We start from the raw sequence: 57,501 nt of genomic DNA on the forward strand, positions 1-57,501 counted from the left end.
GTGGAGCAACACCCCCAAGGGAATGACAGTCCGAAGCAGTTGCCCGAGGAACGGTGGTTCAAGCGCGTCCTCGTTGGAGTGGGCTTTTTCGTCACCGTGTTTGCGGTGGTGTTCGTGGTGGTGACTTTGGTCAAGTCCAATCGAAGTCCGCAGGACATAACCTCGAACTGGTTCGTGGCGTGGGGTACTTGGGCGGGTGGCCTGGGTACGGCGGCAGCCTTCCTGATTGCAGCGTTCAGCCTCATGGTCTCCAGCGCGCACGCACGGTCCGATCGCCAACACGATGCAATGGCTCGCGAGGACGATCACATGGCGCAGGCTCGACTCTTGAGCATCTACAAGGATGTGGGCAAGGACTCACTCTCGTCGTTGCCCACGTATCTGATCGAGAATCAGAGCAATGCGCGATTCTTCGATGTAACGGTCCGAGAAGTTTCTTCCGGTAACGGAACTGCCGACATTGAGAAGAGAACATCTGAGCTGGCGAAAAAAGATCTGCGGTTCGGGGAAAATATCCCAGACGGGATAACTCTCCACTCCCATCAGGACCACACCGCCCCTTACACTCGGCATACCATTGTGAGGGTCCACACGACCGATGCCGAAAGCATCGATTTCGCTGTCGAGTACACCGATGCCAAGGGGCGACGGTGGCGTCAGAGCCTCGATGGAAGAATCAAACGTATCTACACGCCCAGGGCTGTGTCTATTCCATCCTCCGGCAGAGGACCGTTCGATTCGGCCACGAGCGCCCTGCCGTACGCAGCGGCATGGGGGGTGGCTCCCTCCCTGGGAGACGCAGTTGAAGAGAAACTACCTTCTTACCAGCGTCCGCCATTGCTGACAGACAAGGACTTCCTGACGGTGGTCACCTCCCTCGCAACATCCCCGATAAACGGTTGGAAGCGTGTTGAGCGCATCAAGGAGGTCAAGACCGATGACTTCCCAAGCGGCGAGCGACACATCTCTGTGACTTACAGTCCGATATTTCCTATATGGCCTTTGTACTTTCGGGAAAAGATGACCGAATCCGGACTGAGTTTCATCAGTGCAACATTTGCCGATAAATTCCGATTTAACTCCCATGTTGAGGTGTTTCGTAGTCTCTCAGATTCTAATGCCGCGGATCTAAATAATGTCGTAGACGACGCGATCGGGTATGCCAACGATCAATTCGAAGCAAATGCCCTGGCGGCGGCGCACCGGGCACTTAATCCCGGAGACAGCCACAAGCAATTGTCTGAATCCGCTCCAGATTGCTAGACATAGTGAGTCCCGCATCTTTGGGACGAACCCTGCCCCGACCAGATCCATGCGCATTCGCGGGGTCAGTTGCGGGCGAGCTCGGCCTCTTCCCGGGCACGTCGCAGGGTCGCGTACATCGCGGAGCGCGACAGGCCGCTGATCTCGCAGAGCTGGGCGGCGGTGTACTCACCGGATTCGTAGTCGGCGAGCAGACGTTTGCGCTGCAGGGCGGACAGCTTCGGCTGCTTGCCCTTGAGTCGGCCGGCCTTTTTCGCTTCGGCCATGCCTTCGCGGGTGCGGGCTCGGATGAGGTCGGATTCGAACTCGGCCATCAGCGACAACATGCCGAAGAACAGCTTGCCGGTGGGATCAGTCGGGTCGTGGACGGAGCCGCCGATGCTCAGGCGGGTGCCTTTGGCCTCGAGTTCGTCGGCAATCGCCCGGAGGTCGACGGCGGAGCGGCCGAGGCGGTCGAGTTTGGCGACGACGAGGGTGTCGCCTTCGCGGCAGGCGGCGAGTGCTTCGCGCAGGCCGGGTCGGTGTCGGTTGCGGCCGGTGTAGCCCTTGTCGGTGTAGATCCGCTCGTCGGGGACTCCGAGGCGTTTGAGGGCTGTGCGTTGCGCTCGCAGATCTTGGCCCGCGGTGCTGCATCGGGCATAGCCGATCAGGATTCCGTCCATGAGACGACGATAGTGCTGTTTGGGTCAGCTATACGAGACCGACATGCAGGACGGTTAAACAGGACGGTCGGACGGCCGCCTTCCCCAGGACACGATCGAGTGCCGGGCCACTTCGCAGTGTGCTGTTTGAGGATCGTCAAACAGCACACCCTTTCTCGATGAAGCGCTTTGGACGTTTTCACCACATCCTGATCTAGCGTCATAATTCTATGACACAACTTCTCACGTGCTCACTTGACATCAACATTTACCATTGGATTTATATCGCAACGATGGGTGGATGACGATGAGTTGGCAGACAGTGGACGGCGAGCATGAGGGACATGCCTCGATCGAGGTCCCGGCCGGGCGTCGAGTGACCGAGATACGGGGCGACAATCTCGTCCTCGACGACGGAAACATGGTGAGTATTTCGGAAACCGTCGGGTGGCTGGCACGGTGCTCATGCGGCTGGAAGGCTCCGTTGATGATTCGCCGCCTGGCAGATCGTTCCGCGACGCCTGCGCCCGATCAGGTGTATGACCCAGAAGGTGGACCTGCTCCCAAGTGGGTAGAGGACAGTTGCCACACCGAGTGGCTTGAGCATGTCCGGCCACCCAGTCTTGAAGCAGTGAAGCGGACCTCGCGTGAAGCGCAGGCGGCCGGCCGTAGGCTGGATGAAGCTGTGGCGGTCGCTCGAGCGTGTGGGTCGTCCTGGGCTGACATTGGCGAGGCTGTCGGGATCAGCAGGCAGTCTGCTTACACCCGGTGGCGGCGGTTCGACAATGTGAATCAGTAGTTATGGACGCGACGGGCACCGCGATGTGGACGTCCCTTATCTACAGTCCTGACTGTGCCCGTCCAAGCGAACTCGGCGCAGCTCGCAGGCACACGAGTTGCAGCAGACGGTCTCGACCGCATCTGCTGCGGTTTCGGTGGTCCAACCCGCAGTTGGCGTTTCGACCTTATGACCACCGTCTGTCATCCCGATAGCGGACGGATCACCGCCCGCTTCGCCAGCGTCGCCGAACACTACGACGTGACCGCGTCGATCTGCCCATCTCGGGCCGGCAACCGCAAGGACGTCGTCGAGAAGTCGAACCACACTGCCGCTGGGATGGCGCACCCTGCCCGACGACGGGGTCCTTCTTACGGCAACGACACCAGCATCAAGCTCGGATCTTCACGTTGTCTCCTGCACTCCATTTCCGGAAGAGCCGGATTGTCCGCAACCAAAGTAATGTTTTGGGCAACAGCCGACGAACCATTGGGAACTGCTCCGACAGTGTGACCAAGAACTACCGACGAGGATCCTGAGCGATGCCCGAAGAGACCCTTGACCTAACTCCCTCCCCCGGATCCTTGACGTGATCGCCGACGTCGACATGAAAGTCGAGGAGTGCCTCGCTGAGCTGATCGACAACGCGCTCGACGAGATCAACGCGGCCAAGCACGAGGACCCGGGTTTCGAGGGCCGGGTGGAGATCGATTTCCCTTCCGGCTCGAAAGTCCACACAGACTCGGTGATCAGCGTCACTGACTCGGGCCGGGGAATGTCGGTGGAGCAGATGCGAAAAGCACTACGGGCCGGTTCGTCGGGTAACGCACGCTACGGTTCTCTTGGCCTATTTGGCATGGGTTTCAACGTGGCTACCGGGCGGCTGGGCCACCTAACGACAGTCAGGTCCGGCAGGGCTCAGGACGATTATTGGACGATCGCGGTCATCGACATCCAGGCGATGGGATCGCGGGATTCCTTCCAGGTGCCGATCACCACAGAGCCTAAGGGCGTTGGCGAGCATGGCACTTCGGTAAGCGTCTCTCGCCTTCGCAGCGACACGGTCAAGAGCTTGCGCTGGCCCGGAATCGCGAACCGCGTGAAGGCGCGCCTGGGCGAGACCTACTCGTACATGCTCCGCTCGGTCGCCGGCACCGACATCGCCGCCGCAGAGGTTATCGGCGGACTGGGTCTGAGTCTCACTCTCAACGGCAGCCCTGTGGAGCCCTACATTCCATGCGTGTGGTCGCCTGAGCGGTCGGTTGTTTACAAGGGCCAGAACGTGCCAGCGGTGACGGAGGTGCGCCACGACCTCAAACCGGCGTTCGCCTGCTTGGCGTGCGGGCACTGGCACTCCGAGGCCATCGCGGAGCTCGATGCGTGCGTCGAGTGCGGGTCCGATCAGGTGGAGATGCGGGATCGGACGATCCGCGGTTGGCTCGGCATCCAGCGGTATGACGATGCGGGCGGTGACTACGGGATTTCGCTGCTGCGTCAGGGGCGAACGATCGCCCACCTGGACAAGGACCTGTTCGAGTGGTCGAACCCCGACACCGGCGAGAAGGTCGTGGAGTACCCGGTTGAACTCGGGCGCGGACGGATTGTGGGCGAGCTGCACCTGGACCATCTCCCGGTGAACTACCGCAAAACCAACTTCGGCCGGGACAGCCTGGCCTGGAAAACCGTACGCGACAAGATCCGCGGCGACGGCCCGCTCCTAGATAATCTGGCGAAGCAACTGGAGTACAGCCCCAACACCTCGGAGCTGGGCATGCTGTTCCACGCCTATCGCCGGTACAACCCCGGGTACAGATACCTTGTGCCTGGAGACGGCGAAAAAGCGATGGCCGAGCAGGCCCGCAAGTGGGGCGCCAACTTCCGCAAGGGCCTATCGGCCTACCGGAGCGACGAGATGTGGTGGACTCACGTTGTCAATCATGAAGAGATCAAAGCCAGAAACTCGGGAGACGACGAAGAAGACGGCGAGCCGAACGTCGACGATCTGCTCCCGTCTGGTGGCGACCCGCCCGGGGATCCTGACGGCGGCGACGACAGCCCTGATGATGATGAGGCGCCAGAGCTGGAGACCCGCGACGACCGGCTCGCCCGCTATCGCGCGAACGGCCGGGTGATTCCGCAGTTGGACAGTGCGGAGATCGTGATCCCGGGCGGCAGCCGGACGTTCAAGGTGACTGTGTATCTGACGGACGGGGTGGATCTCCTGGAAGGTGCCGACAAGTTCTCAGCACCCAATCTTCAGGCAAATGTAATCGAGCTTTTCATTGACCAGAGGCATCCGCTGCTGGCTGACTATGGGTGGAACCCCGTCGACGTCGGCGCGACAGTCCTGCACGATGCGGCGGCGGCGTATCTGCGATACGCCGGCAAGGCCGGCGAGTTCGTGGAGGGCATTCTGGATCAGGTCGGCGACCGCCGGATTGACGCCGCGACGGTACGTCTCTCTGCCGAGGACCTTCTCGATCGGATCAGGGAGGTCAGCGGGCCGCTCGTCGAGCGTGACCCGGCTGGGTTCTGGACGAAACTGTCGCCCACCGCAAAGATCCAGACTCAGAAGTCCGCTGCCGCAGACGCGAGCGCGGACTGGAACGCCCTGGAAGCCTCTGGTGGCTACGCGCAGTTCCTCAGCCCGCGCGCGTTCGAGGATCTGATCGTCGAGGCACCCGAGCTGATGCTCGACGGTGGGGTCTTCACGTCGAGCTACAGCTCGTGGCAAGACGAGTCGATCCGCGAGGAGAGGCAGAGCCACCTGACCAGCCTGGTCCGGGATCTGGAGCGGACGCTGACAGCCACCGATCGCCTGAGCCCCCGGGAGTTGCTCAGGCTGTCCATCGGACTGGAGTCGCTTAGCGCAATGGTGACCCCCGACGGGACCCAGGCATGATCGGCGGGTCCTTCCTCTCGGTGGACCGGATGGTCGAGGGCGGCCCCGCAGGGTTCACCCGCGCGCTGGAGCGGCTGCTGCCGCTGCTCGGATTCACAGACGTCGTGAACATCGACGGCCCCAACGACCAGGGTGGGGACCTGTTAGCGCGCTTCGGCGGGAAGCTCATCGCCATCCAGGCCAAGTGGCGGCTCGATCCGGTCAAGGGCTCGGTCAGCGAGGACGCGGTGAACGAGGTCTCGAACGCGATCGACGCCTACGGCGCGGCCTCGGGCATCGTCGTTACCAACGGCCGATTCACGAAGACGGCCCGGACACGGATCACCGCGTTCGAGAGGGTCGGCCGCACTCTCAAGGCATGGGACGGGGCGGCGCTCGCCAAGCTGTACCGCAGCGCCAGGGACTTGCCTCCACAGTTGGACCTGCGTCCGTACCAGGTGGAGGCCGTCCAGGAGTCGCTGGACGGCCTGGACGACCCGGCCCGACGCAAGGCCCTTGTGTACCTGGCCACCGGTCTGGGCAAGACGGTCGTAGCCGGTTCGATCGTCGCCGACCGGCTCGACCGCGACCCCTCGGCGAAGATCTTGGTGATCGCACACGGCGCCCCTCTGGTCGACCAGTTAGAGAAATCGATGTGGCCATTCATCCCGAAGAACGTCCCGACCCAAAGGATCGGTCAGGGTGAACACCGCGACAATCTGTCGGGCGTCACCTTTGCGGTGCTCCCGACGGCGCACGCCTATGTGGAGCGGGGCTATCGACCCGATCTGGTCGTCATCGACGAGGTCCACCACGTCGGCGAGAGTGGGTACTACGCTCATATCCTCGAACTGCTCGACAACGTACCTAGGCTCGGGGTCACCGCCACGCCGTGGCGAGGGGACAAGTTCGATATCGAGACCACGTTCGGCTCACCAGTAGTCCAGATGTCGATTGCCGACGGGATTAGACGCGGCTATCTCGCACAGGTGGACTACCAGCTGCTCGCCGACAATATTGACTGGGAATTCGTGAAGGAGTCCTCCAAGCACTCGTACACGATCAAGGACCTGAACCGGCGCCTATTCATCCCCGAGCGCGACGAGGCCATCATCGAGCGCCTGATCAAAGTGTGGAATTCCACGCGCGCCCCCCGTGGGATCGTCTTCTGCCAGACAATCGACCACGCCGAGCGCTTCGCCGAACTTCTGCGAGGCCACTCGCCCTGGCGCGGGGTCGAGACGATCCACAACGACATGAGCAAGCGTGAGCGGCAGCAGCGGCTGGTCCGCTTTCGTTCGGGCCAGACCGAGCTGCTAGTAAGCGTCGACCTGCTGAATGAGGGTATCGATGTTCCCGACGTGAACATCATCGTCTTCGCCCGAGTGACGCACTCGCGCCGGATCTTCATCCAGCAGCTCGGACGCGGGCTGCGCCTGCGTGCCGGCAAGGAGCGGGTCGCCGTCCTGGACTGCGTCTCGGACCTGCGACGGATCGCTGAGGTATCGGCGTTTCGGGCACAGATGGAGGCCTCGGAAACGGAGGTCCTCAGCGTCAACCGGTCAAGCTTCGACTTCGAGGACCAGGGCGTGCGGTCGCTTATCGACCAATGGGTCGCCGACGTCGGAGACCTCGCGACGGCCGCAGATATGGTGAGGCTGGAGTTCCCGCCGTCGATGGACAGCCTCGACGTCGGCGCGAGGAGGTGGGCATGACCAGGCTGCCGGACGAGGTCAGAGACGAGGCTCTGGCGTATGTCTACGCGGAGTTCGACCGCAGAAAATGGGAACAGGTCGCCTCAAGCGAGCGAGGCGGGGTCTTCGACAAGCTGATCGCCGACGAGCAGTTCAGCGAGCTGCTCCGGCCCTACTACACGCCAGCACAGATGCGCGTGTGGCTCAAGGACAGCGCAGCCAAGGAGTACCCGCGCGCACTGGAGGGTATCGGCCCGACCGCGCGCTACACCAGGCGCGGATACCCGGGGCCGAGTGTCCTCGTCACCGCGACGCTGGGCGCGGACTGGACCGTCGTGCCGGACTCCATCGAGCAGAAGCCCATGCGGTGCCAGGCGGTGAGCGCGGCCGGTGATGAGGCGGTCGTCGTGTGGGGATCGTACCGGGTTCTGCGCGACTTATATTGGGCGGCGTCTGGCGCGCGGGTCGAAGGCGAAGGGCGGGTAGCTGTGGTGATCACCCGGCCGACGATGACGGCGCTGCATGATGCCGAGTGGGCACGCGTGCGGTCGTTCTGCGCGCTGATCGGCGTCGAGGCGTTCTCAGTGATGTACGCGCCACGGGCTTTGACCGAGCCCCGGAACTAGGCCGAGCGCGCCCGCCAGTCGGCCTGCTCTGCGCGGACGGCGGCTTCATCGAGATGCTCGCGCACCGACGCCGCCACTATCCAGGCGAGGTCGACCGGCACAGCGTTGCCCAGCTGACGCATCGCCTCGCCCCAGGGGCCGTGCAGGCGGTAATCATCGGGGAAGGTCTGCAAACGCGCAGCCTCGCGAACGGTGAAATAACGGACCGACTCGTCGACGTCCCGGAGCATGTTCTCCCCACCGGGTACGCCATGGACGCCGGCTTTGAGGGCCTTGGCAGGCGCGTCGATGTAAGAGCCGGTGTGACCCGGGTAGGACCGGGCGCCCGGCTGTGGAACATGGTTCAGAACTTTGGCGCCCGCGCCCGAAGTGGGATCGGGCAGGTCGCCAATGGCGTCGCGGACGGTGCGCCAGGGCTTGAGTGATGGGTCGGAGTTCTTACCCTCACGCACCCGGAAGGCACGGTGTTTCTTGGCGACCTTGTGACGGTCCCAGTAGGAGCCGTCCTCCTGGGCAGCGCGAAGGGCACCGGCGGAGTGTGTGGGGCGGGGGAAGCTCCAATCGGCATCGACGTCCTCGCGGAAACCGACGAAGAACACGCGCCATCGTTGTTGGGGCACGCCGTAATCGGCGGCGTTAACCAGCGTCGGCAACACGTTGTACTTGAGGTCGGTGTGCACAGAGGTGTGCTCGGCCTGCAGGCGGTCAAAGTGGTCACCCCACGACTCGCCGTTGGCAGCTACCAGCTCGGGGTGGGCCAGCCGCAGCTGGATATAGCTGTAGTAGTCCGAGAAGCCAGGTCGCAGGAGCCCGCGGACGTTCTCGATGATGAAGGCTCGAGGGCGTAGCCGCCGGATAACCTCGGTCGTGGCCGGAAACATGTCGCGCTTGTCGTCGGCGGCATTACCCTTACCGCCGGCGGAGAACGGCTGGCAGGGCGGACCTCCACTGACCAGATCGATCCCATCGGGCACGCCGGACCAATCGACGTCTCGGACATCACCCTCTCGCACATCAATGCCCTTGACCAGAGGATAGCCGGCGTCCCTGTTCTCGCGGAGGGTATCGCAGCACCATCGGTTCCACTCGGCGACGACCTCCGTGGAGAATCCGGCCCGGTGAGTTCCGAGAGTCAAGCCACCGCCACCGGCGAAGAGTTCCACGCTACGCATGCCCCAAAGGCTATCGGTGGAACCGGTATTTCTGGGTATCGGGACTAGCGTGGCGCAGACTGAGGTGGTGAGTGAGAGCTGGGCGTCGAGTTCCGCAGTGGGGGCGTCGATGCGGGGCAATCGGCGCCGCGACACCCGACCTGAGCTGGCGGTGCGGCGGCGACTACATGCCCTGGGCCTGCGGTATCGCGTCGACTTTGCGCCGCTGCCGGGCGCACTTCGGATGCGGGCGGACATCGTATTCACCCGGGCGAGGGTCGTAGTGTTCATTGACGGCTGCTACTGGCACGGATGTCCCAAGCACTACCGGCCCGCGCGGATCAACGCCGAGTTCTGGTCCACGAAAATCGCCGACAATCGCGAGCGGGACGCACGCTCGACGGAGATGTTGCGGGACGCAGGCTGGACAGTGCTTCGGTTCTGGGAGCACGAGCCGCCGGAGGACGTGGCTTCCGCCATCGCGGGAGCAGTCGCGGTAGCGCGATAAGGCCCCCGGCTGGCATCCTCTGCCCGGCCGTGGCAGGCACGAAGTCAGCAGATCAGGGAGTGGGCGATCTGGGCGATCGCCCGCCTCGAAACGGTCTCGGCCGCCGGGGTTCAGACTGCGGGGCCGAGCAGTGCGGAATCTTGCGGGGCAGCACAGACAAATCGCCGGTGATGCCGACGAGGGCCCAGCCGTCGCGGGCGGCGTCCCTCGAGCAGCAGCACCTGCTCAAGTTTCCGGCACAAGTTTCACCGTTTCCCGGGTCCACCGCACCGTACGGGCGCGTTCGGCCGGGGGTCGAGCCCCCCGTTGGTCGAGCCCCCGTTTTTGACCCCTGCCACGGGGAAGTGGCACCACATTCCAGTGCACAACCTGCGACCACGGCACCTCGTGAAGCTGCGTGACCGGAGCGGACCCGATTCCGCGGCCGACGACACCTCGGCTCGGCCCTGACCCCGGCCGGTGCTGCTGCCCGCATCACCAGCTATGCCCTGACCACAAGAATCGGCACCACCGGCAAGACGGTCACCATCGAAAGACCTGATACGGCGATTGCGTCCGAGGTGCCCTGAGCTGATTGCTTTCCATATCAGCGGGAATCTCAGGGCACCGGACGCCCGCTCGCAGGCGTCACACGATGATCCTCGTCTGCCGAACTTGGCCAAGTGAGCTACAGCTGCTCGATCCCCTGAAGCGTGAGGGTGTCAACGAGCTGCGCGCCTTCATCGGCCACGTAGTGGTAAACCAGCTCAGCACGGAATGTACCGCTCACCCGCACATTGTCCGAGTCCCAGTCCGGATCGATCACGCGCCACGGAACGTCATGCGGAATGGTGGGAAGCTCGGCCTTCAGAACGCATGCCTCCCACTTGACCTCGGCATCGACTTGCGCCTCACCGATGGTGGTTCCGCCCTCGAACTCTTCATGCTCATCGACGAACAGAGTGTCCAAGTCGGGGGTGACGGCCACGATATCGATCGGCCCCTGGGTGATCGCAGGGATCTCTACCTCGAATGCGCCTCCACTGCCTGCATTGACGTCGAGTTCGCGGTAGAGCAACTGCTCGTCCCCGGCGATGCTGCTGCTCACCAGCTCTTCGAGGCTCGAGAACATCCACTCAGCCTCCTCCGCGGCCTTCATGGCCTTGTGCTCGGCAGTAACGATCTTCTCAGCCTCGCGGTACGGCAGGTCCGGGTGTGCGGCACGGTATGCGCGAACGGCCTTCTTGCGAGCAGAATCCTTTGTCATATTGGTCCTCCAACCACTGTTCAACGCGCGCAGCAGCCCGCATCCACTGCACGCGGAAGTGCGTTGGATGGTTGATTTCGCAGATCCTGTGGACCTTGCCCTCAGACGTCGTGTGCGATGCGGGCGCACGTGACTCGGGTGAAGCCATGCGAGACGGCTCAAGATCAAAGTTAGCAGACTTTAGCAACTCTTGCAAACTCACGCGAGGTGTCCGCAAGGATTCCCCCGCGTCTGAGGGAGGAGCGCTCGATCTGTCGACCGAAAGGCGCCGGGCACCTTGAAATGGGTGCGCTACAGTCCGGTTCAGCGGATCGGGGGGCCGCTACTCCTAAGCCTCGGCTCGAGAGCTCGATGAGGGTTCTCGGCCCGGACCCGGTGACCTGGCAGGTCACCGGGTCCGAGGGAGTAGCGGCCTCTTCCCCTCGCCCCGGCATCTACGTGCGGGTGGGATAGATCCGGACGGCGTAGGCGTGGGCGTCGGCGGCGGTGTATCCGGCGAGCTTGACCGCCTCGTTGGCCTCGGTGGGGTCTTCACCGAGGTCGATGAGTTTGTCGACGGCGAAGGCTTCGGCCGCAGCACGGTTCGGGTGGGTGCATTCGGCGAAGAATCCGCCGGTGGGGATGTGCTGGAAGTCCACCTCGTGCGGGACGGCCGGGTCGGGGCGTGGGTGGGTCATGGCTGGTGGGGTCCTGTTCTGTCGCAGGTCAGTCGGTGTCGGTGGCCTGGAAGATCAGGTACTGCGCCGAGGTCGCCTGGTGGGCGCCGGTGAGGGTTTTGGTGCGGATCTCGGCGACGTAGGTGTCGTAGAGCAGCGCACAGCTCGCCCCTTCGGAGTACGCGGTGATGACCTCGAAGCAGCGGGCGTCGGGCACCCCGGGCGGGCCGGCGGCGCTGAGGACGGAGATGTCGTCGTTCTTGTCGCGGATCTGCGCGACAACCCGGTCGAAGAGGGTTTCGGCGCGGTCGGTCGCGTCGGTGCGATAGACGAACGTCGCATCGCGGGCCATGCGAGTGGCGGCGGTGTCGGCGAACATGTCCAGGGTGCTGAGCTGAGCGAGCAAGTGGGCGGCACCGCGGGGGCCGTAGACCGCGGGGACCTGCGCGCCCTCGGCGCCGTCGGGATAGCGCAGGCTGCGGCGCAGCATGTCGTCGAGGTCGACCGGCAGATTCCGCAGCTCACTCGGGGAGGTAGCGGGGAAGCGGTCGATCATCGGCCGCTGCAACTCCAACGCGTGCGCGAGCGCGCCGTCGGCCCAGCTCGCCCGGTCGGTGGGACTGTCGACGAAGGTGTAGATCAGGTAGTGCCCGTGCTGGGTCAGCGGCCACCGACCGGGAGTACTCCGTCTCGACGGTGTGGACCAGACTGTCGGGCATCGTCGCCAGCGGATGCGGCGCGGCCGTCGGCCCGGACACCGCGGGGTCGAGCAGGTGCTCGTGCAACCGCGTCGCGGCGTCGCCGGCTCCGGCGGCGTCGCGGAAGCGCAGCACGGCGTGCACTATTCGCGCCCGGCTGTCCTTGGTGAAGCGGGCGGTGGAGAAGCCGGCGATGATGCCGGTCTCGCCGCCGATCTGCTCGATGGTCGAGTCGGTTTCGGCGAGCAGATAAGCCAGCGGGATCGGTCCGAAGATCGGGCGGGTCAGGTCGAGGTATTCCTCGGTCAGTGCCGGGTCGACCTCGGCGGGCAGGACGAGGAATTCGGCCATGCGCTGGCTTTCGATGATGCTGCCGATGCCGTTGTCTTCGGCGGTGGCCGGGTAGTCGCTGGGGCGGGTGGAGAACTCCTCGCCGGGGTCGGGTTCGCCCGGGGCGGCGGGAATCAGCGCGGCGGTGCGCTCGACCGTGGTGGTGGTGTCCGCAGTCGCTTCGGCGGTGTCCCCGTTCGCGGTCGAGGTGCAGCCGGTCAGCGTGATGGCAGTAGCGAGCAGTGCGGCGCCGGTGCGGGCGCGGTTGCGGTGGCGGCTGGTCGATCTTCCCCCGGGTCGGTCGAGGGGCATGACGGTGCCGGACGGACCACTTCCCCCGGTTCGTGGACGGCAGTGACCGTACCGAGGCCGGTGCGCGGGCCGGTGCGGGGGTGCCCGGTATCGGAGGTTCTACCGCTTTCGACGCCTGGTTTCCTGCGGAAACGATGCGGCAGGCCGATGCTTCCCGAAGTCCGCTGTCGCGTCCCTCCATCGACCTGCCGCCCATCGACTATAACGCCCCGAGTCGAACGCATGTGCGAAAATTGGGTGTGTGGTGTCCTACGAACGCGCACCGAAACGGTGCCCGAACGGGCACCGACTGGGACCACACCGGGTGGTCGTGGGATGGACACCGTGCACGTGCGCGACGGCTCTGCGCCCCTCGGGAGCCAGCGGGCACCGCACCTACCTGTGCATCGTCTGCGAGGCAGAGATTGCCATTCCGCCCCATACGGGACCACGGTTCTCCGGGGTGCAGTGGCCGCCGAGACCGACGCAGGAGCAACCGCGGCCCGACCCGGAAGGTGAGCGAGCCGGCGGGATCACAGACGGGGCGACCCGCCGGGAGCCAGAAAATTAGCTTCGCTAAAATTATGGTTTGAACTGGGAAAACGACACGTCCCGTTCTGTCGTGTCGATCGGAGACAGCACCACCATGAAGCCCGGCGACCAGGTGAAGGTCAGTGCACGCGGCAAGTTCGTGTTCACCGTCAAGGACGTCGATGAGGACACCGGCATGGCGATGATCGAGGTCAACGCCGACGGCCCGCTCACGTATCCGTGGCCGGCGCGCGTAAGCGATCTCGTGCCTGTCGAGGACTGACTGCGAGAGCTCTTCCTCCTGCCGGTCGCTCTCGCTTCACCTGTTTGGTGCAGGTACGCGCTTCCGCTACGGTGACCGCTGCAATCACCGAGTTCCCCGACAGGTGAGTGATTCCCTGCCGGGTCGAAGGATGGTCCCCGGCGCCCCCCGCCGGGGACCATCGCCTTTCTGCTGATGGGTTGTACGTGCAGCGGACGACACGGTGGCTACTCTCGGCGCGTGGAGGACAGGACGCGAGCTGTCGGGGATGCCGCCGATGCGATGACCGACGATGAGCTCGAGACCGCGATTGCGGCGCTACACGCCCGCGAGCGGGAACTTCTCGTCGCCGGGGACAGCGAGGCGGCGTTCGATCTCATGGGCATGAAGTTCGTTCTGCTGTCCACACTGGAAGGTTGGCGGCGGTAACCGACTGGTGTACGAATTCGGTTTTTTCTTCATTTCTGTCTGCTGCGGTATTCGTATAGCGGTCTGTGGAGCAGATTCGTACAGGCCACTGCGCGGCTGACGTATCCCTCTCGGTGGCCATTCAGGGTTCAGCGCGGCGCAGCCGCTCCGATCATGAGCTCACGCGGGCAACCCGGGCGCGGTAGTCGTGACCGGCGGCGCGCAGTGCGGCGGAAAGTTCCGTTCGCCTGACTCCCTGTTCCATCAGCTCTGTGGCGTTGCTGTCGGTGATCGGGTGGGGCGTGCGGACGACAGCGGCATAGCGGATGCGCTCTTCGAGATCGTCAGGCTCGTGGGCCGGCTGGTTATCGAGGTATGAGCTGGTGATGACCTCGATGGGGGCTGTGATGCCGTGTTCCTGGGCGATCTGGCGGGCGGTGGCGGTGAATGCGGAGATGTAGGCGGCGCGGTCACTGTCTTCGAGTTCGTCGACGGCGAGCTGTTCGTCGGCCAGGGCACCCGATTCGGGGCTCTCGTCATCCACCTCGAGCATGCGCGCGTTGATCTCGTCGAATGCCTCTTGTGCGAGATCGGCCAACCCGAAGCGGTCCCATTGTTCGTCGATGTCGAGCGGGACGCGTACCGGTTCGGTACGTCGCGCAGGAAGGTCCTCTTCCGCTTCGGCACCGGTGATGAGCTGGTGGATCAGGTCGGCTTCCCACGAGGTGGGTCTGCCGCGGAGCAGTCCGTCGACCGATCCCATGTTGGCGGCGACAACGACCAGGATGTCGGCGAGGGTATCGGCGAAGTCGACCTGTGAGCCGTCGCTGCGGGTGCTTCGGGCGAGGGCGGTCAGAGCTTCTATGGCGGCCGCTTTGGTCTGCGGGTCGATTCCGGTGGTCGAGGGCTGCCGCTTCCCTGCACGGGCCGCCGGTGCGGTGGGGGTGCTGGTGGCGCTGTCGGTGACGGCTCGGAGGGCGTCGGGGAAGCTGGTGCCGGGGTGCGCGGTTTGGTACGCGCGGGCGGCCTTCTTGCGGGCAGAGTTTTTCGTCATGGCGTCTTCCGTTCACAGCATGAGTGATGGCTGCCCGCATCGGTCATCACTGGTCGGTGACGGTAGGCGCAGATGGTTGCAGATCCGGGGGACCTTGCCCTCGAATGCTGGCCGTCGTGATGCGGGCACCAATGGCAGCGTCGGGGTCAGCCGTGCAACGCGGCTCTACGCCAGTAATAACACGGCTGCCTGACACCTTCACCCTTCGTCGGTCCTATAGCTGCGGCCCGAGGTGCAGATCGGGTGTGGATGGTTGGTGTTCATGTATGGCCGGAGGTCGGCTGTTCGGTTGTGGTGGTGTGTGGTGGACCTGCGGTGGTCCGTGGAGGGCCTTCACTGTTGAGAGCGAACTCTGCTCCTCCCCTACCTCGTCGGCATGCGTGAGATTCCGGTGCGGCTCGCCGTCGGCGGGATTTGGTTTCGCTGCCTCTGGGGCATCGTCGGTCCTGGTCGACGTGGCGTGACGGGGTTCCTCGGCCACCTGGATTGCGGTGGTCAGCGGCTCGTAGGTCTCGTTGCGTTCCGGGGAATTCTCCAGCAGGGCGTAGCTGCGGTGGGCCAGCACATCCCAGTGCTTCTCGTACCGTTGCGCGGAGTCGACCGTGCCGAGGTCCGGGGCGGCGGCGGGAAGCTCGGTGGTGATGGCACGGGCGAGTTCGGCGGCGAAGGCTTCCCGGCCGGCAACTCGCATAGCGTCCTCGAGGGCCGGGTCCGGTTCGATGCCTTCGGGGGGATCATCGTGGTAGTTCGCTGCGTGGGTGGCGGCACGGAGCGCTTCGGGGTCGATGGTGCGCCAGTCGATCGTGCGGTCGGGGCGGTCGTGGACGAGCTGGTCGGTCATGAGTACGACGGCGACCGACTGGACGCCTTCGGTTTCCTCCTGGATGGCGGCAATGTGGCGTCCGAGCTGGTGGGGGTCGGTGAGAGTGTTCTCGTCCGGGGCGGCGATTACCGGGCTGGTGTAGGCGGAGGTGTCGCTGACGATCGGCATGAAGTCGGTGTGCAGCTCACGGTGGATGACACTTGCGTGTAGTTCGCTGCCGTCCCCGGTAATTTCGCGGTGGGCGAGGTGGTCGGCGGTCCGCAGTGCCAACTCCCAGGTGATGAGGCGGCGCAGCCGGGCGGGGTCGCGCTCGTCAAAGGCATTGACCGGGGCTCCGGTGTCGTAGCGCATGGTGTTCTTGCCTGCTGCCGGGTCGAACAGGTCCTTGTAGCGGTGGTTCGGTTCGGGGAGTGCTGCGGCGGCGCGTTCGGCCGCGAGGGTGGAGGTGCCCTCGAGGATCCGGCGTACGGCGGCATCGTGTTCGGGACCGTAGTCGGTGCGTTCGGCCAGGTTAAGACCGATGCGGACCAGGGCGTGAGCGTTGTCGAGTTCGGCTCCGCTCAAGGATCGCTCGCGGGGGATCTCCCGGAAGGTCTGGAAGGCTATGTAGGGGCCGCTGCGATCACGGTCGTAGTCGCGCAGCATCGTCATATGGGTGGTCAAAGACAGCACTGGTCGACCTGGGGCGGGCTGGGCAGGGACGTATCCGGTGTTCGGTACGACCGCCGGGGCGAGAACGTCGGCGAGCAGTCTGGGATCTCCGGTCTCGGCGGTGATGTAGCGGGCCGCCGATAGGGCAGCGAGGTCGACACGTGCGGTGTCGATCTGCCATCCGGCCCGGTCTGCGATGCGGCGGAACAGCTCGTACTGCGTCCGAGAGTTCCCGTCCGGGAAGGGATGAATCTCCGTCAAGCGTGACCAGTAATCGGCCAGACGGGTGACGAAGGTGTGGTGGTCGAGTCCGGTCAGGTTGTTCTCGGCGGCGAGATCGGCGAACAGTTCGTCGACGTCGGCGGTGGTGTCCTCGGGGCTCGAGTGGGCGATCGGCAGATTGCCCTGGGTGGTGGGCACCGTTTTGTACTGGCCGGCCCAGGCGTACAGGCCGTCGAAGGCTCGCCGGTGTATCTCGCGTAGGAACTCTCCGGTGAAGGTGCTCGGCGAGGAAACGTCCGCGAATTCGTACATCGCCTGCGTGAACAGGCGTTTTTCGATTCTGTCGAGTGTTGGGGTGTCGGTGATGTCGAGAAGGTTCACTCGCGTGTCGGTTCCGGGGATGTAGCCCTCGATCGGGAGCGACGAGGCGGTCATTTCTCGGGGCGCTCCCTGCGTCGGAACTCATTGAGGATGTCCTCGCGGGTGAGTCCGGCCTCGATCTGCTCGATGATGTCTCGGGGATCTTCGCCGCCGAGGTCGCCCGCCATCGCGCAAGCGGCGCGGATGTGCTGTGCGATGGTCTCGCGTGTCACCTCCTCGCCGAAGGGGGCGAGTCGTTCACGTAGGGACGGGTTTTCGGTCGTGTCGTCGTCCATGTCGGTCATGGTCTCCCTGTTGGTGGTTCGGCGTGGGGCGGGATCGGCCGCGGATCCCCTCCCCCACTGGTGTGTTCACGTTGTGGCTCCGACAGTAGGCGCACCCCGAGTCGGGCACGTACACGCTCGAGGCGTCGGGCGGCGGCGCGCTGGACACGGCCGATGGCGACCATGTGGTCGAACAGGTCGGCTTCGGGCAGGGTTCGGCGGCTTCGGTGATGGCGGCTCCGGCGGTGCGAAAGCTGCGGCGGTAGGCGGCGATGATGACGGCATGGGCGTAGTAGGGCGCGGCGGTGGGATCGACGCCGGCGGTGGTGGCGGTGGTCAGGGCGTAGGCGAGTCGGCGACCGTGGTGACCGGCGAGCCGACCGTGGCGCTCGAGGTGGGCCAGGACCATTGCGGGTCGTGGGGGTGGCCGGTGTTCATCAGTGCGGCGATGGCGTCGAACAATTCGGCGTGGAGTGGCTGGTGGAAGTCGTCGGTGGTGAGCAGGTCCACGATGTCGGCGGCTGCGGCGCGGGTGGCGAACAGCAGCGCGCACAGCAGCAGGGTTTCGGTGTCGGCGTCTGGGGGCGCGAACTCGTCGGCGCTGAGGTAGCGGTCGAGATCGGTCTGGTCGGTGACGGTCATGCGCTGATCCGTTCGTCGAGGGCGTCGGCGATGTCGAGCACGGGAGTCGGGTCGGGGTGGCCGATGGCCGAGTGGCCGATGGTGGCGCGAGCGATGACGCTTCGTCGATGGTGATGGTGACTGCGCTACCGGCGGCGCACCGTAGGCGAGCGCGAGCGTGCGCGAGCGTGCGCGCTGCTTCGGCGGCGTCGGAGGCGGCGGCCGCGTGGGTGAGGTGCAGCCAGAATCGGAGCGCGCAACGGTGGGCGCAGTCAGCGTGACGGTCCAGACGATCATGCGGCGCTCCTTCGGCTTGACGGGGTTTCCCCAGATACTCGTCCATTGTCGCTTAATTATCATGTTTTGTGAAGCCTTTTCGATGAGTTTACATGATTATGGGTTGTTTTTTGATTATTTTGTGATGCGTTGGCGAGGGCCGTGCCGGAGCCGTCGACCGGGGTTCGATGCCCCGGTCGACGGCCATGCGTGCCGGGGGCCGGCACCAGCGAGTGGTCTGGCCCGGTGGGCGGCCGATACGACCGCCCACCGGAAGGGGCGTTACTGCTCGTCGAGGGGTCGAGTCCGGCTGCGCGGCGCTCGATGTCGGCGAGGGTGTAGCCCTGGGCTTCGATGGCGCGCAGGTAGAACTGCGACAGGTCGGTGGGCTTGCGCCAGTGCTCGACGCCGACCTGGGACTCGAGGGCGATGAGGATGTGGGCGCGCAGCAGGACCAGGGCGCGGGGTCGGTGGCGCTGGCGAGCTTCGCGAGAGCGTCGGACGTGGGAGCATCTGTTCGGCCGGGTGCGGGCGTGATAGGCGGCGGGGATCTGGGGACATCATCAGCACTGTTGCCACGAATGAGGCGGTGCCCTTGGGGGCGGTCTTGCGGGTGGTCTGCTGGGCGATCCACTTGCGGCGGACCTCGGTGGCGGCTCGCCATTCGCGGTTGTTCTCGATCACTTCACGCCGCTGAGCTGCGCGGTCCTCGGCACTTTGTTCCTGTTCGAGCTCGGCGGGGCGGGGGTGTCCCCACCAGGTGCGCCAAGGGGTGTCTTCGATATTGACGACGTGCCAGTACAGCGTGGTCTCGTGGGTTTCGACGAGTTCTCGCGGGGAATCATCCATTCCTCGCGGGCATCGCCGTCGGGTAGCTCGTCCACGATGTAGTCCGCGTCGATCTCGTCGCCGCTCTCGCGGTCGAAAAGGTGGGCAGCTGTAGACGTACAGCCCGAGGTGTCCGAGGGCGGCGACTTCTTCGATGGCGGGCGTGTTGCCTTCTTCGTCGGTGACGCGCTCGACCAGCTGACTGGTCCCTCCCCCACTCTCTCGTGAAGAGCACCAAGCGGCACGGCGGCGATGGAGTGTTCTGCGAGGTACGCCTCGGTGCGGGCCAGTGCGGCGTTGCGTTCGGTGCGGCGCAACCGTTCGGCGGCGAGTGCGTGGTCGAGTCGTCCGCTGGCGATGGCCCACTCGATGCGGCGGACGGCGGCGGGATCGTCGCCGAACTCGGCGAGGGCGGCGGCTTGTTCGATGGTCAGCTCGCCTCGTTGCACAGCGTCGCGCTGCTCGGTGTCGCGCAAGGTCAGGGCCGCCTCGATCTCGGTGCGGGGCGCCTTGGTGCGACGGGCGATCTTGGTGGAGGTCAGTCCGTGGTCGGCCAGGGTCTCGAACAGGGCCAGGCGTTCGCCGTTGGTGATCGCGGCGCGGTGTTCGTTCTCGCTCCACTGGGTGACGAGCCGTTCGACGGCGGCGTCGGTGCCAGCGCCTTCGTCGCCGACGATGAGGGCGGGGATCTGGGTCAGTCCGGCCTCGAGGGCTGCGGCGGTGCGGCGGTGGCCGGTGAGCACGCGCAGGGGTCCGGCGGCGGTGCGGCACACAGTGATGGGGGTCAGAACTCCTTGCTCTGCGATCGACTCGCGGAAGGCATCGGTCAGGCGCAGGTCATGGCGGATGTTGGAGTCGGTGAGCAGGTCAGCGGGGTCGAGGGTGGCGAATTCGGCGGTGCTTCCGTTGTTCATAACTCAAGTTTACATCTGTTTTGATGCTTTTTCGATGTTTTATTGGTGCTTGTTCGATGATTGTTTGGTGACTATTGTCACACTTTCTACCCTCCGAGCTGGGGGTTTCCGTGAAACGCAGACGGCCCCGCCAGGGCGGGCCGTTGGTTCAGTCTTCTATGCGGTCATGGATGGGCAGGATCATGGATCGGTGGCCGAGATACCGTTCGGACAGCTCGCCCAGTCTCGAGTCGGAGGTTCCGGCGTAGTTGCCTCCGAACATCACCACTCGTCCCGACTCGGTGAGTTCGTACCGACGACGGTCGGCGTTCCATTCGACTCTGACCAGAGCGGCATAGCTGCCTTCGATGAAGGCGTGGCGTCGAATCCGTACGGCGACGGTGGGGCTGATCTGCTCATGGCCGCCGACGTGGCTTCGCACTCCGTGGGGGGTGCAGCCGGACGGCAGTGACGTGATGCGGCCCGTGCGGGCGCGGCGCTCGTCGAGGACGCCCATCAGAAGAGAGTGTCGGCGGCGGCGCTGATACCGCCGTTGGTGCAGTCGCCGAGGCGGTGGGCGCGGTAGACGTCGAGCAGGAGGCCAGCGGGGCGATGGTCGTTCTCTTCCTTGTTCATGCCTCTAGTTTACATCTGTTTTGATGATTTTTCGATGTTTTGTTGGTGTTTTTCGGTGCTTTTCTGGTGATGGTGGTCACGCGTTTTTAGGGTCTGACCTGCGGTTTGCGGGTGTAGCGGGGGTTCGGTGGCGGTGGTGGAGCGGGTACCTCGGTCGGTCGGTGCGGCCTGGTGAACCGGGCGCGGTGACCATCGGGCAAGGGCGGGTTTTCCCTTGCTCGATGGTCGGCGGGTCCGGTAGGGCCGTGGTGTGGCGACCGGGCGCGGTGCACGCGGAGCAGCGGGAACCTCGGGAGGGAGGGACAGGGGTCCGGGGGCGGAGCCCCCGGGGATCGGTAGAGCGATGCGGGTCGGGCCGGGAGTTTCTGTGCCTGTACACGAGGCCCGCATAGACCGAAGGCCCCGACCAGGAGGTCGGGGCCTTCAACGGTTGGACTGTGGTGCGGTCAGTCCTCGTCGGTGCTGTCGTTCTTGCTGCCGCGGGCTTTGCGCCGGCGCACCTTCTCCACCTCGGGGAAGGGCTCACCGCCGTTGTATTCCTCTTCGAGCTTGTGGGTGTACTCGGCGATGGCGGCCTCGATGAAGCTGTTGAGACTGCCGTGTGCGCCGGGGTAGACACCGCGCAGACCCTTTTGAGCGTTGGTCGCAGCGTCGATGACGGATTCGGCGAGGGTGAACGTGCGCCGGGTCAAGGTGGGTTGCTGCACGATCTTCTTCGGTGCTGCGGACCGTGCCGGGACGTTCTCGTCGGGAGCTTCGGCGTCGAACATGCTGCGGATGTCGCTCATGACTTCTTCCTTTGGGTAATGGTGGTGGCCAGGTCGTCATAGACCAAGGCGTGACGCCAACCGTCCTTCGTGTCGGCGAGGGATACTCCGTCGTTGACGGCCCTCTTGATCGGCTCGGCGGATCGGACGCTGCCGAGGACGGGGATGCCGGCCTCGGTGAATTGGGTGGTCCAGGCGCGAGCGAGGACCGTTCCGGACTGCACCTTGTTGAGGATGGTGCCGCGGACCCACAGAGTGCTGTTGTGCCGCTTCTTGATGCTCTGGGCGTACGAGGTCACGCCCTGCATGGCCGCGATGCTGAAGTCATGCGCTTCGTTGAGGACGATGAGCTGGTCAGCGGCCACGAGCGCGCACATCTCGAGGGCATTTCGCGTGGGGGAGCAGTCGATGAGGATGTAGTCGTAGCGGTCACGGATCGGCTCGAGTGATTCCCGCAGGACGTGGGGGCCTTCGATGGGATCGTTGGTGATGTTCTTCTCGGCGGCGATGAGGTGGGCCGCGTTCGCAGGGGCGGCGATGAGATCGACGCCGGGGCGTATTGCATCGAGGATCGCCTCGGCGGCGGGCTTTCGGGTCTCCGGGTCTATATCGACGATGTGATCGGCGGTCACCTTCGCTGCGGCACGGAGGTCGGGCTGCAACTTGGTGAGGTGTGGGTGAGGTTGCCGGAGGGATCAAGGTCGACCAGGAGCACTTTTCGCCGGCACGGGCGAGGGCTTCACCGACGTTGAGCACGGTGGTGGTCTTACCCACCCCGCCCTTCTCGTTGCCGATCAGAATGATTTTCGAACTCATGGCCTCCCTTTCCTGATGCAATAATACATCACTTCTGATTCATAAAGAGTGCTTTTCTGGTTCTTATCGGATGGCGGTTTCGTGACTGTTGCGGACTGGGTGGTGTTGCATCTGTTCAGGTGCGGTTTTCATGTCAGTGGTGGATGGAACGGCGACGGCCAGGGCTCGATGCCCTGGCCGTCGGCCACCGCTGCCACTGGGGTGGGGGTGGTGGGTTGAATCTGGTTGCGTTCGCGGGGTTTCCAGTCCTGTCGGCTGGTGCGTGACGCTAGCCAACATCCAACACTATCGGTGGGGGTCGTGCACAGGGGGCCGCTGGGATTCGCGTCGGGCTCGTGGTCGGCGGTGGGGTCTGTGCGGCGCAGCCGCTCCTTCGGGTTCGATTCTCGGCCGGCCTCGCGGTGGTGGCAGACCGTACGGGTGGGGCGGATATGGCGGCGGCCCGAGCCGGGGCCGTGAGGGGCGTCCGGCTCGGGCCGTGTGTCAGCGGATCTCGCGGCACTGTCGGCATTCCCACCCTTGGGGGCGGAGAAGGCAGGTTCGTCGTTCTTCGCAGAGCCAGCAGGTCTGGTTGGCTTTTTCGGCTTCGCCGCGTTCCTGCGCGCGGCTTTTTCGTGTTCGGCTGTGCGGCGTTCTCGCTCGGTGTCCAGTCGTTGTGCTGGGCCGCGGTGGGTAGTGCGCGCATCATGCGGTAGGCGGCGGCGGTGCCTGCGTCTCGTTCTGCGAGGTCGGCGGCGGGTAGCTCGGGGGTCGGTCGGCTTCGTGCAGCATGGGTCCGAAGATCGCGCGGCAGGTCTGGCAGGGGGTGAGTTGGTCAGTGACGGGCTGTTTGCATCCGGGGATGATGCACTCGGCGAACAGGGATTCGGCGGTCATGGCGTCCTCGCGGCGAGTGGGGACCGGCGGCCGCGAGGGGGTCGCGGCCGCCGGATGTGGGTTACTGACCTGGGCGGATGGGGTGTGGGCGTCCTCGGCGCGGGGCGTCGGGATCTTGTCGTAGGGCAGTCGGTCGGTCCAGCTGTAGGCGGTGGCGACGGTGACCGACTTTGCGTTGACTCGGATCACCTTGTGCCAGGTGCCGGAGCAGTTGACGAAGCATCCGGGGCGTAGGTCGGCGCGGCTGTAGAGCTTGGGGCCGTCGGTGGCGTCCTGTTCGGCGCGTACTGCGGTCCAGTATTCGATGTCGCGCTCGAGTTCGGCTTTGTGAGTTCGAGTTGGTGCATGTGGTTGCTGGTCTCGGCGGTGTGTCCGGCAGCGCGGTACTTGGTGAGGTGGCGTTCGATGCTGCGTAGTTCGGCGCTCTGTCGTTCGATGCGGCGGTGGATCACTGCGGGGGTGTAGCGGTAATCGGTGCTGCGGGCGGCGATGCGGGCGGATTCGGCGGCTGAGCGGGCGGCGGCGTCGGCTTCGATCGAGGCGCGGGCGGTGGTGTGGGCGCGGTCGAGGGCGCGGCGGTGGCGTCGTTCGCTGTGATGTCCCACTTTGATGGGTTCTCCGCCTTCGGGCAGTGCGGCACAGGCGTGGTCGTGGCGTGCGTGGGCGGCGGCGGCGGCGGTGGCCTTGCGTTCGGCCTTGGCTGCGAGGGCGGCGGCGCGGTCGGTCAGACGCTCGTTGCGGTCCTGGTGGGCGTCGGTGCCGTCGCGGAGGGTGGTGTCGATGTCGGTTTCGACGTCGTAGCCGGCGGCGCGCAGGGCGGCGGCGGTGTGTTCGATGCGGGCGAGGTGGGGGGCGCGGTCGCGGCTGTGCGGGATGTACCAGGCGCGGTGATGCTGCGTCCCCATTTCCAACCTGCGGTTTTGAGGATCGGCGCAGTGCCGTCGCCTTTGCTGGTGCCGTCGATGATCGTGCCCTCGGTGGGGGTGTGCGTGATGGTGAGCATGTGGCGTTTCCTGTTCGGGTCGGTAGTGCGCGCGGGGGGAGTCGCGGTGACTCCCCACCGGCGCGGAATGTGGATCAGTACTCGGCGATGAAGACCGGCCAGTGGGGGCCGGGGCGGGTGGTCCAGCGGAGGATCGGCCGCCAGTAGGTGGTGGTCCGGTAGGCGCGTTCCTCGTGGTGGGGGCACATGACCCACTCGCCGTCGGTGTGGGTGGCTTCGGTGGTGCAGCCGTTGTAGTCGCACCACTGGTCGGGAAGCTCGAGTGTCTGGACGGGGGGGAGTGGTCATCGCGTCTTTCCTTCCGGGGTGGTCGGTCAGCTGAGGCCGGATTCGATTGCGGCGCTGATTTCGTCCTCGGTCATGCCTGCGGCACGGGCGGCGGCCTTGGTGTCGCGGGACTCGGCCAGGACTACGGAGATGTCCTTGCCGGTCGAGATGTTCTCGAGCAGGGCATCGATGTCGCGGCCGAGGTTGTGGAGCTTCGCGGTGATCTCTTCCTTGTTCATGCCTCTAGTTTACATCGTTTTGATGATTTTTCGATGTTTGTTGGTGTTTTTCCGGTGCTTTTCTGGTGATGGTGGTCACGCGTTTTTAGGGTCTGACCTGCGGTTTTGCGGGTGTAGCGGGGGTTCGGTGGCGGTGGTGGAGCGGGTACCCGGTCGGTCGGTGCGGCCTGGTGAACCGGGCGCGGTGACTGCCGGGCAAGGGCGGGTTTTCCCTTGCTCGGTGGTCGGCGGGTCCGGTAGGGCCGTGGTGTGGCGACCGGGCGCGGTGCACGCGGAGCATCGGGAACCTTGGGAGGGAGGGACAGGGGTTCGGGGGCGGAGCCCCCGGGATCGGTAGAGCCGACACGCACGGCAGACGAGCCGGGGCACACTCCTAGCCAGGGCGAGGGGGCACCGTCCGCCGGCCGCGGGAGCATACGTTTGCCGGCCCCGAGACCAACGAGGCAAAGATCCGACTGCCACACCGACCACCGAGCACACTGCTGTCGACACCCGACACGACCTTAAGGGGGTCCGGGGGCGGATCGCCCTGGTCAACGCCGAAAACGCGACTCGGCGCACCGAACCGGGGGACGATTCCCGAGTTCGATGCGCCGAGGTGAGACTGGCAGGCATCAGACGTGGACATTTTTTGATGTCGCTCTGATTTTTGTTGATTACGATTTGCTGTTGAAAAGTTGATATTTTTGATGTCGTTGTGATGCTCAGATGGTGACGGAGGTGTCGGCTCGGAGAGCCAGCGGTAAACGGTGGCGACGGAGCGGTCGACTTCTTGGGCGAGACGGGCACCTCCACTCCGGCCTGGCGCCGGGCGAGTGCCCATTCGCGACGCTCCTCGTGAGAATGGAAGGCCGGGATGGGGTTGGTGTCGAGGTGGGTGCGGGCAGGTGGGGCAGTGGCACCTCGAGCTGTCGAGCGAGAGCGTCAGCGGTCGCAGTGCGAGTCGACCGCGCGACCGGAGTCTCACTTGCGGTCTCGGCGGCGGCACGGTTCTCGGTGATGGTCGTGACGTGAGTCGTGGGTGCGGTCGCGTTCTCGTGTGCGGTCTCACGGCGCGGCTGTGTCGCGGGCGCGGATTCGATGTGAGTCTCGGTGGGTGCGGCGGTGCGACGGCCGAGAACGGTCAGCGCGTGGGTGGAGGCGAGCAGTGAGATCGGCGGGAGTGTGGCGATCACGGCGGCAAGAACGGAGTTGAAGCCGGGGGTCGTGGTGAGAACGGCGTGGATCGCGTTTCCTGCGATCGAGACGGTGGCGGCTCGATGAGAATCTTCCAGAAGAATCGTCGCGCCCGGTGGTCGTGACGTCGGGAAACGACTCCCATCGTTGCTTGCAGGATCGTTCCGTCGACGATGACGGGGAACAGGAAGGCGATCTCTCTCGGTGGCCGGCCTGGATGCACAGGTCTCGCAGTGCGAGGAAGCTGAGAATGAACGCGGCCGCCCCGATTCCTACGGTGATGGTCACGCCTGCGAACCACATGGATCCGCTGACGGCTGTCACGTTCTCGGGCACTGAGGCGTTCTTGTTCTTGTGTCGCTTCGTCCACATCATAGTTCCCATAGTAACAATGAGAACCATGATATGGGAAGGGGTTCTCAGATGAGATTCGCAGGTCACGACGGGATCGAGGCGGATACGTGAGATGAGAGATGACTGCGCTCCGGCCGGTTCTCGGAGGAGTCGTTCGGGCGTGATGGTTCTTATCGCTCGGGTCGGCGTCTCACAATGTCGACTGATCCTGTTGCTCGTTGCAGAGGCCCATCGTTGGCGAAGCCGCCCCCTGGTGCATCCACCCGCGACAGCTCCGGTCCGAGTAGTTCAGGAAGGGTCAGTTCGCGGCGATCAGGCCGAAGACTCCGACGACGAATCCCATGAGGCCGCAGTAGAGGAAGAAAGCCGCTCCGAGCCTGTTCTTCTCTTGCCGTTCCCTCCTGGTCACGCTTTTTCTCCGCATGTACTCGCATGCTCCGAAGCAGATGAGCGCCGCGATGATCAGTAGCCACCACAGACCCGTGAGACCTCCGGCGAGATTGCGGACGGGTTCGGGTGGGCCGTCGAAGCCGAGGTAGGTGGTTCGGGCGTAGAGGTGGGGCTCATTCACGTCGGTGGCGGTCCTTGTCTCAGGCTCGGTCAGTCGGTGGTCAGCACTGTGTCACGCGACACCGACTGATCTTGGTGCGTCGTGGTGCGCCCCGCCATCGGCTCGACGGCGAGAACGGCGACCGCTACGACGAGAACGACGACGGCAACTGTCATTCGGCCGGCTACCGGATAGGCGTTGTTTGTGCTGGCGGGAGCGTTATCGTCACGGATTCTCGCGCACACTCGCATGGGTGCTCGAGGGTGCTCTGTACTGCTGCCTCATGGCAGGGATTCCATAGTAATAATGGGTTATATGAGGCGTGAGAATCCCACTGGGGAGTGAGAATGGATGGTTCTCATCGTGTCCTCAACGCATGAGGATGTGCGACTGAGAACCGGTCAGGTGCGATTCCAGCGGCCGACGCCGGTCTGGGCGGTGGACTTGACTTCCCCGGTGGCCGGGCGTCCCAGCTGTGGCCGTTGTTGTGTTCGGCTTCGAGTCGTTCGATTGTCTCGAGGACGGCGGTCTCGAGGAATTCGCTGAAGGTGCTCGGCGGGAGGACTGCGCGGGTGCCGAGGTAGGCAGCGCGGATGCGTTCGGCCTGGTCGGTGTGGAACCCGAGTTTGGGGCGCGGTGTGCGTGACGCCTCGGTCATTGCTGGTCCTGTTCTCCTGGGCGGCCGGGGGCGTTGCGTCCGACGCCGGTCTGGGAGAGGGATTTGAGTTCGCTGCGGCTGGGGTGCGCCAGGGCCGGCCGTCGTTGTGTTCGGCTTCGAGACGTTCGGTGGCCTCGACCAGCAGGTCGGTGATGAACTCGCTGAGGGTGGCCGGGGGCAGGATGGCGCGGGTGCCGACGTAGGCGGCGCGAATCCGGTCGGCGTCGGCTTCGGTGATGTCGAAGGCCATGCGCTTCTTCCCGGTCATGGTTCTCATCGTAACTTCGGTACGTGAGGCACAGCCTCTGCCACGAGTGGACATGTTCGAGGGTTCGAAAGGGAGAAGGCAGGGCGGATACCTGATATGGCTTGGCATGACCTACCCGAATAATATCTGTATATGGCTCGGCGTGTCCTACCCGAATACTCGATCTTGGTAGTGCACAGTACTCGGCATGGAAACGGCGGGGGAGTCCCTTCTCACTGACGAGCAGTGGGGAAACGAGGTGCTACTGCCGCATCGGCCGTTCGCGACGAACCAACTCGAGCACGGTCAGTACCGAATGAGCCGTGACCAGGCATTGATGATGCGCTACATCCAGCACTCTCCACACGCGTTGCTCGGATCGATCGTCATCGACTGTGACCACCCCGATGCGGCGATGCGGGCGTTCGAGAAACCGTCGGATCATCCGACGCCGAGCTGGGTCGCGCAGTCTCCCTCCGGGCGGGCGCACCTGGGTTGGTGGCTGGGCGACCATCGAGTCTGCCGTACCGACTCGGCGCGGTTGACTCCGCTGCGCTATGCCCATCGCATCGAGCGAGGTCTGTGTATCTCCGTCGGCGGAGACTTCTCCTACGGTGGGCAGCTGACCAAGAACCCGATCCACCCTGAATGGGAAACCATTTACGGTCCAGGGGATCCGTACTCGTTGCGGGATCTGGCGACCATCTACACACCTCGTCAGGCTCCGCGCCGGCCCGACCGCTCCGTGGGTCTGGGCCGCAATGTGACGATGTTCGACACTGCCCGTAAGTGGGCGTACCCACAGTGGTGGCACCATCGTCATGGCACCGTAGACCAGTGGCTCCAACTGGTTCTTCAGCGTTGTCACGGAATCAACAGCGAGTTCGCCGACCCTCTTCCTTTCATCGAGGTCCGTGCCACGGCGTACTCCATCGGCAAGTGGATCTGGCGTAACTTCGATGAGGGGACGTTCCGGGCGCGCCAGGCAGCACGTGGGAGCAAGGGCGGCAAGGTCATGAGCTCTGCCAAACGGGAAGCAAACAGGAAGCGGGCCACCAAGTTCGATCTGGCGACAGCATTGGAGTTCGCGCGATGAGCGGCAGTGCCCAGGCACAACAACGGCGGTCCATCACCGCAAAGGAGCTGGCACGCCGGCTCGGCTCGTCGGAGCGCACTGCACGTCGCCTGGTTGCCGAACCCCGAGACCAATTCCTCGAACGCGCAGAACGCCGACGCAAGCAGGTGGTCGAACTTCGCGAGCAGGGGATGAAGTACCGCGAGATCGCCGAGAAACTGGAGATGTCGACCGGAGCGGTGGGTCGGATACTGCATGATGCCCGCAAGCTCGAGGGGTAGGAGCGGCTTCCGCGTGAAACGATTCGATTCCCCTTCGCCGCTGTGGTTCTGACCGGAGCGAGAATTTCGTTCAGTAGCGGTGCCGGTCGAAGCGGTCCCCGCGGGTCCTGGTGCGCTTGCCCGAGCGCTGGAGCAGTATCTGCCGGATCTCGGCGAGAGCGGTGGCACGGGTGTCGTCGCTGGCCGGAGGATGAGCAGCACGCCGGTCGAGTTCGGCGCGACGTTCCGCGGCGCGGCGGTCCTGGATCTCAGTGCGGCGCTCGGTGGGGGTAGGCCCTGACCACACATCGGCGAGGGCACGGAGCTGCCAGCGCAGGAAAGCGGTCGGGGACGCTAGGTGTGGGAGGCTGCGGTCGCGGCGGAACTCGGTGATCTGGTCGGCTACGTCGTCGCCGGTCCATCGGGTGGTGTCGATGCCTGCGGCGGTCAGGGCATCGGCGATGGCTCCGACGTGGTGATGGGTGGTTCCGGGGACGTAGTGGCCATTCCGATCCACGCCGCGGTATTCGGGCATCGTGGGACCGAGTCGGTCGGCCAGGCGCGCTGCGGCGATCTGAGCGTGCAGGGGTCGTGGGTCACCCTCGGTCTTCGCCGAAGCCCGGGCGCGGCGCGTAGCGCGCGCGTTGGTGAGTACTTGAGAACGAGAGATACCTGTAGAACCCAAAGGGTTCTCCGGTAGATCCGCATGATTCGGAAACTGGGGATAAACAGAAGAGTTGGCAGTGAACTTGCTGGTCAGGGCCCATACGGAAGCTGCGCGAAGTTGTTTTCCGCCGTGGGTGAGGCTGGCTTCGATGCGTTCGGCGATGGTGAGGTAGCGGCCGCGGACGAGCTCGACGGCGGCTCCGATGCGGCGAAGGATCTGGCGGGCGCGGTCGAGGACGTCGGTGCTGATGCCGGCGTATTCGGCGAGGGTGTCGCGGGCGGCGGTGAGGCTGCGGCCGGTGGATTCGTCGGCGTAAGCGGCGTGAGCGTTGGCGGCGGCGATGAACTTGTCCGGGGCGATGCGGTGCTCGTGGCAGATTTTGATGCCGGTCTCGCTGCGGGCGAAGGTGATGATCTGGCGCATCCAACCCGCGCGGGAGTCCCAGACAGGGATGGGGGAGTAGGCACCATCGGCTACGCGGAGGTTGTAGCTGCCGCGACGGCGACCACGGCGGGTCTGGGGAGTGGCGCGGCCGGGACCTCGGCGGTTGTCCCGGGCGGTGCGTGTGCTCCGTTGAGGGCGACACGCGGGAATGTGATTTAAGACGGAAGTTGGCCCAAACGAGCAGCGCTCGCTAATATGCATAACGAAGACTTTCTGGTGAGAAAGTTCGAGTGGCCCGAGAGAGTTTGGCGACTGGCTCGGTCACATATTCGGTTTGGAAGACCCCTCGCTTGGCAGGCGGGGGGTTTTCTGCATCTGAAGGCGGGCTAGTTGGCGGCTAGCGGCCCTCTCTGGTGGCGTTTACACGGTCACCGCCTTGATCTCGCGGGCAAGATCCGGTCGACCGGCTTGTAGTGCGAGCAGGTCGGCGACGTATTGGGACAGCGCGACCTTGGCGTCCTTGGCATCGTTGCGGAGCTGTTCGTGCAGCTCAGCGGGGATGCGTAGAGTCATCGCGGCGCGGTCGCCTTTATGCGGCTGTGCCATGCGTAAACCCCCGTTCTTCAAGATCGGCCCGTTGAATCTGACTCAGATTAGCGGCTGAGAGGGCGGATGTCAGTTACCCCCGTACATCGGCGTGGCGCGTGTCGACTAGTGGGACGACAGTCGGAGCCTCGGAGCGGGTGGGAGGCGGCGGTGTGTCTCACGCCGGCGGTGGGGCACACTCTCACGAATGGCGTCACCGCAGCTTTCGACGAGCAGCCCTGCGACCACCACCGATTCCCAGCCGATCCCGCAACCTCGATGGAGACTGCCTCTGTTGGGTGATCTGCTCAGCATCGACGTGGCGAAGCCGGTTCAGCGTGAGATGCAGATGGCGCAGGAACTCGGGGGATCTTCGAGCGCAAGATCCTCCAGCACCGGCTGATCGTGGTCTCCGGCGCCGATCTGGTGCGCGAGGTCAACGACGAGGAGAAGTGGGCGAAGTTCCTCGGCAAGCCGCTCCGCAAGCTTCGTGTCATTGCCGGCGACGGGCTGTTCACCGCGTTCAACTCCGAACCGAACTGGAGGAAGGCCCACAACATCCTCGGTCCGGGATTCGGCCAGGCCGCGATGCGCGGCTATCACGACTCGATGCTCACGGTCGTCGACCGGCTGGTCGACAGCTGGGACACCGCCGCAGCCGGCGGCGAGTACGTGGACGTGCCGAAGAGCATGACGTCGCTGACCTTCGACGTCATCGGACGTTGCGGTTTCAGCTACGACTTCGACTCGTTCGGCCGCACCGAACCCGATCCGTTCATCGCAGCGATGAGCCGGGCGCTCGAGTACATCAACCGCTCGTCGAACGACATTCCGATCCTGCGTGCTCTGTTCGGTCGCGCGGCGCGTGAGCAGCACGAACGCGACATCGCGCTGATGCAGGAGACGGTCGATCGCATCGTCGAGGAGCGGATGAGCTCCGGTGAGCAGCGCGGCGATCTGCTGGACCTGATGATGCACACCGTCGATCCCGACACCGGCGAGCAGCTCGACCGCGAATCGATCCGCAATCAGGTGCTGACCTTCCTGGTCGCGGGCAACGAGACCACCGCGGCCACCCTGGGGTTCGCGGTCCATTTCCTGAGCCGACATCCCGAGGTGGTGGCGAAGGCGCGGGCCGAGATCGCCGAGGTCGTCGGTGCCGACGGTCGGATCGGGTACGAGCAGGTCGCCAAGCTGCGGTATGTGCGGCGGGTGGTGGACGAGACGCTGCGGTTGTGGCCGGCCGCCCCGGGTTATTTCCGCAAGGTGCGCGGTGAGACCACCCTGGGCGGACGGACGCTGCCGAAGGGTTCGTGGGTGTTCGTGCTGCTGCCGCAGCTGCACCGCGACCCGCTGTGGGGCGACGATCCCGAGCGGTTCGATCCGGATCGGTTCGAGCCCGCGGCCGTGCGGAAGCGTCCGGCGCACATCTTCAAGCCGTGGGGCACCGGTATCCGGGCGTGTATCGGTCGGCAGTTCGCGTTGCACGAGGCGGTGCTCACGCTCGCGTCGCTGATCCGGCGGTACGACTTCGCTCCGGAACCGGGCTACGAACTCGACGTGCACGAGGCGATCACTCTCAAGCCGCGGGGGTTGAAGGTCAAGCTCTCGCGTCGGTGACGGAGGCGGCCGACAGGTAAGTTCCCCCTGGGCAGCCATACTGTGCCCACGGTTCGGGGGAGGTTATAAGTTAATGGTGATTCTCAACGAGTGGCATCTGGTCGAAACGTTGGTCGGCGGCGAGATGTCCGTTGTCAGCTGCGGCGGCGTAGTCAAGGATTGGGCGTCGGTGACCCGGCATGTTCAGCCGGCCCCGGACCTTCCGGTCACGCCGATCATCGACGAGGTGATCCGCACTCGACGGCCGGTGACGCTCGATCTGCGCTCGCGCAAGGGGGCGCAGAAGGCGTTCCACATCGAGGCGCTGCCCGTTCTCGGCCCCAGCGGGGAGGCGCACGGTGTCCAGGTGTGGGTGGGTGAGCCCGGCCGGGTTCCCACCCCACCTCGAATCGCAGCTGGGATTGCGTGGAGTCTCGAGCGGATGGTGATCGGCCAGACGGTCGAAGCATCGATGATGTCCGGGGTGCTTCCTGAAGAGCACGTTCCGGAGCGAACTCCTGCGGAGTACATTGCCAAGGCGGTGAAGTTCGACGATTCGGCGTCGTTGTTCGAGCTGGGCATCGATCCGGTGCACGGTCGCCGGTGGGAGGCTCCGATGTCGGTTCTGCACGCCGACGGTCGGGTGATGCGCTGGTACTGCTGGGGCAAGGGCCGTACTGATCCGGGCAACGTGGGATTGCGGCTGTTGTGGCACGACGTCTCCGATACGACGTCACCGGAGTTGCCGACGTTGAGCGAGCTGGGAATGCAGGAGATGCTGCGATCAGCGGGGGTCTACACCGGAGTCTTCGTCGCCGATCTCGCCGTTCTGACGATGTGGCTGCCGGATGCTCCACCGTGGGTGTCCTGGCGAAACGTCAAGGGCGGAAACGAGATCGTGCATCCCGACGACCGGCATGTGCTGGCCGATGCACTGGCAACGTTCCGTTCGGGGGATACCGCACCTCGGTGCGTCGATGCTCGTCTGCGTTCGGAATCGGGCTGGCGGGCAGCGAAATTGTCGATCAGCCCGTATCCCGGCCCTCTCAGCGACCGTCTCGTGCTCGTTCAGATTTCAACGATTCCGGATGAATTCGATGCGGCCACAGAGGATTGCAGGGATCCGATCGCGGGGTGCGAGGCGGGTAGGTTGGTCCCGGACTATCGGCTGTGATCTGGTAGTTTGTCTTCCGCGTCCCCGCCCGTGGGGATTTCCCGGGGCTTGTCCACTCGGCCTCGGATGTAGCACAGCCGGTTTCGGCCGCTTCCGCATGTCCGCGTGAGGTGGGCTGCTATCTCCGCGGGGGGAGCTCAGACGTGGTTATCCGTATTTGTCGTGCGTCGACACACAGTGTGTCGCGCGTGTCAGACGGGTGCGCCCGGCGGTCGGGTGCGGGCCCGTTCGTAGGCGGCGCGGACCTCGGCTGTGTCCACTCCCAGAGCTCGGGCCAGTCGTTCGGCTACCGGCTCTCGCAGCGAGGTTTCCCCCAGCTCGAGGCTGCTGAGCGAGGCCGTGGAAATGCCGGCTTGCAGCGCCAGCTGGGGCTGGGTCAGGCCGGCCTGGGCGCGCAGATCGCCCAGATACCGGTCGTGCGGGGATATCCGCACCAGCTCGGACATCGGAACGTCGAGGGCGGCAGCGACACGGGCCAGACGGTCCACCTGCGGGGTCGCCTGCCCGGACTCCCAGGCTCGCACGGCCGCCACGCTCACTTCGGCGAACCTCGCCAGGTCACCACGGGTGTAACCCTTCTCCGTCCGCAGATCGATCAGCCTCTCCCGGTCGAATCCCCGAAGAGGCCGTCTCGTCATGCCCGAAACCTTTCCACGAGCCATAACACTGCCCTACAGGAATGGCTTGCGTCATCTTCCACTGGAATAGATTTTGCTGTAATGTTCCGGAATAGAGTTTCAATGAAAGGTTTCGTGGCGAAGGAGGTAACGATCGGCTGAGCCGAGGGAAGCGTCTGGCCGGCAACCAGCGCGAGCCACGGTGAGGCCACCGGCAAAAGGGAAACCCCCGGACACGTGTCAGTGATTGGCGTCGGTGTCACGTATCCGGGGTTGAACCACCTACGTACCAACCCGTCCGGGCTGACTACGCAAGCTCGGGCACCAGGTCACTGCGGACGAGAGCCCACTTCCTTGTCGGGCGCTGCTGTTCTGGCGTTACTCGACTGTGCGCGCCAACGGCAGCGTTCCCGCACCTAGTCGGCGCTGCCGACACGTGCACAAGCGGACTACCTCCCTGTGGTGACCACCCGATCTTCTCGGCCCTGACGGATCTCTTTCTCACTCAGGTCCTTCACGCATTCGGGACTCGATTCATTCGCAGGAAAGGCGATGTACATGTCCGTATCCAACGAAGATCAGCTGGTTTCCGGCACCGGCAGACACCGGCGCCGCCGAACGACCAGTGCGGTGCTCAGCACCGCGACTCTGGCACCGGCGGCAGCCGGGTTGCTCATTGCCTTTGCGCCGACGGCAGCAGCAGCGCCGACCGGCGACTCCGGCGGCGGGCAGGCAGGGATCACGTCCCCGCCGCAGTCCGTGGTGGTCAGGCGGGCATCACCTCCACGCCCCCCTCAACTTCTGCTCCTACACCCTCGACTCCTGATCCGCAGCCCGCCGAGAACTTCTGGGTAGCGCCTCCGGCCGAGTACAACCGCGGCACCCGCGCCTACAACCCGCAGACCGGCGGCGGTGTGTCGATGGCGCAGTACAACGGCTATTCGGGCGGCTACAACTCCGGCTACTCCGGCTACAGCGTTCCTGCTCCGCAGGCGCCGGTCGTGGTGGAAGGCCCGACCCTGCCGATCGAGGCTCCGGTCAACAAGATGCGTTTCGGCCGGGTGATCTTCGACCAGCCGAACTGGGTCTCGGACGTCGATGCCGACAAGACCAACCGCACGACCGCAGTGGTCGAGGCGATGGTCACCGACTACCACCGATCGACCGGCATGGAGACCGAAGAGGCCGAAAAGATCGCCTCGGCCCAGGTTGCAGGCACGGCCGTAGGTGCAGCGACCGGCTTCGGCACCGGCTGCCTCGCGGCTGGTGTCCCGACCGCACTGGCAGTGAGCACGGTCGCGGGCATCGTCGGGGCTGGAGCAGGCACGATGGTGCCTCTGCCGATTCCGGGGGTTGCTCCCGTGACCTCGGGCGTTGCCGCTACCGCCGCTGGTGCGGCGGCCGGATTCGGACTCGGATGCGCGGTCGGTGGTGGACTGGGCGCACTCGGCGGCGGTCTGGCCGGGTACGGGGTCGGCACGGCTTACGGCGCGGGCGAGGATGCCACGCCGATCGAAACCGAGGTGCCCGACATCGAGGCCGAACAGGTCACAGAACAGGTCGACACCACGCTCGCGCAGTGGTCGGAGGATCCCATCGGTGCGGCTGCGGTCGACGCTGTGCAGACCTTCGCCACCGAGACCGCACCTGCGATCGATGAGCAGGTCCGCGACTTCGTTCAGGCACAGCCCGGCGGTGAGCAGGTCATCGAGCAGGTCGACCAGGCACTCGACTCGTTCTTCACCGACGCGACGCCGGGGCTGACATCGCGCCTGGTCAGCGAGGCGGTCGGTCTGGGTCTCGGCGCGCCCGCTCCGGCAGTCGACGCCTGAGTCCAGTCGAGGAGGGAGAACCGATGAAGCGGAACGACCGAGCGGGCTCACCTCGGGTGTTCGATGCGACCGCACCTCGCACCCGCATGGTTCGGGAGTCGGTGCCGGTGTCGGTACCGGCGCCGAAGAGCGCTTTTCCTCCGGAGAACCGCGTCCGCCCGTGAGTCGGCGTCTCGAGTGGTCGCGGCGGCCGATGCCGGTCGCCGCGCCACTCACCCGACCACGCAGGTGACCACGCGCCGCCCTGTCGGGAAGGGACTGACCTATGCCGGTCTCGGCCTCGCGGCCGTGGCCGTCGTGGACTGGCCGCTGGGGCATCACCGCTCTCGTCGGCGGCGGTGACGACGACGCGGACTTCGGGCCCGTTGAATCTGACTCAGATTAGCGGCTGAGAGGGCGGATGTCAGTTACCCCGTACATCGGCGTGGCGCGTGTCGACTAGTGGGACGACAGTCGGAGCCTCGGAGCGGGTGGGAGGCGGCGGTGTGTCTCACGCCGGCGGTGGGCACACTCTCACGAATGGCGTCACCGCAGCTTTCGACGAGCAGCCCTGCGACCACCACCGATTCCCAGCCGATCCCGCAACCTCGATGGAGACGCCTCTGTTGGGTGATCTGCTCAGCATCGACGTGGCGAAGCCGGTTCAGCGTGAGATGCAGATGGCGCAGGAACTCGGGGGGATCTTCGAGCGCAAGATCCTCCAGCACCGGCTGATCGTGGTCTCCGGCGCCGATCTGGTGCGCGAGGTCAACGACGAGGAGAAGTGGGCGAAGTTCCTCGGCAAGCCGCTCCGCAAGCTTCGTGTCATTGCCGGCGACGGGCTGTTCACCGCGTTCAACTCCGAACCGAACTGGAGGAAGGCCCACAACATCCTCGGTCCGGGATTCGGCCAGGCCGCGATGCGCGGCTATCACGACTCGATGCTCACGGTCGTCGACCGGCTGGTCGACAGCTGGGACACCGCCGCAGCCGGCGGCGAGTACGTGGACGTGCCGAAGAGCATGACGTCGCTGACCTTCGACGTCATCGGACGTTGCGGTTTCAGCTACGACTTCGACTCGTTCGGCCGCACCGAACCCGATCCGTTCATCGCAGCGATGAGCCGGGCGCTCGAGTACATCAACCGCTCGTCGAACGACATTCCGATCCTGCGTGCTCTGTTCGGTCGCGCGGCGCGTGAGCAGCACGAACGCGACATCGCGCTGATGCAGGAGACGGTCGATCGCATCGTCGAGGAGCGGATGAGCTCCGGTGAGCAGCGCGGCGATCTGCTGGACTGATGATGCACACCGTCGATCCCGACACCGGCGAGCAGCTCGACCGCGAATCGATCCGCAATCAGGTGCTGACCTTCCTGGTCGCGGGCAACGAGACCACCGCGGCCACCCTGGGGTTCGCGGTCCATTTCCTGAGCCGACATCCCGAGGTGGTGGCGAAGGCGCGGGCCGAGATCGCCGAGGTCGTCGGTGCCGACGGTCGGATCGGGTACGAGCAGGTCGCCAAGCTGCGGTATGTGCGGCGGGTGGTGGACGAGACGCTGCGGTTGTGGCCGGCCGCCCGGGTTATTTCCGCAAGGTGCGCGGTGAGACCACCCTGGGCGGACGGACGCTGCCGAAGGGTTCGTGGGTGTTCGTGCTGCTGCCGCAGCTGCACCGCGACCCGCTGTGGGGCGACGATCCCGAGCGGTTCGATCCGGATCGGTTCGAGCCCGCGGCCGTGCGGAAGCGTCCGGCGCACATCTTCAAGCCGTGGGGCACCGGTATCCGGGCGTGTATCGGTCGGCAGTTCGCGTTGCACGAGGCGGTGCTCACGCTCGCGTCGCTGATCCGGCGGTACGACTTCGCTCCGGAACCGGGCTACGAACTCGACGTGCACGAGGCGATCACTCTCAAGCCGCGGGGGTTGAAGGTCAAGCTCTCGCGTCGGTGACGGAGGCGGCCGACAGGTAAGTTCCCCCTGGGCAGCCATACTGTGCCCACGGTTCGGGGGAGGTTATAAGTTAATGGTGATTCTCAACGAGTGGCATCTGGTCGAAACGTTGGTCGGCGGCGAGATGTCCGTTGTCAGCTGCGGCGGCGTAGTCAAGGATTGGGCGTCGGTGACCCGGCATGTTCAGCCGGCCCCGGACCTTCCGGTCACGCCGATCATCGACGAGGTGATCCGCACTCGACGGCCGGTGACGCTCGATCTGCGCTCGCGCAAGGGGGCGCAGAAGGCGTTCCACATCGAGGCGCTGCCCGTTCTCGGCCCCAGCGGGGAGGCGCACGGTGTCCAGGTGTGGGTGGGTGAGCCCGGCCGGGTTCCCACCCCACCTCGAATCGCAGCTGGGATTGCGTGGAGTCTCGAGCGGATGGTGATCGGCCAGACGGTCGAAGCATCGATGATGTCCGGGGTGCTTCCTGAAGAGCACGTTCCGGAGCGAACTCCTGCGGAGTACATTGCCAAGGCGGTGAAGTTCGACGATTCGGCGTCGTTGTTCGAGCTGGGCATCGATCCGGTGCACGGTCGCCGGTGGGAGGCTCCGATGTCGGTTCTGCACGCCGACGGTCGGGTGATGCGCTGGTACTGCTGGGGCAAGGGCCGTACTGATCCGGGCAACGTGGGATTGCGGCTGTTGTGGCACGACGTCTCCGATACGACGTCACCGGAGTTGCCGACGTTGAGCGAGCTGGGAATGCAGGAGATGCTGCGATCAGCGGGGGTCTACACCGGAGTCTTCGTCGCCGATCTCGCCGTTCTGACGATGTGGCTGCCGGATGCTCCACCGTGGGTGTCCTGGCGAAACGTCAAGGGCGGAAACGAGATCGTGCATCCCGACGACCGGCATGTGCTGGCCGATGCACTGGCAACGTTCCGTTCGGGGGATACCGCACCTCGGTGCGTCGATGCTCGTCTGCGTTCGGAATCGGGCTGGCGGGCAGCGAAATTGTCGATCAGCCCGTATCCCGGCCCTCTCAGCGACCGTCTCGTGCTCGTTCAGATTTCAACGATTCCGGATGAATTCGATGCGGCCACAGAGGATTTGCAGGGATCCGATCGCGGGGTGCGAGGCGGGTAGGTTGGTCCCGGACTATCGGCTGTGATCTGGTAGTTTGTCTTCCGCGTCCCCGCCCGTGGGGATTTCCCGGGGCTTGTCCACTCGGCCTCGGATGTAGCACAGCCGGTTTCGGCCGCTTCCGCATGTCCGCGTGAGGTGGGCTGCTATCTCCGCGGGGGGAGCTCAGACGTGGTTATCCGTATTTGTCGTGCGTCGACACACAGTGTGTCGCGCGTGTCAGACGGGTGCGCCCGGCGGTCGGGTGCGGGCCCGTTCGTAGGCGGCGCGGACCTCGGCTGTGTCCACTCCCAGAGCTCGGGCCAGTCGTTCGGCTACCGGCTCTCGCAGCGAGGTTTCCCCCAGCTCGAGGCTGCTGAGCGAGGCCGTGGAAATGCCGGCTTGCAGCGCCAGCTGGGGCTGGGTCAGGCCGGCCTGGGCGCGCAGATCGCCCAGATACCGGTCGTGCGGGGATATCCGCACCAGCTCGGACATCGGAACGTCGAGGGCGGCAGCGACACGGGCCAGACGGTCCACCTGCGGGGTCGCCTGCCCGGACTCCCAGGCTCGCACGGCCGCCACGCTCACTTCGGCGAACCTCGCCAGGTCACCACGGGTGTAACCCTTCTCCGTCCGCAGATCGATCAGCCTCTCCCGGTCGAATCCCCGAAGAGGCCGTCTCGTCATGCCCGAAACCTTTCCACGAGCCATAACACTGCCCTACAGGAATGGCTTGCGTCATCTTCCACTGGAATAGATTTTGCTGTAATGTTCCGGAATAGAGTTTCAATGAAAGGTTTCGTGGCGAAGGAGGTAACGATCGGCTGAGCCGAGGGAAGCGTCTGGCCGGCAACCAGCGCGAGCCACGGTGAGGCCACCGGCAAAAGGGAAACCCCCGGACACGTGTCAGTGATTGGCGTCGGTGTCACGTATCCGGGGTTGAACCACCTACGTACCAACCCGTCCGGGCTGACTACGCAAGCTCGGGCACCAGGTCACTGCGGACGAGAGCCCACTTCCTTGTCGGGCGCTGCTGTTCTGGCGTTACTCGACTGTGCGCGCCAACGGCAGCGTTCCCGCACCTAGTCGGCGCTGCCGACACGTGCACAAGCGGACTACCTCCCTGTGGTGACCACCCGATCTTCTCGGCCCTGACGGATCTCTTTCTCACTCAGGTCCTTCACGCATTCGGGACTCGATTCATTCGCAGGAAAGGCGATGTACATGTCCGTATCCAACGAAGATCAGCTGGTTTCCGGCACCGGCAGACACCGGCGCCGCCGAACGACCAGTGCGGTGCTCAGCACCGCGACTCTGGCACCGGCGGCAGCCGGGTTGCTCATTGCCTTTGCGCCGACGGCAGCAGCAGCGCCGACCGGCGACTCCGGCGGCGGGCAGGCAGGGATCACGTCCCCGCCGCAGTCCGGTGGTGGTCAGGCGGGCATCACCTCCACGCCCCCCTCAACTTCTGCTCCTACACCCTCGACTCCTGATCCGCAGCCCGCCGAGAACTTCTGGGTAGCGCCTCCGGCCGAGTACAACCGCGGCACCCGCGCCTACAACCCGCAGACCGGCGGCGGTGTGTCGATGGCGCAGTACAACGGCTATTCGGGCGGCTACAACTCCGGCTACTCCGGCTACAGCGTTCCTGCTCCGCAGGCGCCGGTCGTGGTGGAAGGCCCGACCCTGCCGATCGAGGCTCCGGTCAACAAGATGCGTTTCGGCCGGGTGATCTTCGACCAGCCGAACTGGGTCTCGGACGTCGATGCCGACAAGACCAACCGCACGACCGCAGTGGTCGAGGCGATGGTCACCGACTACCACCGATCGACCGGCATGGAGACCGAAGAGGCCGAAAAGATCGCCTCGGCCCAGGTTGCAGGCACGGCCGTAGGTGCAGCGACCGGCTTCGGCACCGGCTGCCTCGCGGCTGGTGTCCCGACCGCACTGGCAGTGAGCACGGTCGCGGGCATCGTCGGGGCTGGAGCAGGCACGATGGTGCCTCTGCCGATTCCGGGGGTTGCTCCCGTGACCTCGGGCGTTGCCGCTACCGCCGCTGGTGCGGCGGCCGGATTCGGACTCGGATGCGCGGTCGGTGGTGGACTGGGCGCACTCGGCGGCGGTCTGGCCGGGTACGGGGTCGGCACGGCTTACGGCGCGGGCGAGGATGCCACGCCGATCGAAACCGAGGTGCCCGACATCGAGGCCGAACAGGTCACAGAACAGGTCGACACCACGCTCGCGCAGTGGTCGGAGGATCCCATCGGTGCGGCTGCGGTCGACGCTGTGCAGACCTTCGCCACCGAGACCGCACCTGCGATCGATGAGCAGGTCCGCGACTTCGTTCAGGCACAGCCCGGCGGTGAGCAGGTCATCGAGCAGGTCGACCAGGCACTCGACTCGTTCTTCACCGACGCGACGCCGGGGCTGACATCGCGCCTGGTCAGCGAGGCGGTCGGTCTGGGTCTCGGCGCGCCCGCTCCGGCAGTCGACGCCTGAGTCCAGTCGAGGAGGGAGAACCGATGAAGCGGAACGACCGAGCGGGCTCACCTCGGGTGTTCGATGCGACCGCACCTCGCACCCGCATGGTTCGGGAGTCGGTGCCGGTGTCGGTACCGGCGGCCGAAGAGCGCTTTTCCTCCGGGAGAACCGCGTCCGCCCGTGAGTCGGCGTCTCGAGTGGTCGCGGCGGCCGATGCCGGTCGCCGCGCCACTCACCCGACCACGCAGGTGACCACGCGCCGCCCTGTCGGGAAGGGACTGACCTATGCCGGTCTCGGCCTCGCGGCCGTGGCCGTCGTGGGACTGGCCGGCTGGGGCATCACCGCTCTCGTCGGCGGCGGTGACGACGACGCGGACTTCGGTGGCCTGGTCCCGGACACCGCAACCGCTGCGCCGACAGCGGCAGCGGCAGCGGCAGATGACCCGTGCTCACCTGGCGAGGGTGACCAACTCTCCGGCGAAGGGGTGATCGCGGCGCTCGAACACCGCTATTACCTGCTGCGTTCGGGTGAGTCGGTGCGGGAGTTGATGGCCCCTGATGCGCCGTTGCCCGACGCGGCAATGATCCAGCAGGGCATCGACACCGTGCCGCTGGGGACCACGCACTGCCTCGAGGTCACGGCCATCGGGCCGAACACCTACAGCGCGCAGATCACCGAGGTCCGCCCGGATCGGCGCAACGAGTTCAAACAGCGCATCACAACGACCACGGCCGAGGACGGCCGAGTGATGATCCGCTCCATCGAAGAGGTCGGGTCATGAGGAAAGCAAGTCTCGCTCTGGCAGCGGCAGCAGTGACCACCGCGGCCGCGGTAAGCACACCGACGGTTGCTCATGCAGCGGAAACGAACGGGTGTGCGCGCACGATCGCGCTGATGATTCCCGGCACGACGGAAACGTCCGCTCATGCTGATCCGACCGTGCCGACGGGCATGCTCGCGGCGGTCGGTGACGCACTCGAGCAACGGTTCGGCAAGAACCTCGACGTGGTGTACGTGCCGTATCCGGGCGAGGCGTTCTTCAACGGCACGTCCTATGCCGAATCGAAGTCGCGGGGCGACAAAGCGGCAGCGGAGTTGATGGAGCGGTGCCCGTCGTCGAAGTACCTCATCGCCGGGTACAGCCAGGGCGCGCAGATCGGCAACGATCTGGCCGTCAACATCGGCCACGGTCTCGGTCCCGTCACTCCGCAGCAGGTCAAGGCGGTGATTCTGCTCGCTAATCCGAAGCGGGGCACCGAGGGCGCAACGTTGATCGGCCCGCCCCTGAGCGGTCAGGGCATCGCTGGGCCGGCCCCGGAAGGGTTCGGCAAGCTCGCGGGCAAGGTGTTCGACATCTGCCACCCGGACGATGCGTACTGCAACACCGATGGTCAGTCGACGCCGTTCCTGGCGTCTCTGGGCCGGATCATCGCCAATCCGCCGGGAGCGGTCGATGTCTCTGCCGAACTCACCTCGACTGCATCACCCCAGACTCCGACGATCACCGGCACGTCGACAGTGGCGCAATCCTCCCTGGTCGATGAGCTGTCCTCGCCGGGGACCTGGCGCAACGCGGATCTGTCGGCGGTGTTCGGGGCAGCCTCGCAGCTGGCCGAGTCGGTGTCTTCGCTCGATGCCGCTGGTCCGACGTCGACCACCTCGGCAGCGAACATCGCCCGCATGACGCAGCAGGCGCGGCTGGTGTCGGAGACTTTGACGCCGGTCGATCAGGCGCGACAGTGGATCGACAGCAATCCGGGCGCGCGTGAGACGTTCACCTCGGCTCCCGAGGGATCGCCGGAGGCGACGACGGCGGGTGTGCTCGACATGCTCGAGCAGGTCGATGTCCCGGCAGTGTTGTCGGCCGCCGAAGCGGTGACCGGGATGAGCACGGCCTTGCTCAAGTCACGGGCCTCGGGGGAGTCGGTCGATGTGTCGACGCTGGCAGGGTCGGCAGATGCGCTGGTCGCGGGTCTGTCGCCGTTGGCGGCCTCGGGTCCGGTGGAGTTGCGGACGGCAACGCAGGTGCTTTCGGTAGCCAAGCCGACGACGATCCTCAATCAACTGCTGGGCGTCGTCTCCGGCGTGACCTCGGTCGACTATCCGGCGGTGGCGGCCGGGTTGCAGCAGCTTCCGATCAAGATTGCCACCGGCGATGTGCACGGGGCGCACGCGGTCGCGGGGGATCTGAACAATCAGCTCTCCCCGCTGGTGAAGATGGCTGCCGGGGTGGATTTCAAGACACTCTCACGGCTGGTGGCGATGGTTCCGGACCCGTCCGGCACGGCCGCAATCGCCGCGCTGGTGCTTGATCTGCTCGGCAACGTCGATGTGATCCGCTTGGCCCGCAATGTCGGTGAGATTCAGGAAATCGCCTGGTCGGTGGCCGAAAGCGGGAACGTGCTCGAGCTGTCTCGGCTGATGCCGGTGGCGGTGGATCTGGCGCAGGTGGCTCTCGGCGTGCTCACCCCGGGCCAGAAGATGAGTCCCGATCAACTGCACGATCCGGGCGATCCGATCGGCTCGCTGATGTCGGTGCAGGCACAGGACAGTGATTTGGCCGGCCTGGGCCAGTCGGTGATGACGCTGGCGAGCAGTGACAGTGCGGCCGAGCTGGGGCAGCTGGTGGCCGAAGGATTCACCGCGGCGAGTTTCTACGCCTCGAATTCGCACATTGCGTATCCGAGCTGGTCCCCGGATGGGAGGGACAACGCGATCGACACGATGGTGAAGGTTTTCGCCAAGGCGATCGACTGAGGCCGGTCGGTCCTGGTCAGCGGGTGGTGCCGCTGCCAGGACCGGGAGCCTTCCACTAACGCGGCATCCGACCTCGGGTGGGCGGATGCGAAGTCACTCACGTGCATGGCCTGGGCGGGCTAGCGACAAGCACTCATGCAAAGGGGGTGAGAACGTGGCTTCTTCGACGACGAAAATTACGCTGGCAGCCAGCGTCGTGGCCCTGATGGGTGCGCTGGTGATGTGCGGCAGCGACAATCCCGATCCGGACAACTGCCTGCCGACGCAGGGACTGTCCCGGTCACCGAACAGCCTGCGTGCTGCCACCGGCAAGAAGGTGCAGCCGATGGTCACCGGCACCTACACGTTCACCTCCGGTTTCGGCCCGCGCTGGGGTACCTCGCACAACGGCATCGACCTGGCGGCGCCGATCGGTACGCCCTTCTATGCACCGATCGACGGAATCGTTGTTGCGGCAGGAGATTCCGGCGCGAGCGATGAGAACGGTTTCGACAACTGGATCATCGTCGACTCGGCCACCGCGGACGGGTCGACCATTTCGACGGTCTACGGGCACATGTTCCCGGACGGTGTTCTCGTCTCCGTCGGTGACGAGGTGCGCGCCGGGGATCTGATCGGCCTGGTCGGCAACGCCGGAGGTTCGACCGGACCGCACCTGCATTTCGAGGTCTGGCCCGGGGGCCGACTCGACGGCGGATCTCCGATCGACCCGATGCCGTGGCTGGCCGATGCGTCTGAACTCGACGCCCCGCAACAGCGTCCGACCTCGCCGAATGTGCAGCTGGTCGCGGCCGAGACTCCGCTCGGTGCCGGTTGCACCGGCCTGACGCGCCCCGGCGGACGCTCCCTCGCGCCGGGATCGGTCCCCGAGGAGTTCCGGGAGTGGATCGTCAAGGCGGCTCAGACCTGCGAGGCGATCGACGCTCCCTTGCTGGCCTCCCAGCTTTACGCCGAGAACCAGTTCCGCTACGGTCCCTCCTCGCCGGTGTCTGCGGCGGGGGCACGCGGGCCGGGGCAGTTCATGCCCGCAACCTGGGCCTCGATCGGCCAGGACTACGACGGTGACGGCGTGGCCGACGTGAATTCCATCGGTGATTCGGTGATGGCGATGGCCGCCTACGACTGCCAGATGTGGGAGCAGACGCAGCAGTGGCTGCGCGAGGGAAAAGTCTCAGGTGACGGCACCGAGTTGATGCTCTCGGCCTACAACTGCGGGCCGGGCAACACACTCGTTTCCGGCGGGGTGTGCGGCAACGCGGAGACCACGAGCTACGTCCGCAATATCCTGGCCGGCCGCGCTGACTTCGCCGGTGTCGACCAGTCTCGGCCGCCGTCGGTGAGTGGTTCGCGGGTGGTCGATGCAGCACTTGGATGGCTGGGCACCGATTACGCCTGGGGCGGCGGGGATGCCACCGGACCGACTCGCGGCATCGCCGATGGCGGTGTCGCTGATGAGCACGGCGACCACAGCAAGGTCGGCTTCGACTGCTCGGGCCTGGTCGTGTACGCGGTGGCGCAGGCGACGGACGGAAGAATCGTTCTGCCACACCAGGACTCCGCGCAGGTCAACGATCCTCGAGGGACGCCTGTAGCCGAGGCGACGGACTTGCAACCCGGAGACATCGTGCAGCCCTACCCCGGCCACGTGTGGATCTGGATGGGGACAACAAAGTTGTCGAAGCACCCCAGTCCGGAGAGAAGGTCCGGATCACCGAATGGACGCCCCCGAAACATGTCAGAGCCATCCGATTTCATTGATGCACAACGGATTTCATAGGCCAGAACATCGGAAACGATGACACACCAGGAAGGGAACATCACACTGTGAGCGAAGAGTGGGACAAGGCGGAATCGGCCGTCCGCACCCTCGGATCGACCCGGACAGTCCAGGCGATGACGGCCTCGGACCTGCGGGCTTGGGCTGCGGAGAACAACCTGATGACGCGCACCCAGTGGCCGAAGATCAAGCGCGAGCTCTACAAGCAGTTCGATGTGGACTACGACGCCCTGCGAGAACGCGAGCAGCGTGAACGGGCCGAAAAGCTGGCCGCGGCCGCCGCATCGGCTCCGGTGGTGTCCTTGGCCTCGGCCGGCGACGAACGTGGCTCGTTCGCCGTCGTCGGCGATGCCGACACCAGCGATGTCGCCTGGTACGGATCGTTCCACAAGGACGATCGGATCTTCCGGCCCGGCGATCAGGACTCGGCGGATGAGGCCAGCGCCGGTAAAGCCGTGTTCCTCGCTGCGAAAGTCCGCGACCACCTCGAGGTCGAGGCGGTTCGGTTGCGTCTGCGGGTGAGCAGTGAACGCATCGACGGGGTAAAACTGGCCGATCTCGCGGCAAAAAAGCAGGTCATCCTCGATCTTGAGGTGACGCCGACCGGGAATCCGGCCGAGCAGTGGTGCCTCGAACCGGGCTACGGCGAATGGCGGGCGATCCGCCTGTCGGATCTGGTGGTGGCCGAATGATCCGCCGACTGGCACTGATCGGTGTCCTCGCCGGAGCCCTAACGGTGGCCGGATGCAGCTCCGAGACCGACCAGGATCAGACCACTACGAACTCGTCGGCACAGCCGTCGTCGACGCAGGCATGGCCTCCCACCGAACCGGCTGCACCCACCGAGCAGTCCACCCCCGCTCCGGCGGCACCGACGGTGGACACCTCCGATCCGGGCGAGCTCGGCCGCACGGTCGTCGAGACCTGGTTCTCCTATGACACCCGCACCGACACCAATCGCAACGACGCGCCGGTGCGGGCCGCCGATCTGGGCGTGCTGACCGGCGAACTCGACGCGCAGGTCCGCGCCGATGTGCAGATCCCGGTCAAGGCCAGCGGTGAGTGGGCACAGTGGGCGTCGCAGGGCGCGACGGTCACCGTCGTGGCGGTGGAGGTCCCCAACCAGGGACAGGCCAATACCGCGACGAAGTATCACGGCATGTACGAGGTGACCAGCACGGTCACCGATTCCAACGGCACCGAGATCGGCACAGACGTGCAGTACGTCGCCGTGGTGCTGACCGACAACGGCGACGGATGGCGCGTTTCGTCCGTCACCACCCTGTGAGGTGAGCGTGATGGCTGACATCGCTGACTACAACCACGAACCGACCATCGACCCGCGTCGGCTGCGGCTACGCCCGAACCGTCCCGCTGTCGAACCCGACCCGGCCCCGGCTCCCGAGCCTGTAACCGAGGACATCGCCGATCCGTACGGGGTCGGAGTAGATGCTCTCGCGGCCGTCGACGAGCCGATCGCGCCGACAGCAATGCCGTCCACCGGGCACGGCGCACTGTTCGACGAGGCCGCCTCACCGGCACTTTCCCAGCCTGCTCAGTGGGGTTGGCGGGGTCGGATCAATGCAGCTCTGGGAACGAAACTGGCCCCGAATGCGGCATCGGCAGAGACCGGCCACCGGGCGGCGGTCGAAGCGATCCAGCGAACGCTGCCGGGTTCGGGCACGGTCGCTGTGGTCAACACCAAGGGCGGAGCCGGCAAAACTCCGACGTCGATTGCGCTGGCAGCGATGCTCGGTAAGCATCGCGGCCGCGGGGTCGTGGCGGTGGATATGAGCGAGGCCGGCGGCACCCTCGGCATTCGCGCAGCGCGTACCGCACCCATCGAACGCACGGTGTGGGATGTCCTCGACAACGCCGCGCGGCTGATGTCGGCCGACGTCGAGGCGGGGGAGCTGGCGGCGTATCTGCGGCTCCAGCCCACCCACGACGAGATCCTGGCCGGGAACACCGATTCTTCCTACGACGACATGCTCGGCGAGGACGAGTGCGCGGCGTTGGGCGCGGTGCTTCGTCGCCATCGCGACCTGCTGATTATCGACACAGCCACCACTCCGCAGGCTGGGGCGTGGCAGTGGGCGGTACGCCATGCCGACGTGCTGGTGGTGCCGCTGCCGATGCGCCGGGACATGGCGCAGCACGCCTACGCGATGCTCGACGGCCTCCGTAAGCGGGGGTCCGAGCATCTGGTGCGCTCTGCGCTCGTGCTGCTGTGCGCGACGCCGGGGTCCGATCCGAACCTCGAAACTGCGATTGTCGACGAGTTCGACTCTCTCGGTGTGCAGACCTACGTTCGGGTCCCGTTCGAGCCGGTCTTCGCCACCGGTGAGCGGATCACGCTCGAGGCGTTGTCGCAGAGTTCGATCATCGCGTGGACGAATGTCGCGGCGATGGTGACCGATGCACTGGCCGAGGCCATCGTCGAGCGGCAGGCCGGACTCCGGCAGCAGGGGGTACCGGCTCCGGCGGTCGCCCCGGAACCGGCTCCGCCGACGTTCGCGGCGGACGTTCCGAGCTTCGTAGCGACCCAGCCGGCCCCGGCTCCCGAGTCGGTTCCCACAGCTGAGCCGCCCCCGGCCCCGGTAGTGGAACCCACTGCCGCTCCTGCTGTCCGGGTGCCTGAGACGGACCCGGCCAGGGACCTGCCCCTGGACTACCGGCCCACCGCCGAGGCGGCGGAAGCGGCCCCCGAACCGGACGCCTCGAGCGAATCCGCTGCTGAGGTGCACCAACCGCCGGCCCCGGCCCGACGGCCGCAACCACCGAAGCCGTCGAGCTTCGATCCCTACGCCTGACCTTCTGTGTGAAAGGACCCCTGTGATGTCTCGCAATACCTCGATGCGGTCGCTACCTCGTAGCGTGGCCCGTGCTGCGTCCCTGCTGTCGGCCACGATCGGCACGGTGTTGCTCACCGCCGGTACCGCCTCGGCTCAGACCGACAATCCACTCGACGGAATCTCCCCTGATCTGGGGGTGTTCGGTCCTACGTTCCAGAGCACCTGGTCGCGGATTGCGGGCGGTATCTGGGGTGCGGTCCTGGCGGTATCCGCAGTCAACCTGATCATTTCGCTCTACAAGATCCGTAAGGCTCGCGCCGGGGGCTACCAGAGCGAATTGAGCGATTCGATGGATTCGGCCAAGACCGCTGGTGTGGCGTTCGGTTGCGTGGCCGGAGCCGGGATCATCGTCGGCGCCATCTTGTTCGTCGTCAACGGCTGATAGCCGATCTACCAGCACTGTTAGGAGAATCAGATGGCACCCGATTTCAGCTCGATCAAGCCGGGCTCCCAGCAATCGCCCCCGGCAACAGCAGCACCGACGCCGACATCCTCGGCGAAGACGACAGAGACCACAGGATTGAAGGCGGCGTTCGGCAGACTACCCACATGGTTCAAGTACGGCCTGGTGATCCTGCTCGTGGCGACGATCCTCGGGAGCATTCTCGCGGGGTTGAGCGGCGGTAGCTCGGAGTCCGACACGGTGCGGACCGGGCACGGTCCCAACTCGATCACCAACGGTGTTCCGCACGGCTACGACCGCACCGAGCCCGGCGCGCAAACGGCAGCAACGAACTTCGTGCAGGCCGCAAATCAGGTCTCTCTCGGTCGAATCTCTGCCGACGAGGCCAAGTCGGCCCTCGTCGGCAGCAACGCCAGCGATGCGCTGCTGGCCGTCCTCGACGAGAGCGTGACTCAGGCCGAGGGCACGGTGATGAACGTCCTTCCCGCCCTGGTCAACGTCACGGACTACTCGGATGATCGTGCGGTGGTGTCGGTGTGGGCGGTCTCGGCGAGCCAGAACGATCTGAGCGGCACGGGCAAGGTCAGCGTCCTTACGGTCTGGTCCACGACCACGGTGACCTTGGAGTGGGAGAACGGGGATTGGAAGGCCGTGGATTGGACGTTCCGTTCCGGACCCGAGCCCGAAGAGGTCTCGTTCCCCGAAGGGGATTCCACTCTCGCCGAGTTCGGCGCGAACGGCCTCTACACCTTCTTCGTGGAGTAAACATGCGATCCCGTGTCCGTACTTTTCTTGCAGTGCTGCTGGCGGTGCTCGCGTTGGCCTCGAGTGCCACGCCCGCGTGGGCGCAGCCGCTCAGTGGCGCTGCCGAGGGGTGGCCTGCTGGGATGCCAGACGAGCTCAAGGAGTTCTTTCCCGGTCACCCGGAGTTCGAGGCGGCCGGGTGGTCGACCGATCCGGCGTGTGCGGACAAGGGTGGCGACTTCGGGCAGTACCTCGCGCAGTACCTCCGCTTCGACCAGCAAATTCTCTACTGGGCGTCCCCGGTGACGCAGCGCATCGCGCAGTACGCCGAGCTGATGGGTGTTTCAGAGGACGAAGCGAAGCAAGCGGTGCTCGACGGCAAGACTCCGACCACCTGGCCGGCATCCTTCCCCGGTGGCGACCCGGAGTTCTCGCCCTCGGCCAAGATGTGCGCTGCGGATCTGGCGAAGTGGTCGGAGCCCAGCGGGAACCACTGGGGATTTACCTGGGCGGCTGCACCCGACGCCGGTTCGATCGCAGTGATGAAGCAACAGAAGTGGGTCGATAACCTGCCGGACGACATTTTCGAGAATCCGTGCAGCGATCACGAGATGCTTTGCAACAGGGCTTATTTCCTCGACTGCGACAAGGGCACCAACATCAGCGAGATCAACCAGTGCCGGGGCTGGAACGCACAGGTCGGAGCGATGTTCGGCGGCATCTGGAGCTGGAAAGAGCAGAACAAGGACTTCGCCGACCGGTTCCTCGATCTCGCCAGAGTCGGTGGTGTGGTCCTCAAGGCCGCCACGCCGCTTCAGATCCAGCTCGGCGTCGGCCTCGGTATGGCGGCCGTCGACAAGGCCAGTGATGTAGTCGCGTTCATCGCTGATCCGGGCAGTGTGATCGACGACTGGGCCAACAGCACCAAGGAAAGCGCGGTATCGCTGACCACCTCGGTCCTTGAGGGCTTGGCGAACATCCACGAGTTCAACCCGCGGGATGAAGGTTTTCTGCGGTGGTACGCAGTCAGTTGCGGAATCGGGGTGTTCGTCATGTCGATCACCGCACTGTTCACGATCTACCGAACCTCCGCACAGAAATCGACACGAATGGAACTGGCGCACAGCCTGATCGGATACGCCCCGTTGGGTGTGCTGTCGATGATGTTCGCCCCGGCCGCCGCCGAAATGCTGGTCCAGCTCTCGCACGCGCTGACCACCTCCCTGTCCGGACTGCTCAAGCAGGACTTGGAGCAGGCGGTGGTGTCGGTATCGGCAATGCTCGGAGGCATCACGAGCGACACCGTCGTCGGTGGCTCTCTGACCGGCATCGTGTTCTTCGGGTTGTTGTTTCTCGGGTCGCTGGCGTTGTTCTTCGGCATGTTGATGCACGCCGCTGCCTTGCCGATCCTCGCCGGCCTGACAGGTGTCGCGTTCGGATTGTGGGTGCATCCGAACCTGCGGAAGAAGGCGATGCGCCCAATCTTCGTATTCATCTCGATCGTGTTTTCCAAGCCGGTGATCTTCCTCGGCCTGGGGTTCTTGGCCACGGTGCTGATCGACAGCAGCGCCGGGGCTTACGTCGACGGTGACCTCGCATCGCTTGGCGCCTTGGCGATGTCGGCGGTATGCATCGGACTGGTCGGACTCGCACCGTGGTCCCTGCTCAAGTACGCCCCGTTCATGCCGTCCAGTGAAGATTCGGAAGGCTTCGGCGACACCGGATCGGCGACCGGACAAGGGCTCGGCGGCACGTTGCAGACCGCGCAGATGGCAATGATGGCCCGCGGCGGTGGTGGCGGGGGTGAGGTCGCTGCGGCCCGCTCCGCAGGGGCGGCACACGCCCATCCTGTCGGCGGCGGGGGCGTTGGCGGGGGAGTGGCTTCCACCTCCAACGGGTCGACGTCCCATAGTTCCGCCGGGTCGACCTCCCACCAGCATTCGGGCGTTACCGCAGGTCATAGCGGTGGTGGGCACGGTGGGGCGAGCACTCGCAAGCTCATGGGGGCAGCCAAGGGCATCTCCGGCACGGCCGCCTCGGCCGGGGTTGGTGCGGTGGTAGTAGCCGGAACGGTCGGCGGTGCAGCACTGAACAAGGCGGCGCAGGCAGCGCAGAGCGCTCCCGAGCGAGCCGACAACATGGGAGATCAGTGATGAGTGACAGTGAGCAGCGCACCTCGATCCTCGGCTCGGAAATCGCTCGCCGAGGACTGATCCCCGTTCCTGAACCGGTGCTGTTCGCCTATGCAGCGGCGCTGATGGTCTCGATGTTCCTGTTCGTCTTCTTCGGATCGACGATCTGGACACTGGCCGGTGTCCTTGCGGTGGTGGGCGGCACGCTGTGGGCGACGACCGACATCAACGGTCGCCGGTCTTGGGCGGGGGAGAAGCTACACCGGATCCGGGATCGGCGGCGGCGAAAGCACGGTGAACACCTCTACCGGGCACCCGGTGATGAGTCGTACGGGGTGCCCGGAGCCGATCCGGGCTGGGAGTTCCCGGTGCCGCTCGGAGATGTCGCGCCGCTGGATCTGACCGATACAGGTCTCGATGACATGTTCATCCTTGAGCACCGCACGCCTGGTGACAACAACTACTACTCGGTGGTGCTGTCGATTCAAGGGCTCGCGGAAGGGCTGCGCGGTGCGGAGGAATGGGCAGTGACCTCGCAGGCGTTCTCGCGCACGCTGGCCTCGTTCGCGCGCCGATCCTCGCTGCTTCGAGGGCTGGAGATGGTGCATCGCTCGGTGCCGGCCGATCTGACTCCGCACGTGGCGTGGATGGAATCGGTGGTGCGTGCGAATCCTCATGCACACCGGGTGATGCCTGCGGTCGAGTCCTACGGCCAGCTCATCGACGGTCTGGCCCCGGAGTCGGAGGAGCATCGTTGCTACGCCACGCTGATCTTCCCGAAGTCGGTCGAGTTGCTGTCAGCGGCAGGAGCGGTCGCCAAGCGTAAGGGCGTAGAGGTGAGGGCCGGTATCGGCCAGGTCATCGTCGAGGAGACCATGCGGGCGGTCGGTGCGCTGACCTCGGCCCGGCTCGGGCAGGTGCAGGTGCTCGGCCAACAGCGTGCCTGTGCGGTGTTCCGCTCGATGCTCGATCCGTCCTATGCGCTCGATGCCCATCGTGGCGCGAACTGGGGCAACTGCTGGCCGTCGTATGTCGGCGGAGACCTGTCGACACGGGTGTCCGACCGATGGGATACCCGCGTCGGGTTGATCCGGCCCGGTTCGATCGAACCGATCCCGCTGCACGCTGAATGGCTCTCGCCGCTGTTGACCGGCGTCGACCCGGACCCCGGCGATCCTGTTGAGGGGCTTCCGGCCCAGCCAACAATCCGCACGGTGAAGATGCGGATGGATTTCGTCGATGCAGTCAAAGCGCGCCAGGTGGCACGCAAGGACGCGACCGAGGATGCAGCACGCCAGTACAAGGAGCGAAAGAAGGGCCAGGTCACCGACGGTGCATCGGAGGTCATGGCGTCGGCATCACTGCGTCGCCGCGAAGACCTCAAGCCGGGATCGGGACACCACGGGGTGATCTGGTCGATGGCAGTGTCGGTCACCGCACCGGATGAGGATGCGGTGATGCGGGCGTGTGCGCGGCTCGAACAGGCCGCCGACCAAGCCGCCATCAAAGAGTTCACCTGGTTCGACGACAGCCACGATGTCGCGCAATTCCTCACTCTGCCGCTCGGCCGCGGACTCGCGGCCACCAAGTACACCCGGGCCAAGGGGGTCTGATGCCGTCACTACGCAGCCGCAAAAAGGACGCTGCGCCTGCGCCGACCGCTCCGGAGGTAGTTCAGGCGGACACGCTGGCGGTTCCTCGTCGGCGTCCGCCGAAGCGCAACAAGTGGCTCGACCGGTGGGGCTGGTACGAACCGCGTCCGGAAGGTGTGTGGTCAACGACTCGGCAGGCCGAAGCGCTGAATCTGGCAACCACCCGCAAGAACGTGCGGCACGAAGGTCTCGTGTCGGGGCGGAATCTGATGTCGAATGCGCTGGTCATCACCGATCCGTTCGCGTTGTACGGCAGTGAGATCGAGAACATCAACGTCGCGGTGGTCGGTGACATCGGCAAGGCGAAGTCCTCACTGATCAAGACCACCCTAGGTCTGCGGCAGATCGCGGCCGGCCGTCAGGTCGTGGTGATCGACAAGAAGCGCCAGGGTGATCGCGGTGGCGAGTACACCGAGCTCGCCAAGTCGTTGGGGGTGCCGTCGATCAGGTTCCAGACCGGCGGTGACGGTGCGCGGTTGAACATCATGGACCCGGCGATTTCGTCGTCGGTGACCACTTCCGGTGGCATCGTGCCAGCCGGTCAAGAAGTGCTGATCGCCGCGGTACTCGAGGACACCATGCAGCGGACGTTGGTGCAGACGGAGATCGCGGCGCTGAACCTGGCGCTGAGACTGGTCAACGAACGTGCCCGCAGCGAAGGCACCGAGCCGATCCTGCGTGATGTCGCCGATCTGCTGCTGTCAACGCCGGAAGAAGCGACGGTCACTTTCGGTGAGGTGTGGGAGAAGGAAGCGTGCCGGTGGGGTCGTGATCCGGGCCTGGCGCTGCGGCAGCTCTGCGAAGGAGATCTGCGCGGGTTGGTCGATCAGCCGACCTCGGCCGATGTCCGTCATGCGCTCGACCATCCGCTCGTGCACTTCGATGTGTCCGAATTGCCCAACAAGGGACCGGCGCTGCGGGTGGTGATGACGGTCATCAATACGTGGCTGTCGAATGTTCTCGCAGCTCGAGCATCCGAGCACAAGCAGACCATTCTCATCGTCGAGGAAGGCTGGCACATCGCGGAAGGCTCGACGGGGCGGGTTTTCCGCGACAATATGAAGCTCTCTCGCGGCCTGGGCCTGTCCACGGTCTCAGCGTTCCATCACATCGCCGATCTACCTGCGGATTCTCCGGCCAGGGCGTTGATGCAGGAAGCCGGGATCGTGTTCCTGTATGGACAGGATCGGGTAGACGATGCCGAGCAGACGGTTCGCATGTACCACCTGCCCGAATACTGCGTCGATCTGCTGATGTCGATGCACAAGGGGCAGTGTCTCGTGGTGATGGGCAAGTCCGATCCGGTGCTGATGAAGCACGAGCGGTCCCCGCTCGAGATCACCCTCACCGACACCGATGAGGTCATTCGGGGTGAGGCGAGCACGCTGGTCGGGCAGACCCGGCTCCCGGACACTCTCGATGCCGAGGAATTGGCCGAGCTGGTGGGGGCGGTGCAGTGAACGAGCGGGGTCAGCAGCGGCCGACACAGCCGGTGATTCCGGTCGGCACCGGCCTGGTGGTCGTGGTGATCGGCGGGGTCCTGTGGACGGTGTACGCCGGGGGCGCGGTTGCCGGCCTGGTGACCGGGGTAGGTCCGGTGTTCCCGGAAGGGCTGCACGGCACGTTGTCGGTGTTGCGGACGTTGGTGCTCACGCCGGGCGATCCGACGGTGGGCTGGCCCGAGGACTCGCGGCCGGGCTCGGCGATCGCGGTGTGGGTGTGCCTGATCGCAGCGATGCTGGTCTATATCACCGTCGCCCTCGTGATCGACGGGAAGGTTTCGGCACGTCAGCGCGCTAAGCGCACGCGCCAGGAAGGGTTTGCGGACCGGGCGGAGCTGCGGCAGCGCGGCCTCGATCGTAAGAGCGCAGTGAAAGCCGCGAAGACGAATCGGGCGAGCTTGGGTGATACTCCGGCCCGCAAGATCGACGCGCACCAGGTGGCGACCCGGATCGGCACGCTCTACGGCGAGCATGGCAAAGATGCCGAGGTGTTCGTCCAGTACCGGGACGGCACGCTGGTCGAGGGTCCGACCGGATCGGGCAAGAGCTGGCGGTTGGCCTGGCAGCGGATCGTCGAGTCGGTCGGGTTCGTGCTGGCCACGACCACCAAACCTGATCTGCTGTGGTCGACGGTGGGGCAACGGTTGGCGTCCGGCCCGGTCGAGGTGTTCGACCCCGAGGGCATCACGCGGTGGCCGACGCCGATGCGGTGGTCCCTGCTGGCCGGCTGCGATGACCCGGACACGGCGATCCGGCGTGCCGATGCGCTGGTGCAGGCTGTTCCCCTCGGCGATACCAAGAACAGTGGGTACTTCTCGACGAACGCAGCGAAGTACCTGCGGTGCTGTCTGTATGCGGCCGCGGTGTCCGGTGGGGATGTGACCACCTTCTATCGCTGGGCGATGCAGCGGCAGGTGCCGAAGGTCAAGGAGATTCTGGACCGGGACCTGCCGACGTGGAGCGTGGAGTATTCGCAGCTCGGCGGCTCGGGATCGGATTCGGTCGACGATGTGATGTCGACGGTCTCGACGCTGCTCGATCCCCTCGCCTCACCGAAGCTGATGGCGGCAGTCAATGTCACCGCCGACGAGTCGGTGAACCTCGCGCAGCTCATTCGCGACGGCGGGATGCTGTATCTGATCTCCGAAGGCTCCTACGGTTCGAGCGCACCGATCGTCACGGCGTTGGCGGCGGAGGCGTATTACCTGGCCAAAGAGATTTCGCGGGAGTACCCGGAGGAGAGAATCGACCCTCCGGTGCGGTTCGTTCTCGATGAGGTCAACAATGTCGCGCCCATCCCGGATCTGCCCGACAAGGTCTCCGACAGCGCCGGGCGAGGGATCTCGATCTGGGCGTTCTGCCACGGTCAGGAGCAGAACATCCGGCGATGGGGTCCGAGCGCGGGGAAGATGTTCACGACGAACTCGCCGGTGCGGATCATCCTGCCCGGCCTCGGTGATGTGAACGAGCTCGAGCAGATCTCCCGATTGACCGGTGAGCGCGAAGAGTGGTGGTCTCCGATCCAGGCTCCTCGGCAGACGAAGGTGATGACCGCGCCGGAGATTCGCGGAATGCCTGCTGACCAGGCATTGATGATCTACCGGGGTGCGGCCCCGGCCTTGGTCCATCTACCGCTGGTGTGGGACATTCCGCACTGGAAGAAGCGGGTGCTCGACTCTCAGGAGGTCTACGACTGGGTCTGTGAGACGGGGGAGCTGCCCGATTGGGCCTGGTCCCACTCGGGCGGGGAAGTGATGCTCGGATGAGCGGGTACACACCGGGCCGGCTGTCGTGGCGGCATCTCGACCAGGAACAAGCACAACAGTTGTGGGACGAGTTGATCGACTGGGTGGAGTGGTTTCGCGGCTGCTACCGGCTCACCGATCGGATCAAGGGCTGCTGGTATCGGCACCCGAAGATGGTCGAGGAACTGACGGCGGCGATGTCGGCGCACAAGGTCGCCTACGAACAGCTCGGCGACGGTCAGGTGCATTCGTGGTCGCCGGGAAGCTGGCACTACCAGGTCTATCAACCGCTTCTGCAACGGCTGGCGGCCAACTCCGACGAGTTCGGCGACTGTATCGACGGGCGCTGTGAGCCCCCGACGGTGCAGGTCACGCTGCTTGATGGGGTGCGGGAGTGGATCGCGGCGGACATCGCGGCGCGGCCGACCCCGATCGCGGCGGTGGTCGCTGCGACCGGATCGCTCCCGGACTCGGGCAATGGGCGGGGCCAGCGGTGATCGACGCTGCGCGGATGGTCGATCTGATCGACTCAGGCGATGCCGAACCGGTCGAACCTGACGACGAGTTCGGGCCGGTCTCGTATGACGGTCACGTCTGGCAGTGGTCCGACGATACGGAGGGATACGTGCGGACCTAGAGACTACCGGGGAACATCACCAG

General features: G+C 65.4%; 50 protein-coding genes and 4 pseudogenes. 29 read left to right on the forward strand and 25 right to left on the reverse strand.

Annotated features, from left to right (window positions below):
- Positions 1-1,263 (forward strand): hypothetical protein (locus tag GON09_RS00005; RefSeq protein WP_213930074.1); only part of this gene is annotated, 1,263 nt, incomplete at its 5' end.
- A gap of 65 nt (positions 1,264-1,328) precedes the next feature.
- On the opposite strand, the gene GON09_RS00010 is transcribed toward GON09_RS00005, so the two are convergent.
- Positions 1,329-1,925 carry a recombinase family protein gene (locus tag GON09_RS00010; protein WP_213930075.1) on the reverse strand — a complete coding sequence of 199 codons (597 nt, stop codon included), beginning with the start codon at positions 1,923-1,925 and terminating at the stop codon, positions 1,329-1,331.
- Positions 1,926-3,271: 1,346 nt separating this feature from the next.
- On the opposite strand from GON09_RS00010, the gene GON09_RS00015 reads away from it, so the two are divergent.
- Genes GON09_RS00015 through GON09_RS00025 form a run of 3 tightly spaced genes read left to right on the forward strand, consistent with a single transcriptional unit; the run spans position 3,272 to position 7,883 of the window.
- On the forward strand, positions 3,272-5,584 hold the full coding sequence (locus GON09_RS00015; protein WP_213930076.1) for an ATP-binding protein: 2,313 nt from the start codon (positions 3,272-3,274) through the stop codon (positions 5,582-5,584).
- Entirely contained in the window at positions 5,581-7,278 is a 1,698-nt protein-coding gene (locus GON09_RS00020) for a DEAD/DEAH box helicase family protein (protein ID WP_213930077.1), read from the forward strand. The genes GON09_RS00015 and GON09_RS00020 overlap by 4 nt, the downstream gene beginning before the upstream one ends.
- The gene (locus GON09_RS00025) at positions 7,275-7,883 is read left to right on the forward strand and encodes a hypothetical protein (RefSeq protein ID WP_213930078.1); all 609 of its coding nucleotides are present in this window, start codon (positions 7,275-7,277) and stop codon (positions 7,881-7,883) included. Before GON09_RS00020 ends, GON09_RS00025 begins: the two co-directional genes overlap by 4 nt.
- On the opposite strand, the gene GON09_RS00030 is transcribed toward GON09_RS00025, so the two are convergent.
- Complete coding sequence (locus tag GON09_RS00030) at positions 7,880-9,055, reverse strand: DNA cytosine methyltransferase (protein ID WP_213930079.1); 1,176 nt, start codon at positions 9,053-9,055, stop codon at positions 7,880-7,882. The genes GON09_RS00025 and GON09_RS00030 overlap by 4 nt on opposite strands.
- Before the next feature lie 109 nt (positions 9,056-9,164).
- Between GON09_RS00030 and GON09_RS00035 the strand changes: the two genes are divergently transcribed.
- Complete coding sequence (locus tag GON09_RS00035) at positions 9,165-9,542, forward strand: very short patch repair endonuclease (RefSeq protein ID WP_213930105.1); 378 nt, start codon at positions 9,165-9,167, stop codon at positions 9,540-9,542.
- A 667-nt stretch (positions 9,543-10,209) separates the two neighbouring features.
- On the opposite strand, the gene GON09_RS00040 is transcribed toward GON09_RS00035, so the two are convergent.
- The 4 genes from GON09_RS00040 to GON09_RS00055 form a co-directional block, all read right to left on the reverse strand.
- Positions 10,210-10,788 (reverse strand): hypothetical protein, encoded by a 579-nt coding sequence (locus tag GON09_RS00040; protein WP_213930080.1) that lies wholly within the window; start codon positions 10,786-10,788, stop codon positions 10,210-10,212.
- A gap of 434 nt (positions 10,789-11,222) precedes the next feature.
- A complete protein-coding gene (locus GON09_RS00045) occupies positions 11,223-11,465 on the reverse strand; it encodes a hypothetical protein (protein ID WP_213930081.1) in 243 nt (80 codons plus the stop codon).
- 28 nt (positions 11,466-11,493) lie between these two features.
- Entirely contained in the window at positions 11,494-12,084 is a 591-nt protein-coding gene (locus GON09_RS00050; RefSeq protein WP_441347326.1) for a DUF7373 family lipoprotein, read from the reverse strand.
- On the reverse strand, positions 11,966-12,784 hold the full coding sequence (locus GON09_RS00055; RefSeq protein ID WP_213930083.1) for a DUF7373 family lipoprotein: 819 nt from the start codon (positions 12,782-12,784) through the stop codon (positions 11,966-11,968). The genes GON09_RS00050 and GON09_RS00055 overlap by 119 nt, the downstream gene beginning before the upstream one ends.
- Before the next feature lie 601 nt (positions 12,785-13,385).
- On the opposite strand from GON09_RS00055, the gene GON09_RS00060 reads away from it, so the two are divergent.
- Positions 13,386-13,577, forward strand: a complete 192-nt coding sequence (locus GON09_RS00060; RefSeq protein ID WP_213930110.1) for a hypothetical protein — start codon at positions 13,386-13,388, stop codon at positions 13,575-13,577.
- Between the two features lie 219 nt (positions 13,578-13,796).
- A complete protein-coding gene (locus GON09_RS00065) occupies positions 13,797-13,985 on the forward strand; it encodes a hypothetical protein (protein ID WP_213930111.1) in 189 nt (62 codons plus the stop codon).
- A gap of 151 nt (positions 13,986-14,136) precedes the next feature.
- Here GON09_RS00065 and GON09_RS00070 read toward each other — a convergent pair whose 3' ends face one another.
- The 15 genes and pseudogenes from GON09_RS00070 to GON09_RS28835 form a co-directional block, all read right to left on the reverse strand.
- Positions 14,137-15,018 (reverse strand): hypothetical protein, encoded by an 882-nt coding sequence (locus tag GON09_RS00070; protein WP_213930112.1) that lies wholly within the window; start codon positions 15,016-15,018, stop codon positions 14,137-14,139.
- Between the two features lie 214 nt (positions 15,019-15,232).
- The gene (locus GON09_RS00075) at positions 15,233-17,149 is read right to left on the reverse strand and encodes a Fic/DOC family protein (RefSeq protein WP_213930084.1); all 1,917 of its coding nucleotides are present in this window, start codon (positions 17,147-17,149) and stop codon (positions 15,233-15,235) included.
- Positions 17,146-17,379, reverse strand: coding sequence for a hypothetical protein (locus GON09_RS00080; protein WP_244865307.1), 234 nt, complete (start codon positions 17,377-17,379; stop codon positions 17,146-17,148). Before GON09_RS00080 ends, GON09_RS00075 begins: the two co-directional genes overlap by 4 nt.
- 315 nt (positions 17,380-17,694) lie before the next feature.
- A complete protein-coding gene (locus GON09_RS28225) occupies positions 17,695-18,000 on the reverse strand; it encodes a DnaB-like helicase N-terminal domain-containing protein (protein WP_244865308.1) in 306 nt (101 codons plus the stop codon).
- A 935-nt stretch (positions 18,001-18,935) separates the two neighbouring features.
- Positions 18,936-19,997, reverse strand: coding sequence for a ParB/RepB/Spo0J family partition protein (locus GON09_RS00090; RefSeq protein WP_244865309.1), 1,062 nt, complete (start codon positions 19,995-19,997; stop codon positions 18,936-18,938).
- Between the two features lie 148 nt (positions 19,998-20,145).
- A complete protein-coding gene (locus GON09_RS00095; protein ID WP_213930085.1) occupies positions 20,146-20,493 on the reverse strand; it encodes a hypothetical protein in 348 nt (115 codons plus the stop codon).
- Positions 20,494-21,058: 565 nt separating this feature from the next.
- Positions 21,059-21,400, reverse strand: coding sequence for a hypothetical protein (locus tag GON09_RS00100; protein WP_072816384.1), 342 nt, complete (start codon positions 21,398-21,400; stop codon positions 21,059-21,061).
- Positions 21,397-22,195, reverse strand: a pseudogene (locus GON09_RS00105) (ParA family protein). The gene GON09_RS00100 and the pseudogene GON09_RS00105 overlap by 4 nt, the downstream one beginning before the upstream one ends.
- Positions 22,196-22,879: 684 nt before the next feature.
- Positions 22,880-23,260 carry a hypothetical protein gene (locus tag GON09_RS28230; protein WP_244865310.1) on the reverse strand — a complete coding sequence of 127 codons (381 nt, stop codon included), beginning with the start codon at positions 23,258-23,260 and terminating at the stop codon, positions 22,880-22,882.
- The gene (locus GON09_RS00115) at positions 23,257-23,976 is read right to left on the reverse strand and encodes a DUF3560 domain-containing protein (protein WP_213930086.1); all 720 of its coding nucleotides are present in this window, start codon (positions 23,974-23,976) and stop codon (positions 23,257-23,259) included. Before GON09_RS00115 ends, GON09_RS28230 begins: the two co-directional genes overlap by 4 nt.
- A gap of 412 nt (positions 23,977-24,388) precedes the next feature.
- Entirely contained in the window at positions 24,389-24,580 is a 192-nt protein-coding gene (locus tag GON09_RS00125; RefSeq protein WP_072816379.1) for a hypothetical protein, read from the reverse strand.
- A gap of 1,828 nt (positions 24,581-26,408) precedes the next feature.
- On the reverse strand, positions 26,409-26,681 hold the full coding sequence (locus GON09_RS00130; RefSeq protein ID WP_072815828.1) for a hypothetical protein: 273 nt from the start codon (positions 26,679-26,681) through the stop codon (positions 26,409-26,411).
- Between the two features lie 29 nt (positions 26,682-26,710).
- Positions 26,711-26,836 (reverse strand): hypothetical protein, encoded by a 126-nt coding sequence (locus GON09_RS28660; protein WP_280521621.1) that lies wholly within the window; start codon positions 26,834-26,836, stop codon positions 26,711-26,713.
- Positions 26,837-27,018: 182 nt separating this feature from the next.
- Positions 27,019-27,318, reverse strand: a complete 300-nt coding sequence (locus tag GON09_RS00135) for a ParB family protein (RefSeq protein ID WP_244865316.1) — start codon at positions 27,316-27,318, stop codon at positions 27,019-27,021.
- Between the two features lie 148 nt (positions 27,319-27,466).
- Positions 27,467-27,694 (reverse strand): annotated as a pseudogene (locus GON09_RS28835) (hypothetical protein); the annotation flags it as partial.
- Between the two features lie 79 nt (positions 27,695-27,773).
- Here GON09_RS28835 and GON09_RS00145 point away from each other — a divergent pair.
- Together GON09_RS00145 and GON09_RS00150 are read left to right on the forward strand one after the other, a co-directional pair.
- Positions 27,774-28,661: a replication initiation protein gene (locus GON09_RS00145; RefSeq protein ID WP_213930087.1), complete on the forward strand. Its 888-nt coding sequence runs from the start codon at positions 27,774-27,776 to the stop codon at positions 28,659-28,661.
- Entirely contained in the window at positions 28,658-28,921 is a 264-nt protein-coding gene (locus GON09_RS00150) for a sigma factor-like helix-turn-helix DNA-binding protein (RefSeq protein WP_213930088.1), read from the forward strand. The genes GON09_RS00145 and GON09_RS00150 overlap by 4 nt, the downstream gene beginning before the upstream one ends.
- A 70-nt stretch (positions 28,922-28,991) precedes the next feature.
- On the opposite strand, the gene GON09_RS00155 is transcribed toward GON09_RS00150, so the two are convergent.
- Positions 28,992-29,990, reverse strand: coding sequence for a replication protein (locus tag GON09_RS00155; protein ID WP_213930089.1), 999 nt, complete (start codon positions 29,988-29,990; stop codon positions 28,992-28,994).
- 381 nt (positions 29,991-30,371) lie between these two features.
- Complete coding sequence (locus tag GON09_RS00160; RefSeq protein WP_033098656.1) at positions 30,372-30,557, reverse strand: toxin-antitoxin system HicB family antitoxin; 186 nt, start codon at positions 30,555-30,557, stop codon at positions 30,372-30,374.
- A 187-nt stretch (positions 30,558-30,744) separates the two neighbouring features.
- Between GON09_RS00160 and GON09_RS00165 the strand changes: the two are divergent.
- Both GON09_RS00165 and GON09_RS00170 read left to right on the forward strand, forming a co-directional pair.
- Positions 30,745-32,156 (forward strand): annotated as a pseudogene (locus GON09_RS00165) (cytochrome P450).
- Between the two features lie 73 nt (positions 32,157-32,229).
- The gene (locus GON09_RS00170) at positions 32,230-33,309 is read left to right on the forward strand and encodes a GAF domain-containing protein (RefSeq protein ID WP_213930090.1); all 1,080 of its coding nucleotides are present in this window, start codon (positions 32,230-32,232) and stop codon (positions 33,307-33,309) included.
- A 191-nt stretch (positions 33,310-33,500) separates the two neighbouring features.
- Here GON09_RS00170 and GON09_RS00175 read toward each other — a convergent pair whose 3' ends face one another.
- Entirely contained in the window at positions 33,501-33,947 is a 447-nt protein-coding gene (locus GON09_RS00175) for a helix-turn-helix transcriptional regulator (protein WP_213930091.1), read from the reverse strand.
- Between the two features lie 899 nt (positions 33,948-34,846).
- Between GON09_RS00175 and GON09_RS00180 the strand changes: the two genes are divergently transcribed.
- The 4 genes and pseudogenes from GON09_RS00180 (at position 34,847) to GON09_RS00190 (ending at position 38,816) form a co-directional block, all read left to right on the forward strand.
- Positions 34,847-35,758 carry an insoluble domain protein gene (locus tag GON09_RS00180; RefSeq protein WP_213930092.1) on the forward strand — a complete coding sequence of 304 codons (912 nt, stop codon included), beginning with the start codon at positions 34,847-34,849 and terminating at the stop codon, positions 35,756-35,758.
- A 590-nt stretch (positions 35,759-36,348) separates the two neighbouring features.
- Positions 36,349-37,038, forward strand: a complete 690-nt coding sequence (locus GON09_RS28940; protein ID WP_374195262.1) for a cytochrome P450 — start codon at positions 36,349-36,351, stop codon at positions 37,036-37,038.
- A 2-nt stretch (positions 37,039-37,040) separates the two neighbouring features.
- Positions 37,041-37,687 (forward strand): annotated as a pseudogene (locus GON09_RS28945) (cytochrome P450).
- Positions 37,688-37,760: 73 nt separating this feature from the next.
- On the forward strand, positions 37,761-38,816 hold the full coding sequence (locus tag GON09_RS00190) for a GAF domain-containing protein (protein WP_213930093.1): 1,056 nt from the start codon (positions 37,761-37,763) through the stop codon (positions 38,814-38,816).
- Positions 38,817-39,032: 216 nt separating this feature from the next.
- Here GON09_RS00190 and GON09_RS00195 read toward each other — a convergent pair whose 3' ends face one another.
- Positions 39,033-39,479 (reverse strand): helix-turn-helix transcriptional regulator, encoded by a 447-nt coding sequence (locus GON09_RS00195; RefSeq protein ID WP_213930091.1) that lies wholly within the window; start codon positions 39,477-39,479, stop codon positions 39,033-39,035.
- A gap of 537 nt (positions 39,480-40,016) precedes the next feature.
- Between GON09_RS00195 and GON09_RS00200 the strand changes: the two genes are divergently transcribed.
- The 14 genes from GON09_RS00200 to GON09_RS00265 all read left to right on the forward strand — a co-directional run bounded on the left by GON09_RS00200 (position 40,017) and on the right by GON09_RS00265 (position 57,338).
- Positions 40,017-41,291 carry an insoluble domain protein gene (locus GON09_RS00200; RefSeq protein WP_244865311.1) on the forward strand — a complete coding sequence of 425 codons (1,275 nt, stop codon included), beginning with the start codon at positions 40,017-40,019 and terminating at the stop codon, positions 41,289-41,291.
- Positions 41,292-41,314: 23 nt separating this feature from the next.
- Positions 41,315-42,055, forward strand: coding sequence for a hypothetical protein (locus GON09_RS00205; RefSeq protein ID WP_244865312.1), 741 nt, complete (start codon positions 41,315-41,317; stop codon positions 42,053-42,055).
- 32 nt (positions 42,056-42,087) lie between these two features.
- Positions 42,088-44,031 carry a cutinase family protein gene (locus GON09_RS00210; protein ID WP_307854248.1) on the forward strand — a complete coding sequence of 648 codons (1,944 nt, stop codon included), beginning with the start codon at positions 42,088-42,090 and terminating at the stop codon, positions 44,029-44,031.
- Positions 44,032-44,185: 154 nt separating this feature from the next.
- Complete coding sequence (locus GON09_RS00215) at positions 44,186-45,808, forward strand: peptidoglycan DD-metalloendopeptidase family protein (protein WP_307854249.1); 1,623 nt, start codon at positions 44,186-44,188, stop codon at positions 45,806-45,808.
- Positions 45,809-45,924: 116 nt separating this feature from the next.
- Positions 45,925-46,500: a hypothetical protein gene (locus tag GON09_RS00220; RefSeq protein WP_230810934.1), complete on the forward strand. Its 576-nt coding sequence runs from the start codon at positions 45,925-45,927 to the stop codon at positions 46,498-46,500.
- Positions 46,497-47,096 carry a hypothetical protein gene (locus GON09_RS00225; protein WP_213930095.1) on the forward strand — a complete coding sequence of 200 codons (600 nt, stop codon included), beginning with the start codon at positions 46,497-46,499 and terminating at the stop codon, positions 47,094-47,096. Before GON09_RS00220 ends, GON09_RS00225 begins: the two co-directional genes overlap by 4 nt.
- A gap of 10 nt (positions 47,097-47,106) precedes the next feature.
- A complete protein-coding gene (locus GON09_RS00230; RefSeq protein WP_213930096.1) occupies positions 47,107-48,621 on the forward strand; it encodes an AAA family ATPase in 1,515 nt (504 codons plus the stop codon).
- A gap of 25 nt (positions 48,622-48,646) precedes the next feature.
- Entirely contained in the window at positions 48,647-49,045 is a 399-nt protein-coding gene (locus GON09_RS00235) for a hypothetical protein (RefSeq protein ID WP_226949904.1), read from the forward strand.
- Positions 49,046-49,078: 33 nt separating this feature from the next.
- Positions 49,079-49,831 (forward strand): hypothetical protein, encoded by a 753-nt coding sequence (locus tag GON09_RS00240; RefSeq protein ID WP_213930097.1) that lies wholly within the window; start codon positions 49,079-49,081, stop codon positions 49,829-49,831.
- Positions 49,832-50,112: 281 nt separating this feature from the next.
- Entirely contained in the window at positions 50,113-51,963 is a 1,851-nt protein-coding gene (locus GON09_RS00245) for a hypothetical protein (RefSeq protein WP_307854251.1), read from the forward strand.
- Positions 51,963-53,555 carry a hypothetical protein gene (locus GON09_RS00250; protein WP_213930099.1) on the forward strand — a complete coding sequence of 531 codons (1,593 nt, stop codon included), beginning with the start codon at positions 51,963-51,965 and terminating at the stop codon, positions 53,553-53,555. Before GON09_RS00245 ends, GON09_RS00250 begins: the two co-directional genes overlap by 1 nt.
- Positions 53,555-55,054: an ATP/GTP-binding protein gene (locus GON09_RS00255; RefSeq protein WP_244865313.1), complete on the forward strand. Its 1,500-nt coding sequence runs from the start codon at positions 53,555-53,557 to the stop codon at positions 55,052-55,054. Before GON09_RS00250 ends, GON09_RS00255 begins: the two co-directional genes overlap by 1 nt.
- Entirely contained in the window at positions 55,051-56,862 is a 1,812-nt protein-coding gene (locus tag GON09_RS00260) for a type IV secretory system conjugative DNA transfer family protein (RefSeq protein WP_307854253.1), read from the forward strand. Before GON09_RS00255 ends, GON09_RS00260 begins: the two co-directional genes overlap by 4 nt.
- Complete coding sequence (locus tag GON09_RS00265) at positions 56,859-57,338, forward strand: hypothetical protein (protein ID WP_244865314.1); 480 nt, start codon at positions 56,859-56,861, stop codon at positions 57,336-57,338. Before GON09_RS00260 ends, GON09_RS00265 begins: the two co-directional genes overlap by 4 nt.
- Positions 57,339-57,501: the final 163 nt, after the last annotated feature.

The organism is Rhodococcus sp. B50 (genome assembly GCF_013602415.1).
In the GTDB taxonomy this organism is placed as follows: Bacteria; Actinomycetota; Actinomycetes; order Mycobacteriales; family Mycobacteriaceae; genus Rhodococcus.

Coding starts and splice junctions, on each gene's coding strand:
- GON09_RS00010 (WP_213930075.1), bottom strand. CDS start 1,925: ATGGACGGAATCCTGATCGGCTATGCCCGATGCAGCACCGCGGGCCAA.
- GON09_RS00020 (WP_213930077.1), top strand. CDS start 5,581: ATGATCGGCGGGTCCTTCCTCTCGGTGGACCGGATGGTCGAGGGCGGC.
- GON09_RS00025 (WP_213930078.1), top strand. CDS start 7,275: ATGACCAGGCTGCCGGACGAGGTCAGAGACGAGGCTCTGGCGTATGTC.
- GON09_RS00030 (WP_213930079.1), bottom strand. CDS start 9,055: ATGCGTAGCGTGGAACTCTTCGCCGGTGGCGGTGGCTTGACTCTCGGA.
- GON09_RS00035 (WP_213930105.1), top strand. CDS start 9,165: ATGCGGGGCAATCGGCGCCGCGACACCCGACCTGAGCTGGCGGTGCGG.
- GON09_RS00040 (WP_213930080.1), bottom strand. CDS start 10,788: ATGACAAAGGATTCTGCTCGCAAGAAGGCCGTTCGCGCATACCGTGCC.
- GON09_RS00045 (WP_213930081.1), bottom strand. CDS start 11,465: ATGACCCACCCACGCCCCGACCCGGCCGTCCCGCACGAGGTGGACTTC.
- GON09_RS00055 (WP_213930083.1), bottom strand. CDS start 12,784: ATGCCCCTCGACCGACCCGGGGGAAGATCGACCAGCCGCCACCGCAAC.
- GON09_RS00070 (WP_213930112.1), bottom strand. CDS start 15,018: ATGACGAAAAACTCTGCCCGCAAGAAGGCCGCCCGCGCGTACCAAACC.
- GON09_RS00075 (WP_213930084.1), bottom strand. CDS start 17,149: ATGACCGCCTCGTCGCTCCCGATCGAGGGCTACATCCCCGGAACCGAC.
- GON09_RS00080 (WP_244865307.1), bottom strand. CDS start 17,379: ATGACCGACATGGACGACGACACGACCGAAAACCCGTCCCTACGTGAA.
- GON09_RS28225 (WP_244865308.1), bottom strand. CDS start 18,000: ATGACCGTCACCGACCAGACCGATCTCGACCGCTACCTCAGCGCCGAC.
- GON09_RS00090 (WP_244865309.1), bottom strand. CDS start 19,997: ATGAACAACGGAAGCACCGCCGAATTCGCCACCCTCGACCCCGCTGAC.
- GON09_RS00095 (WP_213930085.1), bottom strand. CDS start 20,493: ATGGGCGTCCTCGACGAGCGCCGCGCCCGCACGGGCCGCATCACGTCA.
- GON09_RS00100 (WP_072816384.1), bottom strand. CDS start 21,400: ATGAGCGACATCCGCAGCATGTTCGACGCCGAAGCTCCCGACGAGAAC.
- GON09_RS00115 (WP_213930086.1), bottom strand. CDS start 23,976: ATGGGGACGCAGCATCACCGCGCCTGGTACATCCCGCACAGCCGCGAC.
- GON09_RS00125 (WP_072816379.1), bottom strand. CDS start 24,580: ATGAACAAGGAAGAGATCACCGCGAAGCTCCACAACCTCGGCCGCGAC.
- GON09_RS28660 (WP_280521621.1), bottom strand. CDS start 26,836: ATGACAGTTGCCGTCGTCGTTCTCGTCGTAGCGGTCGCCGTTCTCGCC.
- GON09_RS00135 (WP_244865316.1), bottom strand. CDS start 27,318: ATGACCGAGGCGTCACGCACACCGCGCCCCAAACTCGGGTTCCACACC.
- GON09_RS00145 (WP_213930087.1), top strand. CDS start 27,774: ATGGAAACGGCGGGGGAGTCCCTTCTCACTGACGAGCAGTGGGGAAAC.
- GON09_RS00150 (WP_213930088.1), top strand. CDS start 28,658: ATGAGCGGCAGTGCCCAGGCACAACAACGGCGGTCCATCACCGCAAAG.
- GON09_RS00155 (WP_213930089.1), bottom strand. CDS start 29,990: ATGCGCCAGATCATCACCTTCGCCCGCAGCGAGACCGGCATCAAAATC.
- GON09_RS00160 (WP_033098656.1), bottom strand. CDS start 30,557: ATGGCACAGCCGCATAAAGGCGACCGCGCCGCGATGACTCTACGCATC.
- GON09_RS00170 (WP_213930090.1), top strand. CDS start 32,230: ATGGTGATTCTCAACGAGTGGCATCTGGTCGAAACGTTGGTCGGCGGC.
- GON09_RS00175 (WP_213930091.1), bottom strand. CDS start 33,947: ATGACGAGACGGCCTCTTCGGGGATTCGACCGGGAGAGGCTGATCGAT.
- GON09_RS00180 (WP_213930092.1), top strand. CDS start 34,847: ATGGCGCAGTACAACGGCTATTCGGGCGGCTACAACTCCGGCTACTCC.
- GON09_RS28940 (WP_374195262.1), top strand. CDS start 36,349: ATGGAGACGCCTCTGTTGGGTGATCTGCTCAGCATCGACGTGGCGAAG.
- GON09_RS00190 (WP_213930093.1), top strand. CDS start 37,761: ATGGTGATTCTCAACGAGTGGCATCTGGTCGAAACGTTGGTCGGCGGC.
- GON09_RS00195 (WP_213930091.1), bottom strand. CDS start 39,479: ATGACGAGACGGCCTCTTCGGGGATTCGACCGGGAGAGGCTGATCGAT.
- GON09_RS00200 (WP_244865311.1), top strand. CDS start 40,017: ATGTCCGTATCCAACGAAGATCAGCTGGTTTCCGGCACCGGCAGACAC.
- GON09_RS00205 (WP_244865312.1), top strand. CDS start 41,315: ATGAAGCGGAACGACCGAGCGGGCTCACCTCGGGTGTTCGATGCGACC.
- GON09_RS00220 (WP_230810934.1), top strand. CDS start 45,925: ATGACGGCCTCGGACCTGCGGGCTTGGGCTGCGGAGAACAACCTGATG.
- GON09_RS00225 (WP_213930095.1), top strand. CDS start 46,497: ATGATCCGCCGACTGGCACTGATCGGTGTCCTCGCCGGAGCCCTAACG.
- GON09_RS00230 (WP_213930096.1), top strand. CDS start 47,107: ATGGCTGACATCGCTGACTACAACCACGAACCGACCATCGACCCGCGT.
- GON09_RS00235 (WP_226949904.1), top strand. CDS start 48,647: ATGTCTCGCAATACCTCGATGCGGTCGCTACCTCGTAGCGTGGCCCGT.
- GON09_RS00240 (WP_213930097.1), top strand. CDS start 49,079: ATGGCACCCGATTTCAGCTCGATCAAGCCGGGCTCCCAGCAATCGCCC.
- GON09_RS00250 (WP_213930099.1), top strand. CDS start 51,963: ATGAGTGACAGTGAGCAGCGCACCTCGATCCTCGGCTCGGAAATCGCT.
- GON09_RS00255 (WP_244865313.1), top strand. CDS start 53,555: ATGCCGTCACTACGCAGCCGCAAAAAGGACGCTGCGCCTGCGCCGACC.
- GON09_RS00265 (WP_244865314.1), top strand. CDS start 56,859: ATGAGCGGGTACACACCGGGCCGGCTGTCGTGGCGGCATCTCGACCAG.